The organism is Proteiniborus sp., assembly GCF_040308045.1.
Classification (GTDB): Bacteria; Bacillota; Clostridia; order Tissierellales; family Proteiniboraceae; genus Proteiniborus.
Genome location: NZ_JAWRHZ010000030.1, coordinates 115,343 through 169,480, shown reverse-complemented (window position 1 = coordinate 169,480; position 54,138 = coordinate 115,343). Strand labels below are relative to the sequence as shown.

Annotated in this window: 49 protein-coding genes, 1 other RNA gene and 1 riboswitch (1 of these 51 running past the window's edge); of the genes, 38 read left to right on the top strand and 12 right to left on the bottom strand. The window is 31.7% G+C overall.

The window, feature by feature from the left end:
* The first annotated feature begins 358 nt into the window (after positions 1-358).
* The 3 genes from ABV008_RS06285 (at position 359) to ABV008_RS06275 (ending at position 4,082) form a co-directional block, all read left to right on the top strand.
* The gene (locus ABV008_RS06285; protein ID WP_352418964.1) at positions 359-1,126 is read left to right on the top strand and encodes an alpha/beta fold hydrolase; all 768 of its coding nucleotides are present in this window, start codon (positions 359-361) and stop codon (positions 1,124-1,126) included.
* A 29-nt stretch (positions 1,127-1,155) separates the two neighbouring features.
* Positions 1,156-2,799, top strand: coding sequence for a UDP-N-acetylmuramoyl-tripeptide--D-alanyl-D-alanine ligase (locus tag ABV008_RS06280; protein WP_352418963.1), 1,644 nt, complete (start codon positions 1,156-1,158; stop codon positions 2,797-2,799).
* Positions 2,800-2,912: 113 nt separating this feature from the next.
* Positions 2,913-4,082 carry a D-alanine--D-alanine ligase family protein gene (locus tag ABV008_RS06275; protein ID WP_352418962.1) on the top strand — a complete coding sequence of 390 codons (1,170 nt, stop codon included), beginning with the start codon at positions 2,913-2,915 and terminating at the stop codon, positions 4,080-4,082.
* 73 nt (positions 4,083-4,155) lie between these two features.
* Here ABV008_RS06275 and ABV008_RS06270 read toward each other — a convergent pair whose 3' ends face one another.
* Positions 4,156-5,409 carry an MFS transporter gene (locus ABV008_RS06270; RefSeq protein WP_352418961.1) on the bottom strand — a complete coding sequence of 418 codons (1,254 nt, stop codon included), beginning with the start codon at positions 5,407-5,409 and terminating at the stop codon, positions 4,156-4,158.
* A gap of 181 nt (positions 5,410-5,590) precedes the next feature.
* Between ABV008_RS06270 and ABV008_RS06265 the strand changes: the two genes are divergently transcribed.
* The 21 genes from ABV008_RS06265 to ABV008_RS06165 all read left to right on the top strand — a co-directional run bounded on the left by ABV008_RS06265 (position 5,591) and on the right by ABV008_RS06165 (position 27,551).
* Entirely contained in the window at positions 5,591-6,142 is a 552-nt protein-coding gene (locus ABV008_RS06265; RefSeq protein WP_352418960.1) for an HD domain-containing protein, read from the top strand.
* An 18-nt stretch (positions 6,143-6,160) separates the two neighbouring features.
* Positions 6,161-8,272 carry a ribonuclease R gene (gene rnr / locus ABV008_RS06260; RefSeq protein ID WP_352418959.1) on the top strand — a complete coding sequence of 704 codons (2,112 nt, stop codon included), beginning with the start codon at positions 6,161-6,163 and terminating at the stop codon, positions 8,270-8,272.
* Positions 8,273-8,415: 143 nt separating this feature from the next.
* Complete coding sequence (gene smpB / locus ABV008_RS06255) at positions 8,416-8,880, top strand: SsrA-binding protein SmpB (protein WP_352418958.1); 465 nt, start codon at positions 8,416-8,418, stop codon at positions 8,878-8,880.
* Between the two features lie 65 nt (positions 8,881-8,945).
* Positions 8,946-9,296, top strand: a transfer-messenger RNA (tmRNA) gene (gene ssrA / locus ABV008_RS06250).
* A gap of 142 nt (positions 9,297-9,438) precedes the next feature.
* Positions 9,439-9,750 (top strand): recombinase family protein, encoded by a 312-nt coding sequence (locus tag ABV008_RS06245; RefSeq protein WP_352418957.1) that lies wholly within the window; start codon positions 9,439-9,441, stop codon positions 9,748-9,750.
* 67 nt (positions 9,751-9,817) lie between these two features.
* On the top strand, positions 9,818-10,228 hold the full coding sequence (locus ABV008_RS06240) for a hypothetical protein (RefSeq protein WP_352418956.1): 411 nt from the start codon (positions 9,818-9,820) through the stop codon (positions 10,226-10,228).
* A gap of 186 nt (positions 10,229-10,414) precedes the next feature.
* Positions 10,415-10,882 carry a GNAT family N-acetyltransferase gene (locus tag ABV008_RS06235; RefSeq protein ID WP_352418955.1) on the top strand — a complete coding sequence of 156 codons (468 nt, stop codon included), beginning with the start codon at positions 10,415-10,417 and terminating at the stop codon, positions 10,880-10,882.
* Between the two features lie 221 nt (positions 10,883-11,103).
* Positions 11,104-11,799: a helix-turn-helix domain-containing protein gene (locus ABV008_RS06230; RefSeq protein ID WP_352418954.1), complete on the top strand. Its 696-nt coding sequence runs from the start codon at positions 11,104-11,106 to the stop codon at positions 11,797-11,799.
* A 157-nt stretch (positions 11,800-11,956) separates the two neighbouring features.
* Positions 11,957-12,817, top strand: a complete 861-nt coding sequence (locus ABV008_RS06225) for an AraC family transcriptional regulator (RefSeq protein ID WP_352418953.1) — start codon at positions 11,957-11,959, stop codon at positions 12,815-12,817.
* A 278-nt stretch (positions 12,818-13,095) separates the two neighbouring features.
* Positions 13,096-14,574 (top strand): GNAT family N-acetyltransferase, encoded by a 1,479-nt coding sequence (locus ABV008_RS06220; protein ID WP_352418952.1) that lies wholly within the window; start codon positions 13,096-13,098, stop codon positions 14,572-14,574.
* A gap of 202 nt (positions 14,575-14,776) precedes the next feature.
* Entirely contained in the window at positions 14,777-15,958 is a 1,182-nt protein-coding gene (locus ABV008_RS06215; protein WP_352418951.1) for a GNAT family N-acetyltransferase, read from the top strand.
* 398 nt (positions 15,959-16,356) lie between these two features.
* Positions 16,357-17,247, top strand: a complete 891-nt coding sequence (locus ABV008_RS06210; RefSeq protein ID WP_352418950.1) for a YitT family protein — start codon at positions 16,357-16,359, stop codon at positions 17,245-17,247.
* Positions 17,248-17,498: 251 nt separating this feature from the next.
* Positions 17,499-19,082, top strand: coding sequence for an Asp23/Gls24 family envelope stress response protein (locus tag ABV008_RS06205; RefSeq protein WP_352418949.1), 1,584 nt, complete (start codon positions 17,499-17,501; stop codon positions 19,080-19,082).
* Positions 19,083-19,099: 17 nt separating this feature from the next.
* A complete protein-coding gene (locus ABV008_RS06200) occupies positions 19,100-19,237 on the top strand; it encodes a hypothetical protein (protein ID WP_352418948.1) in 138 nt (45 codons plus the stop codon).
* 296 nt (positions 19,238-19,533) lie between these two features.
* Complete coding sequence (locus ABV008_RS06195; RefSeq protein ID WP_352418947.1) at positions 19,534-20,184, top strand: cobalamin B12-binding domain-containing protein; 651 nt, start codon at positions 19,534-19,536, stop codon at positions 20,182-20,184.
* 2 nt (positions 20,185-20,186) lie between these two features.
* On the top strand, positions 20,187-21,344 hold the full coding sequence (locus ABV008_RS06190) for an ABC transporter permease (protein ID WP_352418946.1): 1,158 nt from the start codon (positions 20,187-20,189) through the stop codon (positions 21,342-21,344).
* Complete coding sequence (locus ABV008_RS06185) at positions 21,337-22,026, top strand: ABC transporter ATP-binding protein (RefSeq protein WP_352418945.1); 690 nt, start codon at positions 21,337-21,339, stop codon at positions 22,024-22,026. The genes ABV008_RS06190 and ABV008_RS06185 overlap by 8 nt, the downstream gene beginning before the upstream one ends.
* Before the next feature lie 519 nt (positions 22,027-22,545).
* Positions 22,546-23,685 carry a BMP family lipoprotein gene (locus ABV008_RS06180; protein ID WP_352418944.1) on the top strand — a complete coding sequence of 380 codons (1,140 nt, stop codon included), beginning with the start codon at positions 22,546-22,548 and terminating at the stop codon, positions 23,683-23,685.
* Positions 23,686-23,843: 158 nt separating this feature from the next.
* On the top strand, positions 23,844-25,394 hold the full coding sequence (locus tag ABV008_RS06175) for an ABC transporter ATP-binding protein (protein WP_352418943.1): 1,551 nt from the start codon (positions 23,844-23,846) through the stop codon (positions 25,392-25,394).
* Positions 25,384-26,586: an ABC transporter permease gene (locus tag ABV008_RS06170; protein WP_352418942.1), complete on the top strand. Its 1,203-nt coding sequence runs from the start codon at positions 25,384-25,386 to the stop codon at positions 26,584-26,586. The genes ABV008_RS06175 and ABV008_RS06170 overlap by 11 nt, the downstream gene beginning before the upstream one ends.
* The gene (locus ABV008_RS06165; protein WP_352418941.1) at positions 26,586-27,551 is read left to right on the top strand and encodes an ABC transporter permease; all 966 of its coding nucleotides are present in this window, start codon (positions 26,586-26,588) and stop codon (positions 27,549-27,551) included. The genes ABV008_RS06170 and ABV008_RS06165 overlap by 1 nt, the downstream gene beginning before the upstream one ends.
* 69 nt (positions 27,552-27,620) lie before the next feature.
* Here the strand turns inward: ABV008_RS06165 and ABV008_RS06160 are convergent, their stop codons facing one another.
* Both ABV008_RS06160 and ABV008_RS06155 read right to left on the bottom strand, forming a co-directional pair.
* Positions 27,621-28,142, bottom strand: coding sequence for a dUTP diphosphatase (locus ABV008_RS06160; RefSeq protein WP_352418940.1), 522 nt, complete (start codon positions 28,140-28,142; stop codon positions 27,621-27,623).
* A gap of 44 nt (positions 28,143-28,186) precedes the next feature.
* Complete coding sequence (locus ABV008_RS06155) at positions 28,187-29,272, bottom strand: NAD(P)H-dependent flavin oxidoreductase (protein WP_352418939.1); 1,086 nt, start codon at positions 29,270-29,272, stop codon at positions 28,187-28,189.
* Between the two features lie 380 nt (positions 29,273-29,652).
* On the opposite strand from ABV008_RS06155, the gene ABV008_RS06150 reads away from it, so the two are divergent.
* A complete protein-coding gene (locus tag ABV008_RS06150) occupies positions 29,653-30,939 on the top strand; it encodes a glycoside hydrolase family 18 protein (RefSeq protein WP_352418938.1) in 1,287 nt (428 codons plus the stop codon).
* Positions 30,940-30,993: 54 nt separating this feature from the next.
* Here the strand turns inward: ABV008_RS06150 and ABV008_RS06145 are convergent, their stop codons facing one another.
* Entirely contained in the window at positions 30,994-32,442 is a 1,449-nt protein-coding gene (locus ABV008_RS06145; protein ID WP_352418937.1) for an aspartate ammonia-lyase, read from the bottom strand.
* 415 nt (positions 32,443-32,857) lie between these two features.
* On the opposite strand from ABV008_RS06145, the gene ABV008_RS06140 reads away from it, so the two are divergent.
* From ABV008_RS06140 to ABV008_RS06120, 5 genes are all read left to right on the top strand, one after another.
* Entirely contained in the window at positions 32,858-33,700 is an 843-nt protein-coding gene (locus tag ABV008_RS06140; protein ID WP_352418936.1) for a fumarate hydratase, read from the top strand.
* A 27-nt stretch (positions 33,701-33,727) separates the two neighbouring features.
* Positions 33,728-34,264, top strand: coding sequence for a Fe-S-containing hydro-lyase (locus ABV008_RS06135; RefSeq protein WP_352418935.1), 537 nt, complete (start codon positions 33,728-33,730; stop codon positions 34,262-34,264).
* A gap of 20 nt (positions 34,265-34,284) precedes the next feature.
* Entirely contained in the window at positions 34,285-35,460 is a 1,176-nt protein-coding gene (locus ABV008_RS06130; protein WP_352418934.1) for an NAD(P)-dependent malic enzyme, read from the top strand.
* A 187-nt stretch (positions 35,461-35,647) separates the two neighbouring features.
* Positions 35,648-36,028, top strand: coding sequence for a RidA family protein (locus ABV008_RS06125; protein WP_352418933.1), 381 nt, complete (start codon positions 35,648-35,650; stop codon positions 36,026-36,028).
* 42 nt (positions 36,029-36,070) lie between these two features.
* Positions 36,071-36,835: an exodeoxyribonuclease III gene (locus ABV008_RS06120; protein WP_352418932.1), complete on the top strand. Its 765-nt coding sequence runs from the start codon at positions 36,071-36,073 to the stop codon at positions 36,833-36,835.
* A gap of 147 nt (positions 36,836-36,982) precedes the next feature.
* Here the strand turns inward: ABV008_RS06120 and ABV008_RS06115 are convergent, their stop codons facing one another.
* Positions 36,983-37,699, bottom strand: a complete 717-nt coding sequence (locus ABV008_RS06115) for a cell wall hydrolase (protein ID WP_352418931.1) — start codon at positions 37,697-37,699, stop codon at positions 36,983-36,985.
* 8 nt (positions 37,700-37,707) lie between these two features.
* A riboswitch (cyclic di-AMP (ydaO/yuaA leader) is annotated at positions 37,708-37,841 on the bottom strand.
* Between the two features lie 324 nt (positions 37,842-38,165).
* On the opposite strand from ABV008_RS06115, the gene ABV008_RS06110 reads away from it, so the two are divergent.
* The 5 genes from ABV008_RS06110 to ABV008_RS06090 all read left to right on the top strand — a co-directional run bounded on the left by ABV008_RS06110 (position 38,166) and on the right by ABV008_RS06090 (position 42,977).
* The gene (locus tag ABV008_RS06110) at positions 38,166-39,173 is read left to right on the top strand and encodes an ABC transporter ATP-binding protein (RefSeq protein WP_352418930.1); all 1,008 of its coding nucleotides are present in this window, start codon (positions 38,166-38,168) and stop codon (positions 39,171-39,173) included.
* Positions 39,157-39,954 (top strand): ABC transporter permease, encoded by a 798-nt coding sequence (locus tag ABV008_RS06105; protein ID WP_352418929.1) that lies wholly within the window; start codon positions 39,157-39,159, stop codon positions 39,952-39,954. Before ABV008_RS06110 ends, ABV008_RS06105 begins: the two co-directional genes overlap by 17 nt.
* Complete coding sequence (locus tag ABV008_RS06100; protein WP_352418928.1) at positions 39,944-40,735, top strand: ABC transporter permease; 792 nt, start codon at positions 39,944-39,946, stop codon at positions 40,733-40,735. The genes ABV008_RS06105 and ABV008_RS06100 overlap by 11 nt, the downstream gene beginning before the upstream one ends.
* A 35-nt stretch (positions 40,736-40,770) precedes the next feature.
* Positions 40,771-41,556 (top strand): M15 family metallopeptidase, encoded by a 786-nt coding sequence (locus ABV008_RS06095; RefSeq protein WP_352418927.1) that lies wholly within the window; start codon positions 40,771-40,773, stop codon positions 41,554-41,556.
* Positions 41,557-41,738: 182 nt separating this feature from the next.
* Complete coding sequence (locus ABV008_RS06090; RefSeq protein WP_352418926.1) at positions 41,739-42,977, top strand: M16 family metallopeptidase; 1,239 nt, start codon at positions 41,739-41,741, stop codon at positions 42,975-42,977.
* Between the two features lie 147 nt (positions 42,978-43,124).
* Here ABV008_RS06090 and ABV008_RS06085 read toward each other — a convergent pair whose 3' ends face one another.
* The 3 genes from ABV008_RS06085 to ABV008_RS06075 all read right to left on the bottom strand — a co-directional run bounded on the left by ABV008_RS06085 (position 43,125) and on the right by ABV008_RS06075 (position 45,290).
* On the bottom strand, positions 43,125-44,117 hold the full coding sequence (locus ABV008_RS06085) for an aspartate-semialdehyde dehydrogenase (RefSeq protein ID WP_352418925.1): 993 nt from the start codon (positions 44,115-44,117) through the stop codon (positions 43,125-43,127).
* A gap of 72 nt (positions 44,118-44,189) precedes the next feature.
* Positions 44,190-45,023, bottom strand: coding sequence for a diaminopimelate epimerase (gene dapF, locus ABV008_RS06080; protein ID WP_352418924.1), 834 nt, complete (start codon positions 45,021-45,023; stop codon positions 44,190-44,192).
* A gap of 138 nt (positions 45,024-45,161) precedes the next feature.
* Complete coding sequence (locus ABV008_RS06075) at positions 45,162-45,290, bottom strand: hypothetical protein (RefSeq protein ID WP_352418923.1); 129 nt, start codon at positions 45,288-45,290, stop codon at positions 45,162-45,164.
* A gap of 206 nt (positions 45,291-45,496) precedes the next feature.
* Here ABV008_RS06075 and ABV008_RS06070 point away from each other — a divergent pair, with 206 nt between their 5' ends.
* On the top strand, positions 45,497-46,066 hold the full coding sequence (locus tag ABV008_RS06070) for a xanthine phosphoribosyltransferase (RefSeq protein ID WP_352418922.1): 570 nt from the start codon (positions 45,497-45,499) through the stop codon (positions 46,064-46,066).
* A gap of 87 nt (positions 46,067-46,153) precedes the next feature.
* Here ABV008_RS06070 and ABV008_RS06065 read toward each other — a convergent pair whose 3' ends face one another.
* Positions 46,154-47,326: a MalY/PatB family protein gene (locus tag ABV008_RS06065; RefSeq protein WP_352418921.1), complete on the bottom strand. Its 1,173-nt coding sequence runs from the start codon at positions 47,324-47,326 to the stop codon at positions 46,154-46,156.
* 313 nt (positions 47,327-47,639) lie between these two features.
* Between ABV008_RS06065 and yjbM the strand changes: the two genes are divergently transcribed.
* Positions 47,640-48,419 carry a GTP diphosphokinase gene (gene yjbM, locus ABV008_RS06060; RefSeq protein ID WP_352418920.1) on the top strand — a complete coding sequence of 260 codons (780 nt, stop codon included), beginning with the start codon at positions 47,640-47,642 and terminating at the stop codon, positions 48,417-48,419.
* Positions 48,420-48,506: 87 nt separating this feature from the next.
* Positions 48,507-48,830, top strand: coding sequence for a carboxymuconolactone decarboxylase family protein (locus ABV008_RS06055; protein WP_352418919.1), 324 nt, complete (start codon positions 48,507-48,509; stop codon positions 48,828-48,830).
* A gap of 11 nt (positions 48,831-48,841) precedes the next feature.
* Here ABV008_RS06055 and ABV008_RS06050 read toward each other — a convergent pair whose 3' ends face one another.
* The 3 genes in view from ABV008_RS06050 to ABV008_RS06040 are tightly spaced (at most 31 nt apart) and all read right to left on the bottom strand, a layout consistent with a single transcriptional unit that may run on beyond the window.
* Positions 48,842-49,900 (bottom strand): flavodoxin family protein, encoded by a 1,059-nt coding sequence (locus ABV008_RS06050; RefSeq protein WP_352418918.1) that lies wholly within the window; start codon positions 49,898-49,900, stop codon positions 48,842-48,844.
* Entirely contained in the window at positions 49,897-51,141 is a 1,245-nt protein-coding gene (locus ABV008_RS06045) for a lactate/malate family dehydrogenase (RefSeq protein ID WP_352418917.1), read from the bottom strand. The genes ABV008_RS06050 and ABV008_RS06045 overlap by 4 nt, the downstream gene beginning before the upstream one ends.
* 31 nt (positions 51,142-51,172) lie before the next feature.
* A protein-coding gene (locus tag ABV008_RS06040; protein WP_352418916.1) for a cytidyltransferase crosses the window boundary here: on the bottom strand, positions 51,173-54,138 show its 3' portion. Its footprint extends 1,921 nt past the window's final position; only the last 2,966 of its 4,887 coding nucleotides appear in the window; the start codon falls outside the window, past its right edge; the stop codon is at positions 51,173-51,175.

Sequence of the window (54,138 nt, the reverse complement as noted above, 5' to 3'; positions counted from 1 at the left end):
AGACATATTAACCAAAAGAGGGTTAGTTAGTCCATTAGATTACTATGAACACAGACGTAATGTTAGATTTAATTGAACCGCCGTATACGGAACCGTACGTACGGTGGTGTGAGAGGGAAATTTATTTTTCCCTACTCGATTTCTAAGATTCAATACGAAAAATGTCGAAATAATTATTAATATGGAAATAGTTTAATGTAAAAAAACGAAAATGGGAAAGTAAGCTAAAACCAAATAGAATATAGGCTATGGAATATTATTTGAAGTTCTGATATAATCATATAGTACTTTAGTAGAAAAGTTAAAAATGTAATAGTATTTAAATAGCAAATTATTATATTATAGGAGTAAATATTGCATGAAAGTAAACATAGAAAACATAGAAATAAACTACATATGCGAGGGACAAGGGAAAAATATACTCATTCTTCATGGGTGGGGAGCTAGTATAGACACTATAATGCCTATATTTAACCATCTAAAAGGTCACTTTAAAGTATATGCCATGGATTTTCCTGGATGTGGACAGAGTCAGAAGCCTAGTGAAGTTTTAGGGGCTTATGATTATGCTAGAATCACTAAAAAGTTTATTGATGCCATGGATATGGATGAAATAATTTTAATAGGTCATTCACATGGCGGAAGAGTATCTATAGTCCTAGCTAACAAGTATCCAGAGCTAGTGAAAAAGATGATATTAATTGATAGTGCTGGTTTAATTCCTAAGAGAAAACTAAAATATTATGTTAAAGTTTATACATTTAAAGCGCTTAAAAAGCTATATAGTATAACTTTCTTCTGGATGGACAAAGATGAAATAATGGAGAGATTTTATAAAAAATTTGGTTCTACTGATTATAAGGACGCAGATGGAATCATGAGAAAAATTTTAGTAAGGTTAGTAAATGAGGATTTAAGACCATTATTAAAGGATATTAAGGCATCTACTCTTTTAATATGGGGCAAAGATGACGATGCTACTCCTGTTTACATGGGAGAAATAATGGAGAAGGAAATAAAGGATAGCGGACTAGTAATACTTGAAAATGCAGGACATTATTCTTATCTTGATCAGTATGTCAGATTTAAAGCAATTATAAGCAGCTTTTTAGAGAAGGATAAGTAAAATTGTAACTATTTAGGGGAGTGAATTTGATGTTAGAAAACAATGGCCTTATGATAATATTTGCTATTATAAGTATTATTATTTGGAATGTATCTTTTTTTTACAGGTGCAGATTTATGCTACATATGATGCAGCTTGAAGGATATAAAAATACAAATTATATAAAGTGGATAAGTGAATTCCGATATAAAGTGTTTTATTCTAAAATCAATATTCTTATGATCATAGCTATTATTTTAGCAGTGGTAAATCTTGTGGCAGTGCAAGAGCAGTTTAGCCTGTTATATATAATCCTTTGGTCAGTATTGATTATTTTATCTACCGACTTCAAAAAAGAAAATGTCAAAAAAGATTTAGTTTATACAAAAAGAGCCCAAAGACTTTTAGCTTCAATATATATTGTTAACATTTTGATTTTGGTAGTTTCAATATCTATATACAGTGCACTTACAACTGACTTTTTTAAATACTATGCGATTTTACTCATTATTGGTGCAGCTCTATATTATTTAGTTCCATACACATTATATATTGCTAATTTTATAGTAAAACCTGTAGAAAATGCTATAAACAAGCATTATTTTGATATGGCACATAACAAAGTAAGAAGCTTTAAAAATCTAAACATAGTTGGAATAACTGGAAGCTATGGTAAGACTAGCACTAAATTTATCACTGCAAAGATACTAGAGGAAAAGTATAATGTTTTAAAAACCCCAGAGAGTTACAATACCCCCATGGGAGTAAGTAAAGTTATTAACAATACTCTAGATGATGGATATGATGCTTTTGTAGTAGAAATGGGTGCAAGAAATATAGGTGACATTAAAGAAATGGCAGAACTTGCAGGACCCAAGATAGGAGTTATTACTTCTATAGGACCGACACACTTAGAAACCTTTATCAATATAGATAATATAATGAAAACAAAATATGAACTCATAGAGGCTCTTCCACCAGATGGAATTGCTATTTTCAATTACGATAATCAGTATGTAAAAAAACTTGCAGACAAAACCTTTAAAGAAAAAATACTTTATGGAACAGAAAATATTGAACAACTTGACATATATGCCACGAACATTGAGGTATCAAAGATTGGTTCAACTTTTATCTTAAATGATAAAAATGGTAACTCAATAAAATGTGAAACAAAACTATTAGGAGAGCATAATATTGGAAATTTATTAGCAGGTGCAGCAATAGGGGTTGCCTTAGGACTTAAATTTGAAGAAATTGCAGAAGGAATAAAGAAAGTAGAGCCAGTACCTCATAGACTACAATTAATAAACCCAGGTACTGGAGTAATAATAATAGATGATGCATTTAATTCAAACCCAGTTAGCTCAAAAGCAGCATTAGACGTCATTAGCCAATTTAAAGAAGGAAGAAAAATAATCGTTACTCCTGGAATGATAGAGTTAGGACAGGAAGAAGAAGAGGCAAATAGACAATTTGGAAGATACATATCTGAGGTATGTGACTATGTAATACTAGTTGGTAAAAATAGAACTAAACCTATTTACGAGGGAATATTTGAAAAAGAATTCAATAAGGATAGTGTATTTGTTGTAAATAGTTTAAATGAGGCAACAGCAGTGTTACAAAAAATAGTTAGACCAAAAGATGTAGTATTGTTTGAAAATGACTTACCTGACACTTATAATGAATAAATTAAGACTTTTATGAGAAGCTTTTACAGTAATAAGAAAGCTAGATTATTTTCATCTCAAAAGTAGTGAAGGGAGTTATCTTTTTATTAACATTTTAGGAATGGGGGATTTTTATGAAAAAAAGAGTAGGTGTAGTCTTTGGCGGTAGAAGCGTAGAGCATGAAGTTTCCGTCATTACAGGCATGCAAGTAATAGAGAATATTGACAAAGCAAAATATGAGGTAGTACCAATATATATCAGTAAAGAAGGTAAATGGTTAACTGGCGAATCTCTAATGAACTTTAAGAATTTTAAAAATGATAATTTAAAGAATTTAAAAGAAATAATAGTGACACCAGTGTATAAAGATTATAAAGTATATTCACATCCAGAAACTATAGGCTTTTTGGGTAAAAAGCTTGTAGAAAGTGTAGATGTAATATTTACAGCCCTTCATGGTACGAATGCAGAAGATGGAACAGTTCAAGGGTTACTTGAGCTAGTGGATATTCCATATACTGGTGCAGGCGTTATGGCATCTGCAGTTGGCATGGATAAGATAACAATGAAGGATGTATTTAGGGCACATGGTCTACCAATAGTAGATTATACATGGTTCTTTAGAAAAAAATGGTTTACTCATAAAGAAGTCATAATAAATGAAGTAGAGCAAAATCTTGGTTATCCTGTCTTTGTAAAACCAGCAAATCTTGGTTCAAGTGTCGGTATTACAAAGGCAAAAGATAAAAAAGAATTAATTGATTCAATTGAAATAGCAATAAGATATGACAGAAAAATAATAGTTGAAAAGAGTGTAGAGAATCCTAGAGAAATTAACTGTGCTGTAATGGGCTATGATGATAATGTGAAAGCATCATTATGTGAAGAGCCAGTGGGCTGGAAAGAGTTACTTACTTATGAAGATAAGTATATCAGTAGCAATTCTAAGGGTTCAAAAAGTGGAGGAAGAAACATACCTGCAGATCTTCCAGAAGAAAAAACAAAGCTAATACAAGAAACTGCAAAAAAAGCATTCATGGCTATAGATTGTAGAGGAAATGCAAGAATAGACTTCCTTTTGGACCAAGAAGGAAATGTATTCGTTAATGAAATAAACACTCTTCCAGGCTCAGTAGCATATTATCTCTGGGAGCCTATGGGAATAAACTTTAAAGACTTAGTAAGCGAACTTATAGATATTGCTTTAGCTGCACATAAAGAAAAGAACGAGAACATGTACTCATATGATGTCGATTTATTCAAAAGAATAGAATTTGGTGGAAGCAAAGCTAAGAAAATATAGAAATAAAAAAGACATGATTAATAATGATCATGTCTTTTTTAAACTTGCTTTTTCGAAACTGTGAGTCTATATTTTATTGTGTTTTAAAGTGACCAATTTTTCTTCCTGATATCCTATAGAAAAATATGCTTGAAGTAAGTCTTATCACAGCAACTGCAACTAAGGCAATTGTGATATTAGTCATATTCATTAGCTTTACCCCAAGTATAGGAGAAATACTGGAAATAATAGCTATAAGAGTATTATAAATTGCAATATAAATAGACCTATTCTCACTTGGTATTATATCTAGCAAAATATTGAACAATAATAATGTTGTTCCAGCCACTGATACACCAATTATTATATTAAATAACACAAGCATAAAAATTTGTTTACTAAGAGCATATAATAATGGTGTGATACCCATTCCAATAATAGCTAAGCTTAAAGCAAAACTATTTCCTTTCTTTTCTGCAAAACCTGCCCATCTAGTATATGATATTATTGAAGATAGTCCACTAGCAATTGATATAGCAGAGAGCCAAGATTCATTAGCTTCTAGTATTTTTACAGTATATATATTGAATAAAGGCTGTGCACCTATCCAACCAACATGAAAAAAAAGGGATGCAAATGTAAATAGAAGAAATTTATTATTCTTAGGAATTTCTTTCAGTACTTGTTTTAAGGAATCTAAATATCTAGGTTTTTCCTTGTTTTGAACTACAAATCCTTTAAATTTAAAGAAATAATAAACTTCGACTATAGATACTAAAAAAGTAATAATAAAAAATATCTGATACAGCTTTATGCTATCCTCGTTAGACTTTGGTACCGAAGTAAGTAATTTTCCTGATATGATAGTTAAAGCTATTCCAATAATTGAAGAATATTTATTTCTAAGTCCCATGGTTTTTCCACGCTCATGAGGACCAAATATCTCTCCCACGCTTGCTTGATACCCCATGTTTGCGATTGACCCAGGTAAGTTCATTAACCCTATCATTAATACAAATAAACTAGCTTGATTTACATTTAAAAAGGGTATAAAAGCAATTAGTAAAAAGAAGATTTTATGTAATAACATTGTAGTACCTATGGTCTTTTGTTTGTTGTTTACTGATTCAATTAATATTGCACCAGGGATAAAGGCAAATATACTGATTAAATAAGGCAATGATGTTAGATAAGCTATATGGTATTCATTAGCACCTAGCCTTTCTGCAAACTTAGCATAATATGGATTTACTAGTTTTAGAGCTACAGAAGCTAATACCCCGTTAATAATATTAATTCGATTATTATAACTAAATTTTTCGTCAAGAGACAAAGATGTTTCGACCATTTTAGACACCTTCTATTTTTTTATTTCGACACTAGAAATATTATATAATATATTTCAGAATAAATAAAGAACTCGACACTACTATTAATAATTATGTTATAATATGGAATAAGAAACATTAAGAGAATGTACACAGATATTTATATAACACTAATAATAAATTACAAAGGAGAGAAACAAAATGAACAGAGAAAATGCACTAAAGCATGTAAAAGATAATATAAAAAACAAAAATTTATTAAAGCACATGTATGCAGTAGAGGCTGTAATGAGAGGACTTGCAGAAATATTTTGTGAAAATAAAGACAAATGGGGTATATCTGGATTAGTACATGATATAGATTATGATACAACAGCAGATGACTTAGAGAGACACAGTTTAATTGGAGGAGCCATGCTAGAAGAGTTAGGTTATGATGCAGATATTGTTTATGCAGTAAAAGCACATAATAAAGTACATGGGTTAGAAAGAAAATCATTAATGGATAAGGCGCTATTTTGTACTGATCCATTAACTGGACTCATAGTTGCATCTGCATTAATTTCACCAGCAAAAAAACTTCATGCCATAGACACACAATTTGTAGTAAATAGATTTCATGAAAAGACTTTTGCAAAAGGAGCAAATAGAGATCAAATTAAAGCATGTAGTGATTTAGGACTTACTTTAGAAGAATTTATTAGTATAGGACTTGAATCAATGAGGCAAATTAATGATATATTGGGACTTTAATAAAATGGAGGAATTTTAATGAACACTAAAGAAAAAATAGTGGAATTTATGGAAAAACAGGCTTACAAGCCTATGCTTAGGGAAGAACTTGCTAGGGCTTTTGAAATTGAAGTAGTAGAATATAAAGACTTTTTTAAATTACTAGATGAGATGGAAAACGAAGGTCTCATAATAAAAACACATAAGGATAGATATGGTATACCAGAGAAGATGAACCTAGTAGTAGGGAGATTACAGTGTCATCAAAGAGGTTTTGGATTTTTAATACCAGAAAATAAAGAACTTAGTGACGTATTTATTTCAGCGCAAGATATGAATGGCGCTTTGCATGGTGATAAAGTAGTCGTTAGGTTAATTACAAAAAGTAGTGAAGGCAGAAGACAAGAAGGAGAGGTAATAAGGCTTTTAGAAAGAGTCAACAAAACAATAGTTGGGATATTTGAAAATAGTAAAAATTTTGGTTTTGTAGTTCCTAGTGATACAAGAATAAATATGGATATATTTATACCAAAGTCAGAGATAAATGGTGCAATAACTAATGAGCTAGTAATAGTAGAGATTACAAAATGGCCTGAAAAAAGAAGGAATCCTGAAGGTAAAATACTAGAAATCTTAGGCCACAAGAAGGATGTAGGTACAGACATTTTAGCAATTATTAAAAAATATGGATTGCCAGAAGATTTTCCTGAAGACGTTTATGCAGAGGCTGAAAGAATACCTGAAGAAATTCGTGAAGAAGAAATAAAGAGAAGATTAGATTTAAGAGACAAGACTATTTTTACAATAGATGGTGCTGATGCAAAGGACTTAGACGATGCTATTTCTATAGAAAAGCTGGAAAATGGGAATTACAAATTAGGAGTACATATAGCAGATGTAACATATTATGTTAGAGAGAATTCTTCTTTAGACAAAGAAGCTTTAAAAAGAGGAACAAGTGTATATCTTGTAGATAGAGTCATACCAATGTTACCACGAAAGCTTTCTAATGGTGTGTGTAGTCTGCATCCTGGTGTTCCACGACTAGCTTTAAGTATTTTTATGGAAATAAACAATAATGGAAAAGTTGTTGATCATCAAATATTAGAGACGGTTATAGAAAGCAAAGAAAGACTAATATATGATGATATATCAGATTTACTTGAAAAAGATGATCCTGAACAAAAACAAAGATACTCTCATATTTTAGATGATTTAAAATTAGCAGAGGAACTTTGTAGAATTTTAACTAAGATGAGAGAAGAAAGGGGAAGCATAGATTTTGATTTTCCAGAGGCTAAAATTATCTTAGATGAAAAAGGTAGGCCTATAGAGGTAAAAAAATATGATAGAAGAATAGCTAATAGAATAATTGAAGAATTTATGCTTATAAGTAATGAAACTGTGGCAGAATACATGTACTGGACAGATATTCCATTTTTATATAGGATTCATGAAGACCCAGATATAGAAAAAATAAATGACTTTAATAAATTTATTCATAATTTTGGATATCACTTAAAGGGCACACAAGAAATACATCCTAAAGAGCTTCAAGAATTAATTAAAAAAATAGAAAATACAAGAGAAGAAACAATAATAAATACATTAATGCTTAGATCCTTGAGAAAAGCTAAATATAGTGCAGAAGCAGAAGGACACTTTGGCTTAGCGGCAAAATACTATACTCATTTTACATCACCTATAAGAAGATATCCTGACCTTCAAATTCATAGGATTATAAAAGAATTTGTAAACAATAAGATAAATGAGCAAAGAATCGATAAACTAAGAGCTCTATTACCTAAAGTTGCAGAACAATCTTCCGTAACAGAAAGAACTGCAGACGAAGCATCTAGAGAAACTGATGATTTAAAGAAAGTAGAATATATGACTAATAGAATAGGACAGGAATACGAGGGCATCATTTCGGGAGTCATGCCTTTTGGAATATTTGTTGAACTTGGAAATACAATAGAGGGGTTAGTTCATATAAGTACTCTTGTAGACGATTATTATGAATATGACCAACCTAATTATAGATTTATAGGTGAAAGGACAAAGAAGATATATAGAATAGGTGACGAAGTCAGAATTAGGGTAGTAGGAACTGATGTAGCCAATAGGCAAATTGATTTTATTTTAGTATAATGTGGTATCTTTATAGTTTTTGTTGAGAATGGGCATATTCCATTCTCAATACGTCTATTTTACTATAACAAATGCAGTTGACATAATCATATGTTTTTGCTATAATTTAATTTGCACTTAAAATAGGTTATGGTGGGGTTTTTATGAGCACAAAGACACAAAACAAAACATTAGCAACTAATAGAAAGGCAAGACATGACTTTTTTATAGAGGAAACTATAGAAGCAGGTATTGCTTTAACAGGTACAGAAGTTAAATCTTTTAGACAAGGAAAAGTCAATCTAAAAGAAAGCTATGCTATGGTTGAAAATAGTGAGGTTTTTATCCATGGCATGCACGTAAGTCCCTATGAACAAGGCAATATATACAATGTAGATCCTCTAAGGAAAAGGAAGCTGCTACTTCACAAAAGAGAAATAAGAAAGTTAGTAGGTTATATTACTCAAAAGGGATACTCCCTAGTACCATTAAGTGCATACCTTAAAGCTGGCAAGGTGAAAATAGAGCTAGCCATTGCAAAAGGTAAAAAGCTATATGACAAAAGGGAAGACATAGCAAAGAAAGATGCAGAAAGAAGAATTCAAAGACATTTAAGTGAAAAATATTAATTGTCATTCTGAAGGTTATGAAGAATCTCTTAGATGCATTAACTCCCAATCCTCAATTAATTCATGGGGGCGAAAAGGTTTCGACGGGGGTGTGGAGTAAAGAGCAGCGAGTCGTTGTCGCCAAGCAACGTAAAAAGTGGCAAACTTAAATTAAACGCAAACGATAATTACGCATTAGCTGCCTAAGCGCAGCTACGTCTACTCTAACGGTCCTGCCCGTTAGATGCTAGGCGCCAAGTAAGCAGGGAACTACTATAGGGAGCTCTCCGACCTATAGTGGATAAATTGGAGATAGTGTAGTAGGAAGCCTGTTGCTAGGCGTCCTATGAGGCGATAACTCAAACTAGCAACTGCACTCGGAGAAGCTCTTTATAAAATGCTTTCGGACGTGGGTTCGATTCCCACCGCCTCCACCATAAAAGAACTTAAATATTGATACAATAGAAACTCCTTGATTTAAAGGGGTTTTGTTGTTTTTGGAGATGAGTTAATGGTGAAATTATTACATCTGCACACCCTTATGCTAAATTATGAACACGGGTGTGCAGTTTTTTGTTGGTGGATGCACTTTTTAGCGATATGGGGGTTGGCGGAATATGTACAAGATATGAAAAATATAAAGAGGATGCACTACTACAAAAGTCTTATACAGTTGATTTTCTAACAAAGAAGAAAAAGGTTAATGAGGGAGAAGTTCCACAATATTATGTAGAGAATAGCCATCCAGCCATTATTGAACCAGAAACCTTTGACCTAGTGCAACTTGAAATGAAAAAGCGAAAGGAAGCTAAAGGTTACAAGACTGGTGGGAATTGTTTTTCAGGGAAAAATAGTATGTGGGGAATAATACAAAACTCCACACATCTATGAAGACCAGATTAAGGAGGCATTTATCAAAGCTTTTAATAGTTTAATAGAAAATAAGGAAGAAATTATAATGGGTTATGAAGTTATATTGGAAGAACTTCTAGACACAACAAAGCTTGAAAAGAAGGCAGCTACTATTCAAAATGAGATGGAAATTGTAGAAGAATTATTTAGAAAGATGGTTTATGAGAATTCTAGAAAGGCTATGGACCAAAAGGAATATTCAAAAAAGTATAATGAATTGGTTGAAAGATATAAAAAGGCCCAAGATGAATTAAATGAAATTGAAGAAAAGCAGCAAGAAAACAAGGTTAGAAAAGATAGCATAGATACCTTTATAGATAGACTTGAAAGTCAAGATACAATTTTAATAGACTTTGATGAAGCTTTATGGACATCTACTGTAGATAAGGTAGTTATAGAAGATGATATTACATTTTACTTCAGGGATGGAACTAAAATTAAACAGGAAATATTATAAAAAATCATAACCTACTGGTTTAGAGGTTATAAAGCCTCAGACTAGTGGGCTATTTTTGTTTTGAATAAAATATGGTAGAAATTAGTTAATCTATTTGATAGAATAAAGGAAATTAAGAATATGTGATTAAAATAATTGATGTATATATGTAGTAAAGAAAAAATTAAATTATATGGAGGGAAGACTATGATACGTTTAATTAGTAAATCAGATTTTGAAGATATCAGAGCATTAACAGATCAAGTTCATACTATTCATGTAAAAAATAGACCAGATATTTATAAAGAAGGAAATCACTTTGGTGAAGAATTATTCGAAAAAATTTTAAATGATTCTTCAGTTATTGCTACTGTCTATGATGATGGAAAAGTTAAAGGGTTTTGTTATATGACTATACAAAATATTGAAAATCAAGCGAGTATGGTCGATAGAAAAAAAGGATTTATTGAGACTATAGTTGTTGATGAAGAATTTAGGAATCAAGGTATTGGAAAAGAATTGTTTTTAGATATAAAGAGTCGAGCTATTAAAACAGGTATAAAATGTATCGAACTGATGATATGGTCATTCAATTCTTTTGCCTTGTCTTTTTATAAAAGCCTTGGAATGACCCCACGAAGTGAGATACTAGAAATAAAACTTATTGATGAATAAGGTCATAAGGATTCCTTAAGTCTTATATCTATGGGAATTGGTGCTGGTGAAGTAGGGATTATCTAAATAATCTTTATTGGTAGTAATATAATAATATGGGATCCTTGAAAAAGTGCGCAACTTTAAGTTGCTAAAAACCAGATAAAAGAAAATGCAGATTGGTGTACAGGTATTATCTTTACCCTTATAATAGGCTTATAATATAAAGGAGGAATGATAATATGAGTTTTGGACAAAATTTGCAGTTTTTAAGAAAGATGTATCATGGCATGACACAAGAGGAGTTAGCTGAAAAAATGGGAGTATCCAGACAGACTGTTTCAAAATGGGAACTAGAAACTGCTTACCCAGAGATGGAAAAGGTAATAGAACTATGCCGATTTTTTTCATGTTCTATGGATCAGTTAGTACGAGAAGATATAAGTATGTGTAATGAGGCATATTCAGATATTCGAGTTGAGGAAATTATGTCATTTCGATATGTCAGGTATGCAGTAATCAGTGGAAATCCTGAAGATGATGCTATAAGGCATGTAAAAGACTGGGCAGTTAGCTATGGGATAGAACAACCTAAAATTATAGGGTGGAATTTTCCACATGTATCACAGGAACAAATAAATGTATATCATATGCACGGTTATGCGGCTGCATGTATTTTACCCTCAAACTTGGAATTAACATGTGATGACTTAGAAGTCATTTCTCAAAGAAATCAAAAATATATAGCTATTACAATTAAGGAACCTTTTAATTCACCATTTAATTTGATTCCAAATGCGTATAAAAGACTTATGCTATATGTGGAGGTAAATGGAATTAAGCATAAGCAAACTATGGAAATCTTATCCTGCTTTGAGAAGGAATACGAAAAAGATGGCATTAGTTATATGGATGTGTATATAGCTGTTGATCTTTAAAGATTGGTTAACAGAATATATGTAGATTCTGAGTAGTATGTATTGTCTGGTTTATATGTTACATAATTTATATTTGAAAAGACAAAACATAACACAAAAAGTCGGGAACAATCTCTTGATAAGAGATAAGATATATTTGCAGATAGGGGTGATGAATATGGGATGGGTTGAAGGAATTGGTAGGGCTATTAATTATATTGAAGATAATATCACAGAAGAAATTTCAATAGAGGATATTGCAGAAAAAGCATTTATATCTCCATTTTATTTCCAAAAAGGTTTTGCAATGCTTTGTGGTTTTACGGTTGGAGAGTATATTAGACAACGTAGGCTTACACTTGCCGGTAGTGAACTTATTTCTACTGATAAAAGGATTATCGATATTGCAGTGAAATATGGCTACACCTCAGCAGATAGTTTCACAAAGGCTTTTACCCGATTTCATGGCGTTACACCTACTGCAGTCCGAAAAGATGGAGCAATGGTTAAATCATTTGCCCCACTAAAAATCAAATTCTCATTGGAAGGTGGTTATATTATGGATTACAAAATTGTTGAAAAAGATTCATTCACTATTATGGGTGTATCAAGGATGTTTAAGTATGATAATGCAACTATGAAAATTCCACAGTTTTGGACAGAGCATTATCAAACAGGAAAGGGTAAGTTTGTATGTGGAATGTATGGGATATGTATAGATGAGAGTATGGCGGATTCAGATGAATTCGAGTACTTAATTGCAGATAATTATAATCCATGCTTGGAAATACCTGATGGTTTTGTTACAAAGGTTATACCTAAACATACATGGGCTATTTTTGCTTGTAAGGGTGCAATGCCAAAATCTTTGCAAGATGTGAATAAAAAAATTTTCTCAGAATGGCTGCCTAATTGCAAGGATTACGAAATTGCAGCAGGTTATAATGTTGAAATGTATACCAATATAGCTGATTATCCACAGGGTAATCAGGATGAAAACTATTATAGTGAAATTTGGATTCCTGTCAAAGAAAAATAATTATGTAGGATAATTAAGGTTTATAAAAAGTAAAACTCACTGGTTTTAAAGAGATAATGCTTTAGACTAGTGAGTTATTTTTTATTTCAAATAAAATCTGGTAGAAATTAGTTAATGTATATGATAGAATAAAGGAAATCAAGGATATTTTATGTATACGTATATACGTTAAAATATAAGAAATAGATGAATTAGTGATGATTTATAAGTTATAATAGAAAATATAATTCCCGGTTTCCAATGAAAAGGGATATTTGGGATAAACGGAGGAAGCACAGATGATTAATAAGACTGAATTAAGTAAAAAAATAGATAAATGTGCTGAAGAGTGGGGAGTAGCTGGAGCAGTGGCAATCTATAAAGCTGAAGAATGTTATCATAAGAATTTCTATGGTCTTGCAGATAGAGAAAAAAACATACCAATAACTAAGAATAGTACATATCTTATGTCTTTTAATAGTAGATTTTTACTAGGTTTATGTATAGGAATGTTGATTGATGAAGACAAACTAAAGCTTGAAGATAAATTGGACAAGTATATTCCTGAATATACTCATAGTTCTGAAATTACAATAAATCAACTTTGTTTAAAGCAGAGTGGAATTCCAGACTTTTTTAATGGTGGAATAATGAAAAAACAACAAACAGATGCTGAATATCAAGTTTTAACTGATGAAGATCGCAACCTAATAGATAGAAAACTATTTGTTCACCCATGGACATTTGAAGATGCAATTACTTATGTAGATGGAAAAGAGTTAACTAATGCACCAGGAACTGAGCCTACTGATGATCTTGATAATATGACAGAAACCCTATTTATACGAGAAGTCATTGAAAGAGCTTCAGCAAAAAACCTACCAGATTATGTAAGAAACAGAATCTTTGCTCCTCTTGGAATTAGAGGAGAATATTCCAAAGTCAATACTAAACCCTATGTGGTTTATGGAATGGCTGATTATATGAATGGCCAATATGAAGATGATAATAAATATACTTTCTCAATGAATTATGATGAAGCAGAGAAATTATTAGTTGCGGTGTTGAATAAGAAGTTACTGTCAGAAAAAGCATGGAAAGCAATTACTGCACCGGCTACATTTGAACAAAGTATTATATTTAATTCGGTTTCTGGATGGCTTAGTGCAAGGGACTTTGGTTATGGTAATCTAGGATGGAGTAATTATTTTTATTTGGATTGGGATACAGGAATAGGTCTTATTCATCTAACAAACAGTGAACTTATTGTACGATCTGAAAATGGGAGCCTAAGCCAATTTCGTAAAGAGTTTCGTCAAGAGACAGCTGCATCATTTGTATATCCCAATAATCCTAGGCTAGTACCTTTTAGTAAAAATAATGTATGGGATGCAATGCAGTTATCAATAAATGATGAACAACTAGAATATATGAGCAATGCTAAAGAAGCAATTTGTATAGCATATGCTTATAAACACGAGCTGTTTATTCTTATGGAAGGCAATCGATCCATCGGCTTATTAGCATTTAGCATGGATAGTAAAAATAAAAAGTATTACATTGAAAGTGTACTAATAGACAAAAAATATCAGCAACGTGGTTTTGGTAAGATTATGATGATAAAAGGAATTGAATATTTAAAATCCATTGGATGCACCCATCTAAGTATCGGAGTTAATCGATTTAATGTTGCTGCTCAGAAATTGTATAAATCAGTAGGCTTTGAAGAAAAGACTGTGTATGAAGATTTCGTTGAGTTGGAAACATATTTTGATTAAGATTTAGAAGTGTTTGGAACTATTTATGATGATTAAAATACTTACAAGCGGATTTCCTAACGTGTTTACGGATGATTTTAGTAGCTTATCGAAGACATATTTAAAAACAGTAAATTTGTTGAGGGAGTATGGTAATTATAAAATGAGCAGAACTAGAGCATGTTAAGATAATAACTGATATGAAAAAGAAAGGATAAAGATCATGGAATATGAAATTATACATTTACAAAAAGAGAAATGGAAGGGAACCATAATTCCAATTAAGTATACAACAGATAAGTATTATGATGTTATAGTAAATAAAACAGATAAAGGATTTGCAATTGAGATAGAAAAGAAAGAATTTACAGAGCCAGTGACTCACACACCAGAAGAATATGACTTTCCAGATAAGTTATATGAAGAACACTGGGAGGATGCCTATGCTTGGGGAGTGGTAGTTAATGACGAATTAGTTGCTGCAATAGAAACTAATCAAGAATTATGGTCTAATCGTCTAAGAATTACAGATCTTTGGGTGGCAGAAAAATATCAAAAACAAGGAATTGGTCATGCGTTAATTGAGATGGCAAAGGAGCAAGCAAGAAGAGAACGTCGTAGAGCGATTATACTAGAAACACAATCTTGCAATGTTAATGCAATAGATTTTTATCTGCATGAAGGCTTTAGCTTGATTGGCATGGATACTTGTTGCTACAAGAACAATGATTTGCAAAGAAAAGAAGTAAGGTTAGAATTTGGATGGTTTCCAGAAGAAAAGAAAAGATTAAATAGAGAAGAAATAGAAATTAGAATGGAAACAAGGTCGGATTGGTATAATGTAGAGTTAATGACACAGCATGCATTTTGGAATAAACATCATCTTGGATGTGACGAACATTACCTTGTACACATATTACGTCAAGACAAAGACTATCTTCCAGAGTTAAGCAGAATAGCAGTAAAGGATGGCAATGTAATAGGATGTATAATGTATTCAAAGGCACGAGTTGTTGACCGTGAAGATACGCATGAAATTATAACCTTTGGACCTCTTTGTGTAGAGCCTAAATGGCAAGGATGTGGAGTTGGTGAGCTGTTATTAAGGGAAACAATGAAATTAGCTGCAAATAAAGGGTATAAAGGGATTGTAATTTTTGGAGAACCGGATTATTATCCTAGAATTGGATTTAAAACATGTGATAATTTTAACATTACAACCGCCGATGGTAAAAACTTTGATGCATTTATGGGAATTGAATTAGCAGAAGATAGTATGAAAGGTATAAAAGGAAAGTTCTACGAATCGGAAGTTTTTAATAATCTTCCAAAGGAAGAAGTGGAAGAATATAATAAAAAATTCCCACAACTACAAAAATTAAGATTTCCAGGACAATGGGATTAATTAAATATTAAAATCAATTTAAACAACTTTGTTAACAGTTGCAATTTATAAACTAGAATATATTAAAAAAGCCTTTTAGCGTTAATCGAATATTGCTAAATTGTATTAAAATTTGAGTTGTTAGACATAAAAAACTATAATTTTGATACAATAGAAACTCCTTGATTTCAAGGAGTTTTGTTGTTTTTGTATTTGGTAGGTTTGAAAAAAGTCATAAGAATTCACAGAAAATATAAAATGTACATTATGAGTTCTTAAAAAAATTAAAATTAAAGATTTTGAAATACAGGTATTTATGGTAGAATTAATCCTGTAAACGATTTTTTTGTTAATATTATAACAAACTAATTATATTTGCAAATAAGAAATGGTTAGCTTTAAATTTGAGGAGGGATAAAATGAGTGAAAGGATAAAGTCTTTTATTAAGGATTTATCAATTTTAACAATAGGTATGTTTATTGGAGCATTAGCTGTACATTTTTTTTTGATACCGAGTAAATTAATTGTTGGCTCTATTACTGGTTTATCAATAGTAATTAATTTGCTTACATCAATACCATTGTCAGTATTAATTTTTATTATAAATGCATTTTTGCTAATTTTATCTTACTTACTTATTGGGAAAGAATTTGGTATTAAAACTATATACGCAGCGTTGATTTTGTCACCTATGCTTGCAATACTAGAAAAATTATGTCCAATTAAACAATCATTGATGCAGGATCAGTGGCTAGATCTTTTGTGTTTTGTTTTGCTTTTGAGTTTTTCACAAACGATTTTATTTAGACGCAATGCATCAACTGGTGGTTTAGATATTATAGCTAAAATTGTAAGCAAATATTTTCATGTTGATTTAGGTGCATCAGTTTCTATTGCAGGATCAATTATTTGTTTTACTGCAATTTTTGTGTATGATATAAGAACAGTAATCATAGGATTAATTGGAACTTATCTCAATGGATTAATATTAGAGCACTTTATGATAGGGTTTTATTCTAGAAAAAGGGTTTGTGTTATTTCTAAAGATTACGAGTCAATTCGTAAATTTATAATAGAAGATATGCATCGAGGTGCAACATTATATCCAATTAAAGGGGGATTAAGATCTGAGGACAACTTTGAAATTCAAAGTTTAATGACACGAAATGAATTTTCTTATCTTATGGAATTTATTAAAAAAGAACAAATTGATGCATTTATTACAGCAGGAACAGTTAGTGAAATTTATGGCAATCTTGGAGTAAAAGGAATCAAAAGTAAACCAAAAGTATTACTTAAAAGTAAATAAAAATATCTAATAGTTTATGTACCCCAAACTTTAGACAATAATCTAAATTTTATGAGGTGCATTTTTAGTGGTGTAAAATTGGAAAAGCTTATCGAAGAAAAAGGAATTAAAATTCCAATGTGGTCAGATGAATACCCATTGAATCTTTTAAAGATGGCGTTATCTTATTAATAACATGATATAATATATCATGGATATAAAAAAAGGCAGTAGAAAATTTTCCCTGTCTTCAAACAAGGAGGTAAAAATTTATGAAAAAACAATTAAATTTCGCAAAAATTATAGCATTATTATCAATTCTTTTAGTAGCTTTTATTTTATGGTATATATTTTTACCAGCATTCAATTTACATTCTTTTGGATTTTGGATTTATCTTTTAGTTAATTTAATATATATCGTAACTATTTTAATTACATTTAACAAAAAGTATTACAAACTTTATATGATACCAGTAATTCTTATGGCCTTATTTATTGTATTAAAATTATTTTCTGCAACAATATTTAATTCAACAAGGTATGCAAATTTAATTAAAAAAGAAAACAGTTCTTTTGAAGAAGATATTAAAGAAGCTTCATTTGAACAAGTTCCTACAGTTGATAGAGATACAGCACAAAGATTAGGTAGTAGAAAAATGGGGGAAATGTTAGAATTAGTTTCTCAATACAATGTATCCAATGCTTATACTCAAATCAATTTTGATGATAAACCTGTAAGAGTTACTCCGCTTGAATACAATGGGTTCTTAAAGTGGATAGGCAACAAAAAAGAAGGAATACCTAACTATATAATAGTAGATATGATAGACGGTAAAGTAGAGTTAAAGAAACTTGAAAACAATATTAAATATTCTAAATCAGATAAATTCTCAAGAGATATTTATCGACATTTAAGAAAAAATTATCCTACAGATATGTTTTTTGAAATCAATTTTGAAATAGATGAGGAAGGAATTCCTTATTGGGTTGCACCAGTATATCACAATAAAATTGGTTGGTTTGGAGGATTAGATGTAAAAGAAGTAATACTAACCAATGCAACAAATGGAGAAACTACAAAATATAATATAAAAGATGTACCGAAATGGGTGGATAGAATTTATGATGCAGATGAAATAGTTAAACAGCTTAATTGGAATGGAGGACTTCAATTAGGATTTTTTAATTCATTGTTTGCTCAAAAAGGTGTATTACAAACAACTGAAGGGTATAATTATCTAGCTATAGATGATGATGTTTACCTATATACAGGTATGACTTCTGTAGGAGCAGATGAATCTAATGTCGGCTTTGTACTTGTAAACTTAAGAACAAAAGATACTAAATTCTATAAAATGTCATCAGCAGAAGAATTTTCAGCTATGGGAAGTGCCGAAGGAGCAGTACAAGAAAAAGGATATAAATCAACATTTCCAATATTATTAAATATAGATAATAAACCAACCTATTTTATGTCTTTGAAAGATGAAGCTGGATTGGTTAAGATGTATGCATTAGTTGATGCTCAGAATTATCAAAAAGTATCAATTGGTGCAGCAGTAAGCAATGTTGTTAGCACACATATAGGCAGGGATATAACAAATCTTCAATCAGAAGAAGATGTCGAACCAACAGAATTCTTTAACACAAAAGGTAAAATAATAAGCATTGAATCAGTTGTTATTGACTGTAACACCCATTATTATTTCATATTGGATAATAGCAATAGGATATTTATAGCTAATATTGGAGTATCAGAAAAGTTACCATTCATAGAAGCTAATGATGAAGTTAATATAGAATATTATGAAAAGAACAACCTTAATCAAGTAATGGAACTAGAACTTGTAAAATAAAGTAACGTTTTAGCACAGTGAGAGAAACAATATCTAAGATAATACGAGATGAACACGTATGGAAGAATTGCTATTTTATGATTATTGGGAAGAGAACAGCCTTTGAGCTTGATACGGAATCTATGAAGTTGCTGAAGCTCATATCCTGTCAGTAGGAGATGAGCGGAGGGAATGTCAAATTACTAATTGCACTTGGTGAAGCTCTTTATAAAGTGCTTTCTGATCCCACTGCCTCCACCATACATACATGTAAATATTGATGCAATGCAAACCTCTTGATTTCAAGGGGTTTTGTTATTTTTGAATAGAATCACTATAAATTATTAATTAGAGGTAATTTTTATTTATAAAAGTAATTAAATAAATACGGTTATTGTCTATAAAAAATTGTTTATTGATTAACTAAAGGGTATATATGTTGATGGAAATCTAACTAGAAGGAGTGTAAAACTTGGAAGGCTTATATGAGAAACTATTAGTTTCATTGCAAGAAGAAAACAAAGAAAAAGCATTAAATATGTGTATAACAGCATTAAAAGAAAAAAGCATATCAATAGTAGACCTATATCAAAGTATACTAAGTCCAGCATTAAATCACATAATAGAGGAATATCCTAATGATGAAGATTTAATCTGGAGAGAGCATGTTAGAAGTGGAATTATAAGAAATATAGTAGAGGCTGCATTCCCTTATGTATTAGCAGAAAGGGATAGTTTTGGTGAATCTAACAAAGGAAATGTAATAGTAATGTGCCCAGAATATGAAGACCATGATCTAGGAGCAAGAATGGTATCTGATTTTTTCACAATAGTAGGTTACAATTCAACATTCATTGGAGCAAAAACACCAAGTAAAACAATATTAAAAGCAGTAGAAATCGTATCACCAAAGTATCTATGTATAAGTGTCACAAACTATTACAACTTGATTTCTGTTAAGAAAACAATAGAAGGCATAAAATCATCCACAAAGAACAACATAATATTCTTATTAGGAGGAAGCGCATTTGTTTCCAATCCTAGTGCTCACAAAGAAGTAGGGGGAGATTATTTACTTAATAGCTTCCAAGACATCAAAGACTTAGGCAAGGGAGTTGAATAAATTTGAAATTAGCATTTAGTATAGCAACAAGATTTCTTAAATCTAGCAAAGGACAAACAGCTCTTATTGCAATAGGTATAGCTATTGGGGTATCGGTACAAATATTTATAGGATCCTTGATAGATGGATTACAATTATCATTAATAGACAAAACCATAGGTAGTTCCTCACATATAACAATACAACCAAAAGGTAAAGAAAACTATTTTGAAGACAATGATGAAATAATAAATAAACTAAGAAAAGATGATAGATTTACTGCAGTATCTAAATCCTTAGATGCATCAGGATTTGTATTACAAGACGAAGAAACATATCCTGTACTTATGAGAGGATTTGAGTTCGAGAATGCAAACAATATATATAAATTAGACGAAAAACTAATAGAAGGCAACCTACCTTCATCATCAATGGAAATATTACTAGGCAAGAATTTAGTTCAGGAACTCGGATTCAAAATAGGAGACAAGGTATCTTTTTTAACACCGGATGGTAGATACATGGAGTCTAAACTAGTAGGAGTATTTGATTTAAAAGTAGCAAGCCTTAACAAATCATGGTCAATAAGTACCATAGACAATGTAGGGGAAATATTTGAGAAAGAAGGTAGCTTATCTACAATAGAAACTCAAATAGAAGAAGTTTTTGATGCAGATATAATAGCCAAAAGTTTAGATAGTTACTTGCAAGAATTTGAGTTAGAATCATCTAACTGGAAAGTACAAAACGAAGAGCTACTATCAGGATTAGCAGGTCAATCAGCCTCAAGTATTATGATACAAGTATTTGTATTACTTGCAGTATTACTAGGTATAGCATCAGTGCTGGCAATTTCAGTAATTCAAAAATCTAGGCAAATAGGTATATTAAAAGCCATGGGAATAAAAGACAAAGATGCAAGTTTAATCTTCTTATTCCAAGGATTATTACTAGGTGTTATAGGATCAATAATTGGGACAGGTCTTGGGATATCATTTTCATATATATTTTCAACCTTTGTTAAAAACCCAGATGGAACTCCACTAGTACCATTCTATTTAGATATTAAATTTGTAGGTTTATCAGTTGCAATAGCCATAGCTTCTTCAACTATTGCAGCATTAATACCAGCTAGAAAGTCTTCTAAGCTAAATCCAATTGAGGTGATTAAGAATGGCTAATATATTAGAACTTAAAAACATAAATAAAATATATGGTGAAAAAATAAAAACACAGGTACTATATAATATAAACTTGGACTTCCAAGAGTCCTCATTTAACTCAATAATAGGGGCATCAGGAAGTGGGAAATCTACCTTAATGAACATCATAGGAACATTGGATAAGGCTACCAGTGGAGATGTACTAATAGATGGGAATAACATAACCAACTTCAACAAAGAACAACTTGCAGTCCTTAGAAATGAAACCATAGGATTTATATTTCAGTTTCATTATCTATTACCAGAGTTTACAGTACTAGAAAATGTTTTGATGCCATATAGAATAAAGCACAACAAAGTCACAAAAGAAGCATTAAAAAGAGCAAATGATCTAATAGAAATAGTAGGATTAAGCAAAGTAATAAATAACAAAGCAACAGACATATCTGGAGGACAGCAACAAAGAGCGGCAATAGCAAGATCACTTATCAATAGTCCAAGGATTATATTAGGCGATGAGCCAACAGGAAATCTTGATTCCGAAACAACAGAAACAGTATATAATCTATTAAGAGAAATAAACAACGAATTCAAATCAACATTTATTGTTATAACCCATGATAAAAGAATAGCAGAAAAAGCAGACAGAATTATAGAAATAAAAGATGGAAAGATATACGCAGATTTTATAAAAGGATAATATTGAATCCATAGTGAGGTAATTAATCACTATGGATTCAATTATATTCAAGGAGTTATTTACTCAAGTAGTGGTACTTAGATAATTTCTTGGCTTGGTAGATGAGTGGGAATATTGTAGTCTCAATAAATCTGAGTGCATAAAATACTCGTTAGTACATTTTGATAAAAGACAAGATATTGAAAAATAGAGGTAATGAAAGGAGACAGCAATTCAGAAAAATGAACTAGAAAAGATTAAACTGGCAAATAAAATGCTTGAGAAAAAAGCCTATGCCTGTTACCAAAAATAACAACTTATTTAGCGATAACTTCACATATCAGTATAAAGAAGCTAATATATTAAATTAATCATTTTTTTAAAAACAGAAAATTATAATATCATTCAAAAAAGCATAGAAAAATGTGTCATGCAAGGAATAAAGCGATAATCAAGTGAAATAGTAGTTGTATTTTTGGACTAGAAGGGTTATAATTTAATCGAGACACAAGTAAAATGAATTAAATAGGGGGTCATAAAATGAAAAAGGTACTAACGATTGCTTTAGCAATCATGTTGGCAGTTATGAGTTTAGCTGGTTGTAGCAGCAACACAAGTAAGGGTGCTGAAATAGCACTTATCACTGACAAAGGGAATATTGATGACAAATCATTTAACCAAGGAGCTTGGGAAGGTGTAGTTGCTTTTGCAGAAGCAGAAAAAATCACACATACATATATCAAACCTGAAGAGGCTTCAGATGCTGGATACCTTGCAGCTATAGATCTTGCAGTAGCAGGTGGAGCAAAAGTAGTTGTAACACCAGGATTCTTGTTTGAGGTTCCTATCTATGAAGCACAGACAAAATATCCAGAAGTTAAATTTATTCTTCTTGATGGAGCACCTCACACAGCAGATTATTCAACATTCGAAACTAAGGAAAACGTTGCAAGTATAATGTATTCTGAGGAACAATCAGGATATCTTGCAGGCTATGCAGCAGTTATGGATGGAATGACTAATCTTGGATTCATGGGTGGTATGGCTGTTCCAGCTGTACAGGCATTTGGATATGGATATCTTCAAGGAGCTGAAGATGCTGCTAAAGAATTAGGTCTTTCTGATGGAGCAATAAAAGCAACATACCATTATACTGGTAACTTTGAAGAAAATGACACAAACAAAGCAACTGCAAAAACAATGTATCAAGAAGGTACAGAAGTAATATTCGCATGTGGTGGTGCAGTTGGTAAATCTGTTATGTCAGCAGCTAGTGAAGCTGGTGCAAAGGTTATTGGTGTTGACGTTGACCAAAGATATGATAGCGAAACTGTTATATCATCAGCTACAAAAGGTCTTGCAGCTTCAGTAATAAGTGTACTTGAATCTATCTATAAGACAGATAGTTGGGCAACATACGCAGGAAAAACAACATACTTTAATGCAGCTAACGATGGTGTTGGTCTTCCAACTACTGTAATAGGCGATGAGAAAGCAGATGCATTTGATAGATTCCAATCTTTCAATAAGGAAGCATATGATAATTTATTTGCTAAACTTGTTGATGGAAGCGTTACTCCTATTCGTGAAATCGAAGTTGCAGATCCATCAGGAAATGCTACTGCTGAAGAACTTACTAATCAATTGAACCTTGTAAAAGTTGTAGTTACAACAAGATAGTAAAAATAATAAATTTTACCTGCCATATTAGGCTAGGCCTTATGCAAGTAAGATTCAACTAATGGAGGAAGGCTTAAGTTTTCCTCCATTTTCTATATAAAAATCCTTAGAAATATGTTAATATAAAAGTAAAAAATAATTGAAAAGAAGAGGTTGACGTGGAAAATTATATTGTTGAAATGCTTAATATTACAAAAAAATTCCCGGGTATTATTGCTAACGACAATATTACCCTAAAACTGAAAAAAGGAGAAATTCATGCTCTTTTAGGAGAAAATGGTGCTGGTAAATCTACCCTTATGAGTGTACTTTTCGGTCTTTATCAACCTGAAAATGGTGAAATAAGAAAGAATGGAGAAGTTGTCAAAATCAACAATCCTAATGATGCAAATGCTTTAGGAATTGGAATGGTCCACCAACACTTTAAGTTGGTAGAGATTTTCACTGTGCTAGAAAATATTATTCTTGGTGTAGAACCAAATAGGATGGGATTTCTTGAAAAGAAGGAAGCAAGAAAAAAAGTTATAGAGCTTAGCGAAAGATATGGGCTTAAAGTTGATCCAGATGCCTTAATTGAAAATATTACAGTTGGAATGCAGCAAAGAGTAGAAATTCTCAAAATGCTATACAGGGATAATGAAATTTTAATTTTTGATGAGCCTACAGCTGTACTAACTCCGCAGGAGATTAAAGAACTTCTCCAGATTATGAAGGGCTTTGCGAATGAGGGAAAATCGATTCTTTTTATTACCCATAAACTTAATGAAATTATGGAGGTTGCAGACAGATGTACAGTTTTAAGAAAAGGTAAATACATCGGAACTGTATATATTAAAGATACAACCAAGGAAGAGCTTTCACGGATGATGGTAGGCCGTGATATAAGCTTTAGTGTAGATAAAAAAGAACCTAAAGTTGGAGATGTGGTTCTTTCAGTTAGAAATCTTACTGTATCATCTAAAACCCATAAAACAAAAGATGCTATAAAAAACGTATCCTTCAATGTTAGAGCAGGTGAGATAGTATGTCTTGCAGGAATTGATGGCAATGGGCAGACTGAATTTGTTAATGCTCTTACTGGGCTGGAAAAGGTTAGTTCAGGTAGTATTACACTATGTGGCAAGGATATCACCAAAGCATCAATTAGACAACGTTCTATAGCTGGTATGAGTCATATTCCAGAGGATAGACACAAACATGGTCTTGTATTAGATTATAAACTTGAGGAAAATTTAGTACTTCAGAGATATTGGCAGCCTGAATTCCAAAAGGGAGGATTCATAAAGTTTGATGCTGTAAGAGAATATGCTGAAAGGCTTATAGATAAATTTGATATCAGAAGTGGCCAAGGACCAGTAACTATGACGAGAAGTATGTCTGGTGGTAATCAGCAGAAGGCAATTATAGCAAGAGAAATTGACAAGGAGCATGAGCTTCTTGTAGCAGTACAACCTACAAGAGGTCTAGATGTAGGAGCAATAGAGTATGTACACAAGCAGCTTGTTGCAAGACGTGATGCAGGTAAGGCTGTATTTCTTGTATCACTGGAACTGGATGAGGTTATGAATGTAAGCGATCGTATTCTAGTCATATATGAAGGGGAGATTGTTGGAGAACTTGATCCAAAGACTACAACTGTACAAGAGCTTGGACTTTATATGTCAGGAGCAAAACGTGATACCGTAAAGGAGATTAATGATGCAGGATAAAAATAGTTCATATAAAAAAAATAGATTTGACTTTAAGAGTATTAAAAATAACATTGGGTTTTCTTCATTTTCATCTGCTTTAATGGCTATTTTCCTTGGTCTAATTTTCGGTTTCTTAGTAATGATTGTTGCAAAACCAGGGAATGCTTTAGCAGGATTTCAAAATGTAGTTCTTGGAGGATTCAGTAGAATAGGTGACGTGTTTTACTTTGCAACACCAATACTCATGACAGGTCTAGCTGTTGGCTTTGCATTCAAGATGGGATTATTTAATATAGGAGCCTCAGGACAATACACTATGGGGATGTTTTTTGCTCTCTATGTAGGTTTTATGTGGGATTTACCAAGTAACATACATTGGGTAGTAGCTGTTTTAGCTGGAATGATAGGAGGTATGCTTTGGGGCTTTGTACCTGGAATTTTTAAAGCCCTTCTGAATGTAAACGAAGTAATCACATCAATAATGTTCAACTACATTGGCATGTATCTTGTGGATATGATTATTCAAGGAAGTTCTGTCATGTATGTATCTAACAAAACAAGAACTAATTATTTACCAGCTGATGTTCAGATTCCTTCTCTTGGAATTCCGAATTCCAATGTAAATTTAGGAATTGTATTGGCAATAATTATTGCAATTATTCTATATATAGTGCTTCAAAAAACTACCTTTGGTTATGAATTAAAGGCAACCGGCTTCAACAAACATGCTAGTGAATATGCGGGGATGAAAGGCAAAAGAAACATAATTATTACAATGGTAATTGCAGGTGGTCTTGCAGGGCTTGGAGGAGCATTTGCAATACTAGCTCCATCTGCCATTGCAGGAAGCAGTATGACATATGAACCTATTAATATTATTGCTCCCAATGGCTTCAATGGTATAGCAGTTGCACTTTTAGGAAGCTCACATCCAATAGGTACTATTTTTTCAGCAGTCTTTATTTCTCACATACAGCGTGGAGGCACTCTTGCAAGTCTTGTAGGCTATAAGCCTGAAATTATAGACGTTGTTGTTGCTGTTATAATTTATTTCTCAGCATTTGCAATGATAATGAATACAGCATTAGCTAAGTTTGTAAAGAGACATTTTGGGAAAAAACACGCTGACCAAACAACAATAGAGAGTGAAGAACCTACGCATGATGATCAAGATCGAGTTTCAGACAATAATACAAGGGAGGCAGAATAATGGATACTGTATATTATTTAATTCAAAATATGCTTCCTGTAGCAATGCCATTGCTTCTTGTAGCATTAGGTGGTATGTTCAGTGAAATAGGTGGTGTAGTAAACATTGCACTTGAAGGAATAATGCTTTTTGGAGCTTTCTTTGGCGCATTGTTTGTTTATTTTGTCCAAGGTACAGGAATGGACCCACAAACTGTTCTACTTCTAGGAATGTTAATTGCTGCAGTAGCAGGTGTAATATATTCACTGCTTTTATCTTTTGCAGCAGTTACGATGAAGGCAGATCAAGTTATTACTGGTACTTCTCTTAACATGCTTATACCGGCAGCGATTTTACTTTTTTCAAAAATGTTCTTCAATAGTGATGGTATCACTACAAACATGAACTTTTATATTCGGGAAATACCTGTTTTAGGAAAGATTCCGGTGTTGGGGCAGATGTTTTTTCAGAGAACGTATTTAACAGTTCTAATTAGCGTTATATTTCTTATAATAGCAGTAATTGTTTTTTATAAAACAAGATTTGGTTTACGACTTCGAGCATGTGGAGAGCATCCTCATGCTGCTGATTCTGTAGGCATCAATGTCCATAAAATGAGATATGCAGGTACTAGTATCTCTGGTATTCTAGGTGGAATCGGAGGATTTTTCTACTCAGTTGGAGTTATGGATGGTAATGTAAATGGACATACAGGAGTTGCAGGATTTGGATTCCTAGCTTTGGCAGTAATGATTTTTGGTCAATGGAAGCCTATAAAGATTCTTTTTGCAGCTTTATTCTTTGCATTCCTTAGAACTCTAGCATACTCCGTAGCCCTAGTACCATTTTTAAATAACTTAGGTATCAATCAAACCTACTATAAGATGATGCCATATTTAGCTACTATGGTTGTACTTGCATTTACCTCAAAGAAATCAAGAGCACCAAAGGCAGAGGGTATACCATACGACAAATCTCAGAGATAAGAAATATATAGGATGAATATTATCAAAATGTGAAGCCTTGATTAGACTTATAATCAAGGCTTTAACAATTTATTTCCTAGGTGCACCTGAACAGGGGGCCATTTCGAGGTAATAGTTGTATACCTCTTCAAAAGAAAGTCCAAGATTAGAACCTAGGTTGAGAAATTCACCGAGAAGTTTAATATATCTTGACATTGCATCAATATAATTACTATGTTTTATATTGTATTTTAAGTGAGTAATATCATCAAATATATTACCAAAAGCTTTAATTACACTTTCTTCTTTAGCTACAGAATTTACACTATCTATATTAATAATACTGAAGTTATTTTCATTGCCTATGGATAGTAGATATTTCATAGCGTCTATATATCTTATCATAAGTTTATCTCTTGATATGTCTTCTCTTGTTTTAGAATACTTATAACATTTTGTAAGATTAGCTAATTCACCTACTTTAACTTGAAGAGCTAGAAACCTTAAATCAAATACATTTTCTTCTCCTAAAGCATTTTCATCAATTTGTGAAATTCTCTTGATATTATTCTCCATTATCTGTTGAAGTTTAAAAAGTTGATCTAGATTCATATCTACACTCCTTTCTATATTTATCAAATCATAATGTCTTTATTTTATTTAGATTCTGTGAAATAAGTAGTAGCTTCTGAAACTAATTCTTCCATTAATTCCTTAACTGATACTATTTTATTTATAAGAGAGGCATTTGCTCCAGCAAAGACAAAGCCTGATTCTAAATTTCCTTTTTGAGCATTGATAAGTGCGCTAGCTATACAATATGGTACTTCCTTCGGATTGCACGGCTTTAAACAGTTAGTAATGCATCGGATAGGTTTTTTTAATCCTAGTTTTACTTCATTAAGGAAATCATTTTTAATAGCTCTACCAATCATGCCAACAGGACTTTGAATTAACTCTATATCATCGGACTTACACTCTATATATGCCTGCTTAAATGCATCAGAGGCATCACATTCATGTGTTGCAGCAAAACGACTTCCCATTTGTACTCCAGATGCGCCAGCATTTAATAAATTAGCAATATCCTTTCCGTCAAAAACTCCTCCTCCTGCAATAATTGGAATTTTCCTATTATATTTTTCTTCGAAAGGTTTTATAGCGCTTAAAACATCACTTACGAGTTTATCAAGTTCATTAGCTGGATCAAAAAGGGATTCTCTAGAAAAACCTAGATGACCTCCAGCTTTAGGTCCTTCAACTACAATAGCATCAGGAGCAACTTGATAGTGCCTATCCCAACTTCTACATATTATTGAAGCAGTCCTACCTGAAGAAACAATAGGTGCAATTTTAGTGCTAGTTCCTCTGGTGAACTTAGGTAGACTTAAAGGGAGACCAGCACCGGAGAAAATAATATCTATTTTTTCTTGAACTGATTGTTTAACCATTTCATCAAAATTATTTAGCACAGCCATTAAATTAATGCCAATAATTCCATTATTGCAAATTTCTTTAGCTTTCTTAATATGTTTTTTTAACGCTCTTAAATTTGCTTCTTTTTTATTTGTAAAATAATCTGCTTCGTTGAACCCAATTTCAACACCAGAAATAACACCTATTCCTCCGTTTAGTGATACGTTTCCAGCTAAAGATGATAATGATATTCCTACTCCCATACCACCTTGGACAATAGGAACTTTAGCAACTAAATCACCAATTTTTAAACTAGGTAACCTCATGTATATCCTCCTCTTTCATTAACCATAAAATACTATCTAATTTATTTTCAAATATTTACAATAACTCTAAAAGTAATTCAAAATATACTTTTAATTTTTGTGGTTATAACAAAATACTAACACCAGGTACTAATATCAAGTATATATTTAATTGTATAAAAAGTAAATACTAATATTTTATAAAAAAACATTTAGTTGACATTACTTATAACAATATACCTGTAAAATAAAATGCTTAATATCAAAACAAGATTAAGATATTTATAATAATAAAGATAAATTTCTTTGAATCTTATATTATATCTACTAGTAGAAACAACATTCTAATAATTGAAACATATAATAATACAAACACTTCAGTATGAAGGGAGTAATATTTTATGCAGATTCATGTGGTACAAGCAGGACAAACAATATATGGTATAGCTCAGGCATATGGTACAACTGTTCAAGAAGTTGTTACTTCAAATGAGATTAGTAATCCTAACCAGCTTGTAGTAGGGCAGGCTTTAGTAATACCAATTGTAGGAAGCTTTTACTGGGTTCAACCAGGAGATAGCATATATAGTATAGCAAACAGGTTTGGTATCAGATATCAAACCCTTGCGAGAGTGAACAATATTTCATTAGATCAACCCCTTGTTATTGGACAGCGGCTCTATATTCCACCGCCATTAAAGAGAAGTGCAGAGGTTAATGCTTATGTTGAACCAACTGGGAGAGTAGTGAGTTCTATTTTAGAGCAGTCTACTAGGCAGAGTGCCCCTTTTTTAACTTATTTAGCTCCTTTTAGTTATCAAGTTCAAAGAGATGGAACCTTAAAAACACCACTTTTAAATAATTTTCCACAAATTGCAAGAGAAAGTAGAGCTACATTGATGATGGTGGTAACAAACTTGGAAGAAGGGCAGTTTAGTGATGAGTTAGGAAGGATTATTCTTACTAATGAAGAAGTGCAAAATAATTTACTAGATAATATTATTGCAACAGCTAAAGAAGCAGGATTTAGGGATATTCATTTTGATATGGAATTTTTACCTCCAGAAAATAGAGAGGATTATAACAGGTTTTTAATGAAGGCAAAAGAAAGACTTTCAGGAGAAGGTTTTTTAATGTCGACAGCCCTTGCACCAAAAACTAGTGCAGAGCAAGCAGGTGCTTGGTATGAGGCACATGATTACAAAGCACATGGAGAAATTGCTGATTTTGTAGTTCTGATGACTTATGAATGGGGATATAGTGGAGGTCCACCAATGGCTGTATCGCCAATTGGTCCAGTACGAAATGTAGTAGAGTATGCTTTGACAGAGATGCCAGGAAGCAAAATAATGTTAGGACAAAATCTATATGGATATGACTGGACATTACCTTTTATTCCTGGAGGGCAATATGCAAGAGCAGTAAGCCCTCAAAAAGCCATTGATATTGCTCGAATCAATAACGTGCCAATTCAATATGATTATACAGCTCAAGCCCCTCATTTTAATTACACTGATACTAGTGGAAACAAGCATGAGGTATGGTTTGAGGATGCTAGGTCTATTCAAGCTAAATTTGACTTAATCAAAGAACTAGGACTTAGAGGAGTTAGTTATTGGAAACTAGGTCTTGATTTCCCTCAAAATTGGCTATTAATAAGTTACAATTTCAACGTAGTAAAATCATAAAAAACATACAGTGGTTTACACTGTTGTTAATGTAATACCACTGTATGCCTATTATTATAGGTCGATTTTTTTGTAATTAATTAAATATTTAGCAGATATTCCTGGTTCTGTCATGCCAATTGGATCTAACACATCATTTAGTTCTGCTTCGTTCAAAATATCTTTGTTAAGTATAATATTTCTTATAGGTTCACCTGTAGCCATAGCTATTTTTGCAATTTCTGCAGCTTTTTTATATCCTATATGAGGGCAAATAGCAGTAACAATACCGATACTATTTTCAACTAATTCCTTACATCTTTCCACGTTTGCAGTAATATCTTTGATACAATTTTCTGTATAAGTATTGATGCCGTTAGCTAACATTTCTATAGACTGGAATAAATTAAAGAAAATTAGTGGTTCAAAAGCATTTAGTTCTAATTGTCCGGCTTCTGCAGCCATTGTAATTGCAACATCATTGCCTATGATTTTAAATGCTACTTGGCTTACAACCTCTGGTATTACTGGGTTAACTTTTCCTGGCATTATTGAAGAACCGTTTTGTTTTGGAGGAAGATTAATTTCTCCAAATCCAGTTCTTGGGCCTGAAGACATAAGTCTTAAGTCATTTGCCATTTTTGATAAGCTAACAGCACATGTTTTAATAGCAGAAGAAACTGATACAAAGCAATCTAAGTTTTGAGTTGCATCTATTAAATCTTGTGCTTGACGCAAATCAATACCTGTAACTAAGCTAAGACTAGAAACGATTCTATCAAAATATAATTCATCAGCATTTATACCTGTTCCTATTGCAGTACCACCCATATTTACAACTTTTAGTTCTTCTTGTACCTTTGTAATTCTAGCAATATCTCTTTTTACTACTGAGCTATAAGCTTTAAATTCTTGCCCTAGTCTAATAGGAACTGCATCTTGCATTTGAGTTCTACCCATTTTTATTATATCATTAAATTCAATTGATTTCTCTATAAGAGCATTGTATAAACTTTCTAGTTCCTTAGTAACTTTAGGAAGTAGTTTCAAAATTGTTATTTTACCTGCAGTAGGAATAACATCATTAGTAGATTGACCCATATTCACATGGTCATTTGGATGAACAAAATTATAAGCTCCTTTTTCTCCTCCTAAAATCTCATTAGCTCTGTTAGCAACAACTTCGTTAACATTCATATTTGCTGATGTCCCTGCTCCACCCTGAATAGGGTCTATAATAAATTGCTCATGTAGATTTCCGATAATTATTTCATCACATGCTTGAATAATTGCGCTTTCAATTTTTTTGCTTAATAGACCAGCCTCCCTATTTGTAATAGCAGATGCTTTTTTTACAAGAGCAAGGCTATTTATAAATTCTTCGTGCATTGTAGAGCCTGTAATTCTAAAGTTTTCTGCTGCTCTTAAGGTTTGCACACCATAGTATGCATCCATAGGAACTTGTTTTGTACCGATAGAGTCACTTTCTTCTCTAAAGCCATTAAAGCTTTCTGTAAAATCCATATTATTGCCTCCTCATAGATGATTTATATTGAAAAAAATACTTTCATATGTATTTATTTTAACAAATGATACTTGCCGCATTCATTATAGCTTCTTTTCATAGAATAATCAACGACATATAGAAGGATTTTTTCATTGTGGAGTGTAAAGCTTCATTTCATGCCAACATCTTTCAAATGTTGAAAAATAAACAATATTTAATAAATTACTTTTAGTTCATAAAGCTTATAAAATGTGTAAGTTGTTATATTAACTTAAGGATTTTTTAAAGACATATAATCTTTTTTGTCGATAAAGAAGGATTTTTCAATCAACCATAGAATCAAGAATATGGGGGAAGTTGCATGTATGAGATAATTACATACACGAAACGTAATAACACTTAATTCACAAATACCAAAAAGAGGTGAAGGTAATGCGAGAAGTAGATGTAAATATTATACAAGAGCTAGTAGCAGAGAAATGTATTTCTTCAAATATTTTTATAGAAGAAGACATAAAGGAAGCTTTAATAAAGGCTAAAGATAATGAAAGTTCATCAGTAGGGAATATGATTTTAGATATGATAATTAAAAATTCTGAAGTGGCTAAAGAAAATGATATAGCTTTATGCCAAGATACTGGAATGGTAGTAGCCTTTGTAGAAGTTGGACAAGAGGTTCACTTTATAAATGGTAGTGTAACTGATGCAATAAACAAGGGTGTCATAGATGGATACAGAGAAGGATACTTGAGAAAGTCAGTTGTAGAAGACCCTCTTTTAAGAAATAACACAAAAGATAATTCACCAGCAGTTATATATTATAATATTGTGCCTGGAGATAAGGTAAAAATTGAGCTTATGTTTAAAGGATTTGGTAGTGAAAATATGAGTCAAATTAAGATGTTAAAACCATCAGATGGAGAGGAAGGAGTATTTGATTTTGTAATAAAAGCAGTAAAAGATGCTGGTCCTAACCCATGTCCCCCAATAATAGTGGGAGTAGGAATAGGTGGCACAATGGATAAAGCAGCTAATTTGGCAAAGCATTCATTAATAAGACCGATTGGTTCTAGAAATGAATTAGAGCATTTAGCAAGATTAGAAGAGAAACTACTAGATAAGATTAACTCTTTAGGTATTGGGCCTCAAGGTTTGGGAGGAGTTACTACCGCATTAGATGTGCATATTGAATCTTACCCTACGCATATTGCAGGATTACCAGTAGCTGTAAATATAAATTGCCATTCCTCAAGGCATAGTACAATAGTTCTATAGATTATATTTAAGAATAGGGGTGAAAAAATGACTGTAAAAGCACTAAACACTCCACTAACAAAGGATGTGTTAAGAGAACTAAGAGCGGGAGATATTGTATCATTAACAGGAACAATATATACTGCAAGGGATGCTGCTCATAAAAGAATGATTGAAAAACTAAAAAAAGGTGAAGAGCTGCCATTTGATATTAAAAATTCTGTACTATATTATGTAGGACCAACTCCAGCAAAGCCTGGAAGAGTAATAGGTTCTGCTGGACCAACAACAAGCTATAGAATGGATAGTATGACTGTACCACTACTTGAATTAGGGTTATCGGGCATGATTGGAAAAGGTTTAAGAAGTGAGGAAGTAATAAATAGCATGAAAAAAAATGAAGCAGTATACTTCACAGCAGTTGGTGGTGCAGGAGCTTTAATAGCAAGCTCGGTTAAGGAGGCCAAAGTAATAGCTTACGACGACTTAGGTCCTGAAGCTATAAGAGAATTGAAGGTTGAAAATCTTCCTATAATAGTATGTATAGATATTTATGGGAACAATCTATATGATAAAACAAAATAGTATTAGGGGGCTAGATAAATATGAAGGATTATAATGAACTATCATTAAAGATGCATAGAGAAAACAAAGGTAAGGTTAGCATTCAAAGTAAAGTTAGGGTAGAAACAAAAGATGATTTATCAATCGCTTATACGCCAGGAGTAGCACAACCTTGTAAAGAAATAGAAAAATGTAAAGATAAAGTCTACGAATACACAGCTAAAGGCAATTTAGTTGCTGTAATAAGTGATGGTACTGCAGTACTAGGACTAGGAGATATTGGTCCTTATGGTGCTATTCCAGTAATGGAAGGCAAATCAATACTTTTTAAAACATATGCAGATGTAGATGCATTTCCTATATGTTTAAATACAAAAGATGTAGAAGAAATAATTAGAACTGTAAAATTACTAGAGCCTGTATTTGGAGGAATAAATCTAGAAGACATAGCAGCACCAAAATGCTTTGAAATAGAAAAGAGACTAGATGAAGAACTAGATATACCTGTATTTCATGATGACCAACATGGAACTGCAATAGTAGTACTTTCTGGACTTATTAATGGATTAAAGCTAGCAGGAAAAGAATTTAAGGACCTAGATGTTGTAATAAATGGTTCGGGAGCAGCAGGTATTGCAATAGCAAAACTATTACTAAGCGTTGGTGTTAAGGATGTAATATTATGTGATAGAAAAGGTGCTATATCAAAAGATAGACAAGATTTAAACCCAATAAAAAAAGAAATGGTCGAGATTACGAATAAAAATTCACAAAAAGGTGAATTGAAGGATGTAATAAAGAATAAGGATGTTTTCATAGGAGTATCATCAGCGAACTGTCTAACTAAAGAAATGGTTAAAACAATGAATGAAAAGTCTATGATTTTTGCGATGGCAAATCCTGTGCCAGAAATTATGCCAGATGATGCAAAAGAAGCTGGTGCTTTCATAGTAGGAACAGGTAGATCTGATTTTGCTAATCAAATAAATAACGTACTGGCATTTCCAGGAATTTTTAGAGGCGCATTGGATGTAAGAGCAAGTAGAATAACTGAGAATATGAAAATCCAAGCAGCTTATGGCATTGCAAATATAGTTAATGAAGACGAGCTAAGTGTTGATATGATAATACCTAGTCCATTTAACAAAGAAGTTGCAAAAGCAGTAGCGGAAGCAGTTAAAAAAGCAGCTATTGAAGACGGAGTAGCGAGAATATAGACTGACAACAAAGCCTTGAGTAGACTTAGAGTTTATTCAAGGTTTTTTAATGATATCATATATTTGATATATGAATTATGCATATGGGTATATTTTACATAGTGTAAAAAATAAAGGAAATAATTATTGAATAAAGAATTAAAACATTAGGAGATTGTTTTATTTTAAATAAGAAAGGGGAAATCGCATGTCAAGAAAAGCTTATAATGCTAATGGCGCTGTAGCGGTTGGACCATATTCACATGCTGTTGAATCTGGAGATACAGTCTATTTTTCAGGACAGACTCCAATAGACTCAAGAACAGGTAAACTTGTAGAAGGCTCTATCACAGAACAAACGGAGCAATGTTTTAAAAACTTGTTTAATGTACTTGAAGCTGTTAGACTAAAGCCTGATGACGTAGTAAAAGTAAATGTTTTTCTTACTAACATGGACAATTTTTCAGCTATGAACAAAGTATATGAAAAGCAGTTTTCAACACCATATCCTGCAAGAACTACAATAGGAGTTGCTTCACTTCCACTAGGGGCACAAGTTGAAATAGAAATGATAGCTAGGAAAAAATAATTACTATTAAAGTAGCAAAATAATTAATACGGAGGATATAAAATGAAGCTTGTTTCTTGGAATGTAAACGGCCTTAGGGCTTGTGTAGGTAAAGGATTTTTAGAATATTTTAATGAAGTAGATGCTGACATATTTTGTGTTCAGGAAACTAAATTACAAGAGGGACAAATTGATTTAGATCTAACAGGTTATCATCAGTACTGGAATTATGCAGTTAAAAAAGGTTATTCTGGTACAGCAGTGTTTACCAAGAAAAAACCTATATCTGTAAAATACGGATTGGATATTGAGGAGCATGATCAAGAAGGGAGGGTAATAACCCTCGAATTTGAAGAATTCTTTTTAGTTAATGTTTATACCCCAAATTCAAAAAGAGAGCTAGCACGACTAGATTATAGAATGACTTGGGAGAATGATTTTAGGAATTATCTTAAGAAGCTTGATTCTGTAAAGCCTGTTATTTTATGTGGAGATTTAAATGTAGCTCATAAAGAGATAGACTTAAAGAATCCTAGTAGCAATAGAAAAAATGCTGGCTTTACAGATGAAGAAAGGGAAAAGATGACTGTATTACTTAACAACGGTTTTTTAGATTCTTTTAGATACTTTTATCCAGACAAAGAAGATGCATATTCTTGGTGGTCTTACATGGGAAAAGCTAGGGATAGGAATGTAGGCTGGAGAATTGACTATTTCATTGTATCTGAAAGGCTAAAAGATAAACTAAAGGATTCACAAATACATTCAAGCATAATGGGTAGTGATCATTGCCCTATATTGTTGGATATATATTTTGATAAAAACTAAGTATGTATTTTATAGTAGAAAATTAATTCTCTATAAAATTACTATTACAACTTGAACGTCTAGAATATTGCAGAAAAGCCTTGATTAATCTTCATAACTAATCAAGGCTTTATATGATGCATTAAAATTTTAGATTATTAATCTTAGTTATTTGTAAAACACGTGCTCACCAATACGTGCTACATATGTTTTGTTATTTACAATCCATTTACCTTCTGCTTTATCAGGATTGAAAAAATAAGTTGAGTTTCCTACTGGCTTTACGCCATTTAGAGCATCTTTTGCTGCTTGTATGCTTTCTTCTGATGGAGTATTATAGATAGTTCCATCTGCTACAGGACTAAATTGAGGAATACCTTTGTAGTATTCAAATATTACATTCTTTATTGTGTTTGGGAAAGAATTTGAAGCAACCCTATTTAAGATAACATTTCCTACTGCCACTTTGCCTTTATAAGGTTCAGCTCCAGCTTCAGCTTGGATTATTCTAGAAAGCCAATACAAATCTGTTGTATTAGAATTTCTGCTTACGCTTGTCCCACGTGATACTGATGCAGATGCTAGTGCCCCATATAATAATGATTGAGTTTGCTTACCGGCTATTCCATCAATTCTTATCTTATTAGCCTTTTGAAAGGCAATTACTGCTTTTTCAGTTCTTGGCCCGAAAATACCATCGACAGATCCAGCTGAAAAGCCTTTGTTATTTAGAGCCTGTTGTAATTTAGATACTTCAGGACCCCTACTTCTAAACTTTAATACTACATAGGAGTCATTTCCAGCAGCAAAGACGCTTGTTATGTTCAGTAAGATTAATAATAGTAATAGGACTGATGCAACAATCCTTTTTTGATGTATTTTCATAATAGAAAACACCCCTTCCTTTTTGCTTCCGAAGTTAGCTGACGGGTTCGGGACAGAAGGCTCCCTACCATGGTATCCATGGATTAACCCCTTGATTGGTTCCTCCGTACCTAGAAAATCTAGGATTCAGCAAGTTTGTGTTTTTGCATAGTAATTATTATATAAGCCTACAATTATTATGTCAACCAACAAGCAGCAAAAGGAACAAATTACCTAGGAAAATAAAGTAAAGATTTTAATGTGTATAAAGTAATTTGTTTCAAATTCACACTTGACATTATCTGAAATAAATGGTAGATTATATGGTAATACTTGAGAGTGTATCTAGGGTTCCGACTATCTTTTAAAGTGTCTGGTCCAAGCGATACAAAGATATTATCTACACTTCTGGGAGAAAAGCCCGGAGGACGAGTCTCATTAGACTCTTCTTCCGGGCTTTTTATATAAATAAAGGAGGTGCCTCTATATGAGCATTATACAAGTAAGAGATTTACAAAAAACATTTCAAGTAAAAATTAAGAAAGCAGGGTTACGAGGAAGCGTAAAGGCAGTATTTAGACCTGAATATAAAGAGGTTAGTGCAGTTAACAATATTTCCTTTAATGTTGATAAAGGTGAAATACTAGCTTTTATTGGTCCTAATGGAGCAGGCAAATCTACAACTATTAAAATGCTTACAGGTATCTTGAATCCTTCTTCAGGTGAGATTAGTGTTCTTGGGCTTAATCCATTAGCTCAAAGAAGGATGCTATCCTACAAAATAGGAACAGTATTTGGACAAAAATCTCAGCTATGGTTTCACCTTCCTCCAATAGATAGCTTTCATCTTTTAGGAAAGATATATGAAATGTCAGATTCATCTCTTAAGCAACGTATTATGTATTTAACCGAGCTATTTGAGATAGAAGAACTGTTAGAAATTCCAGTACGGAAATTATCATTGGGGCAGAGGATTAGGTGTGAAATTGCAGCATCTTTGTTGCATAATCCAGAAGTGATATTTTTAGATGAACCAACTATTGGATTAGATGTTGTAGTTAAGCAGAAAATACGGGAATTAATCATAAGATTAAATAAAGAAAACAAAACTACTATATTTTTGACTTCTCATGATGCTGGAGACATAGAGCGAGTTTGTAAAAGAGTAATAATAGTGAATCATGGAGAAATAGTGTTAAATGAGTCTGTTAAAAACTTAAAGTATAATTATATGAATCAGAAGATTATTGATATAAAGTACAATGAACCTGTGGAATTACTTGATGAACAAATAGAAATAGTAAAACATAAAGGATATGCTGCAAAAGTAAAGGTAGATAGTTCCATTCATGACATAGATACAGTAATTGCTTATTTAATGAAAGCAGGAAAAGTTGCTGACATCACTATATCTGAACCTCCTTTAGAAGAAATTATTTCTTATATATATTTGCAGAAGAATTTAGGCGGTGATGCTATTGAAAAAACTATATAAATATCTATTTGTAAGTAGAATAAGCTTATCAAATAATCTTGTATACGTTGAAAACTTTATAGTTAGGAATTTCTTCTTAGTATTTATAATTTATATCATGTTGATGCTTTGGCAAAATATATATGGTCAAAAAGGAGATGTAATTGCTGGTCTTAGTTTAAGACAAATGATATGGTATCTAATAGTTACAGAAATCATTACACTATCTCGTTCAGACGTATTTAATGAAGTTTCTGTAGATGTAAAGAATGGAAACATAGCTTACATGCTAAACAAACCTTATAGTTATGTATTTTATTGCTTTTCCAATTCTTTAGGTGAGATTGGTGTAAAGTTAATTACAAATGCTACTATTGGATTAATAATAGGTGTTCTCTATGTTGGACCATTAATAGAATTTAAACTTACTCAATTGCCTTTTGTTGTTTTAAGTATATTACTTGGAATATGTATTAACTTTTTCATTCACATATGTTTATCTCTAACTTCATTTTGGGTGGAAGAAAATAGTGCATTTTATTGGATTTATAGCAAGCTTGTATTTACACTAGGCGGTATGCTAATTCCTATAGAAATGTTTCCAGAATGGATAGAAAGGTTAGCTAGAAGGCTTCCCTTTGCCTATATAACCTACGGACCTGCAAGACTAGTTGTTGATTTTTCTCTTTCTAATTTTGCAAGTGTCTTAGCTTTTCAGCTTGGATATTTACTAATCTTTATTGGACTTTCTACATTCATTTACAGGAAGGGGGTTAGAGCACTAAATGTTAATGGAGGTTAAGAAAAATTTAAAATTAATAGCTATGTATTTTCGCTTTAATCTTTCTGCATCAATGGAATATAGAACCAGCTTTCTTATTCAAACATTTGGAATGATTTTGAATAATGCTTCATTCATATTTTTCTGGTGGGTGTTATTTGGGAATATAGAAAGCATAGGAGGTTATGGTTTTAAGGATGTCATGATGCTATGGGCCATATCTTCAGTATCTTATGGCATTAGTTTTGTAATATTTGGTAATGCAAGACGAATTACACAAATGATAGTTAATGGTGAACTGGACCCTTATTTATTGCAGCCAAAGGATGTTCTTATAAATATTATTTCATCAAGTACTGTTATTTCAGCTTGGGGAGACATAATATATGGTATTATTTTGTTTGTTGGAGTTAATGGTGTTCATATAGCAGACTTTATACTATTCTTGCTTTTTAGTGTTAATGCTGCCTTACTTTTTTCTAGTGTTTTAATATTTGCAAACTCTTTAGCCTTCTATATGGGTAATTCTCAAGGTATTAGTGGACTCGTACTAGAGTTTATGATATCTTTTAGTATATATCCAGAGGGAATATATAAAGGTTTTGCAAAATATATTATATATACAATTGTTCCAGCAGCTTTTATTACTTTAATTCCAGTTAGATTACTGCAATATTTTTCATGGAGATGGTTTATCATACTTTTAGCCGTATCAGTAGCTTGGATAATATTTGCATTTTGGTTTTTCTATAAAGGTTTAAAAAAATATGAATCAGGTAATCTAATCGTAAATAAGCTTTAATTATGTTGAATTACTAATATTAAGGAGCGAATAACATGACTGGAAACAGAAAGTTTGTTAATATAATTAAAATTTCTACATCGATAGTACTAGTCATATTAATTGCTTTGATAATAAATATAGCTAAAAATCATAATGATAAAAATCTAGCTACGGAACTTTCATTGTCAGGTAAAAGGGTAATGGTTTTAGGAGGCCCTAATGAAAAATATGAAGATAAGCTATATAATGAAGATACTTCACCTGTTTTTAAATATAGCAATATATCAGATGAGATTAAAGAAAAAATGATTAGGGTATCTTGGAAAGAAGATTCACCTGTGAAGCTTGAGGATCTTGCATATATAAATGTTACTTATTGGGGATTTGATAATGCTGAGCATGTAGGTGAAATGATAGTACATGAAAAGCTAGCATTAGAGGTTTTAGAAATATTTAAAGAGCTTTATGAAGCTAGATTTTCTATAGAAAAGATTGTGCTTATTGATGAGTATGATGCAAATGATGATCTGTCAATGGCAGACAACAATACATCTGCATTTTGCTCAAGAGAAGTGACTGGAAAAAAAGGAGTGTTCTCAGAGCATAGCTATGGAGTTGCCATAGATATAAATCCAATTCAAAATCCTTATATAAAAGGAGATATCGTACTGCCAGAGGAAGGTAGTTTTTATCTAGATAGAAACAATGTACGAAAAGGCATGATAACTAAAGGAGATGTATGCTATAATGCCTTTAAGAATAGAGGCTGGGTGTGGGGTGGAGAATGGAATACTTTAAAAGACTATCAGCATTTCCAAAAGAAAATAGAAGACAATTAGATAATATTAAATAAACCCTACTTTAAAGTAGGGTTTATTTAATATCGAAGATATCTGCATAAGATGAAAAAATAATAAACTTAAAGTCTATTATTTTTGTTTGAAATCAATTATAATATCATAGGTAGTGATTAAAATCGAACACTTATAATGATTTATTTTAGATGCTAGGAGTATTAGTAATGGAAAAACATTTTTTTGATTGGAAAGAATATATTTTAGAAAATGGTTTAAAAATAGTTTCTATAAAAAAAGATACTGAGCTATTTTCTATTCATTTAGGAGTAAATGTAGGCGCTGTAAATGAAGAAGAAAATGAAAAAGGATTGTGTCATTTTATTGAGCATATGCTTTTTAAAGGTACTAAACTAAGGACCAATATAGAAATAGACCAAGACTTAGAAGATAGAGCAGGTTCATATAATGCTTATACAACCTATACAGCTACGGCATTTTCTATAACTGCACTTTATGATGAGCTTGAACCATCTATGGAAATATTATCGGATATTATTAGAAACTCCACTTTTCCTTCTGAGGAAATAGAGAAAGAAAGGGGAGTAATACTAGCTGAATTTAGGAATAGCTATGATGATGTGGAACATTTTAGCTTCAATAAAGTCAATAGCATAGGTTTTGAAAAGAGTCCATTAAAATACGATATATTGGGTAAAGAAAGTCTTATTAAAAGCTTTACTAGGGATGAAATAGTATCTTTTTATAATAAGTACTATGTCCCTAACAACAGTGTTATAAGCATAGTATCACCATTAGACCATGAAGAAGTTTATGAAAAGGCTAAGACATATTTTATTGATTGGCAGAAGAAGGATTTGAAAAAGAATGAAGTCATAGTCGAAAAGAATCTTAACGATGAAGTGATTTCACATAAAAAAGAAATAGAACAGAATACTATTGTATATCTTTATACCTTTTATAACCTTACAAGAGACGAAGAACTCGCATTAGAGATACTAAACCATAAGCTGGGGGAAAGTGCTAATTCAATTCTTTTTAGAGCCCTAAGAGAGGATAAGGGAATATCCTATGATATATATTCAGAGATGGATGCAACTGATTATATAAAAACCTTAAATATTTATTGTTCTGCTTCTGAAGATGATATATTTGAGGCTAAGAAAACAATAGATTATTGTATAGAAAATATAGCAAATAAGAATATAAAAATAGACGATAAAAATATAACTCTAATGAAAAAAGTAATGAAGACAGGGATTGCGTCTATTCTTGAAGATTCAGAGGGATTATGTAATTATGTACTCCATCAGAAGCTTATGGATAGAAAAATAGATGAATTCTCTGAGGATTTAGAGGCACTTAATAATATTAAATCGGAAGATGTATATAAAGTTGCTAAGAAGGTTTTAGCTAATCCCACTATTCATATGCTAGTTAACTAGAAGTGATATGGAATAGTCTTAAACGCCAATGCCGGATTTGGACTTATAATGCTGGTTTTTGCTTGTATAGGATAGTTTCTGTGGTAGGGGCTGGTCTTCGTGCCAGCCCTTTTTAGTTTCTATTCTATGCTAGTAGTTTCATACTATTTAGAGGGTTTCAGTCACTAGTTCTGCTATCTGTACTGCATTAGTAGCAGCACCTTTTCTAATATTATCAGAGACAACCCACATATTTACTCCATTTTCAATACTAAAATCTCTTCTAATTCTGCCTACATATACATCATCTGTTCCGTTTGCACTTATTGGCATAGGATATATATTATTGTCAATATCGTCTTGGATAATTACTCCTTTGCTTTCGCTTAAAATCTTATATATGTGGCTTACTTCAAATGCTTTTTCAAATTCAATATTAATTGATACACTATGGCAGTTTTTAACTGGGATTCTAACGGTTGTAGCTGTTATTTTCAACGCATTATCATTTAATATTTTCTTTGTCTCCTCAATCATTTTAAATTCTTCCTTTGTGTAACCATTATCCATAAAAGTATCTATGTGAGGAATACAGTTATAGGCAATAGGATAAGGATATTTTTTATTTGGTAGGTTTTTAAGCCCATTTTCCAAATCCATAATTCCACCTACCCCAGAGCCTGAAACAGCTTGATATGTTGAATACACTAGTCTCTTAATTTTATAAGTCTCATGTAAAGGATTTAAAGGAACTACTACTTGTATTGTAGAACAGTTGGGATTAGAAATAATTCCTTTATGCCATCTAATATCCTGAGGGTTTACCTCAGGGACAATAAGAGGCACATCTTCTTCCATTCTCCAAGCACTACTATTATCAATTACAATTATGCCTTTCTCTTTAGCTAATGGAGCATATTGTTTACTTATTTCGCTACCTGCTGAAAAAAGCGCAATGTCTATATCTTTATTAAAAGAGCTATAATCTAACTTTTCTACTAGATATTCAGTATTATTAAATATTACTTTTGTATTTTTAGATTTTGATGAAGCAAAAAGGTATAAGTTGTTTATTGGAAAAGCTCTTTCTTCTAGTACTTTTAGAATTGTTCTTCCTACCATTCCTGTAGCACCTATAACTGCCACGTTTAGCTTTTTCAAGTAAAAACCACCCCTAACAAAAAAATAATTTATACTTTCATAGAAGCATCTTGAGAACCTAGTAAATAATCATTAGTCTAAGTAGAAAACACCCTTGCATATTAATTCTGCTGGTCCTGTCATAAAAATAAGACCTTCAATTAGCTCTATCTCAAGAATTCCTCCTAATACATGGACCTTTACTTTTTTACTTGTGTTATATAGCTTTGAGCAAATAAATGCAGAAGCACAAGCACCTGTACCACAAGCCAAAGTCTGTCCTACGCCTCTTTCCCAAGTGAGCATTTTTATATTGTTTTTATCTACTATCTCGCAAAAGTTTACATTAGTTTTCTTAGAGAAAACACGATAGTTTTCAATTAGCGGGCCAATTTTTTTGATGTCTATTATCTCTAAATTATCTACTTTAATTATAGAATGAATAGTTCCTACTGATAATGTGGAAATATTGAATATTTCATCTTCCACTTTGATTTCCTTATTAATAAATGTCTCTTCATCAGTAATTATTGGGAATGATTTTGTTGATAGCTTTGGAGCTCCCATATTAACCGTAACACTTTTTACAATGCCATCTTCAATATTTAGTTTAGGTTCCATTATCCCTGCTAAGGTTTCTACCTTGAAAGTAGTTTTTTGAATGATTCCATTATCATAAACATATTTTGAAAAACATCTTATTCCATTACCACACATAGGTGCTTCAGTTCCATCAGCATTGAAGAATACCATTTTTATATCTGCAATACTTGAATTTTCTACAACTATCATTCCATCAGCGCCAATTCCAAAATGTCTATCACAAGTTTTTTTTGCAAGGTCACTATATTTACCTAATTCTTCTTCGATTCCATTTAAAATAATGAAGTCATTTCCTGTGCCTTGCATTTTTACAAAATTAATCATATGTACCCCTCCACCAATCTTATTGTAGGTTATAATTATATTATACACAAAAATGATATCATAGATGAAGAAGTTAATATTAGAAAATTAACTAAAGAAAGGACCTTATAAGTCCTTTCCTTAGTTCAAAAGTGTCTTTTAGTACTTGCCGAATCCTCCGCCACCGAATAAGAAGAATATTATAATTATTAGTAGCAAGAAAAATATTAGACTATCATCAGAGCCGCCGCCAAGTAAACCACTAAGTAAACCTTTATTTTCTGTCATGTGCTTACCTCCTATAACAAAATAATATATGTAATACTATCTTATGTAAAAGTATAAATTTGGTGCAAATTATTAACTTTTTTATTGCTTTCCTATGTAAAATATTTGTGATAAGATTGTAATAATAATATTGCATTATGCCTATTTACTTAAAAGGAATAATATTTTAAAAATTAATTATAAATATAATATAGGAGGTAAACTAAATGGATTTGCTAAAGAAAAAAATATTAGCTGAAGGTAGTGTAGAAGAGGGTAATATTTTAAAGGTCGATAGCTTTTTGAATCATCAGCTAGATGTAGCCTTTTTAAATGAGGTTGGAAAAGAGTTTAAAAGACTTTTTGAAGATAGGGAAATTACAAAAATACTCACCCTTGAAACATCGGGTATAGCTATAGCAAGTATAGCTGCTCAATATTTTAATGTACCAGTAGTTTTTGCTAAAAAAATAGCAACTAAGAATCTTGACAAAGCAACTTATGAAAGTGATGTTTACTCTTATACTAAAGGCAGAACATATAAAATAAAAGTGTCAAAAAAATATATTACATCTGATGATCGCATCCTTATTATTGATGACTTTTTAGCAAATGCGCAGGCTGCCTTAGGATTAATGGATATTATAAATAAAGCTGGAGCAACTTTAGAAGGAATAGGTATAGTTATTGAAAAAGGTTTCCAAGATGGTGGAGAGCTTTTAAGAAAACAAGGCATTAACTTGAAATCTCTAGTAATAGTAGATTCACTAGAAGTAGGTAATATTAAGTTTAGATAGGCTAAAAGACATTTTATAATAGTATAAGAACTATCTAACACAAATTTATAAAGCAGAGGAGAATCTTTACCTCTGCTTTTTATGACTTTAAAGTGATTTTACTGCATTTTCTATTCTTTGGAGCGCTTTAAGCAATTCAGATTTAGGACATGCAAAGTTAAGTCTTTGGAAACCTTGTCCACATTTTCCAAATGCATATCCATATTTAAATCCGATTTTCATTTTTTCAAGAGCAAGATGTTCTAGTTCTTTATCGGTAAGGCCAAGACTTCTAAAATCTAGCCATCCAACATAAGTACCTTCTGGTTTTACCATTTTGACACCAGGTATATTATTTTCTATATAGTCCATCATAAAATCTCTATTTTGTTCTATATATTTTACTGCTTCATTTAGCCAATCCTCACAATTATTGTAGGCTTCTTCTATAGCTATTACTGCAAAGATATTTTTTAATTTTGTCTCTAAAGCCTCTGCAACTAAATCATATTCTGCTCTTAATTTTGGATTAGATATTACTGTTAAAGTGGCTTTTAGTCCAGTAATATTGAATCCTTTTCCAGGACCAAAAACTGTGACAGTATTCATTGCTAGTTCTTCTGAGAGACTTGATATAGGAATATGCTTACTTTCAGAAAAAATTACATCAGAGTATATTTCATCAGCAAGTATAATAATATCATTCTTTAGGCATATTTCTCCAATTTTCAACAATTCATCCTTTGTAAACACTCTGCCTATAGGATTTTGAGGATTGCATAGTACTAGCATTTTTACTCTTGGGTCTATTAGTTTTTCTAGGCTATCAAAGTCAATACTATATTTTCCATCTTCATAAATTAATGAATCTTTGACAACATGCCTGCCATTAAAAACAGCTAATTCTTCGAATTTGTAGAATACAGGATCTTGAACTATTACTTTGTCACCTGGTTTTGTGAAAGCATATATTGCAGCTACTATAGAAGGCATTGCTCCATTTGAAGTTCTAATCCAATCTTTTTCGATTAACCAATTGTTTCTTCTTTTTTGCCAGTTTACTACTGATTCATAAAAAGAATCAGTTGCTATTGTATAACCGTATATAGCTTGTTGAGCTCTTTCTATCATTGCCTTACTTAACGCAGGAGCTACTTCAAATTCCATATCTGCTTCCCACATTGGTATTAAGTCGTTAGTTCCAAAATGCTCTAACATTCCATCCCATTTTTCAGATCTAGTATTCCAACGATTAAGTACTTTATCAAAATCATATTTCATAATATTCACTCCTTTGAATATCCTAGACAATATTTTTTAATCTTATTAATTATAGCATAATAATATAAGTTTATCATTTTTATCGACAGGTTTCATCCTAAAAATTTATAAATAAACAATTTGTTAAAAATTACATAAGAATTTTGATAGAGTATTATTAGGCTTGTTGATTTATTTATTTAATAAGTAGTATAATATTTTTAGGATGAAGTAAATCCTATTACCATGAATTTTTAATAAGAAATTATTACCATGATTAATATAACTAGTAATATGCTTTTTACAGTGCGAATAATAAGGCAGGGGGGATTATATGATTTTTTATTGGGAAAAAATTTTAATACCATATGAACAAGCTGTAGAAGAGCTTAAAGTTAAATTTAAAGGAATAAGAAATGAATATAGGAGACTTGATGAGTACTCTCCTATAGAATTTGTTACTGGTAGAGTAAAGGCCGTATCTAGTATTTTAGATAAAGCTAGGCGAAGAAATGTACCCTTGGAAAGAATAGAAGAAGAGATAGAAGATATTGCAGGAATACGTATTATGTGTCAGCTTGTAGATGATATTGAAAAAGTCGTTGAGCTTATAAGAAGTAGAGATGGAAAAGATTTGAAAATCGTTGAAGAAAGAGATTACATAACTAATATTAAAGAAAGTGGGTATAGAAGTTATCATATTATAATAAAATATAAGATTCATACTGTATTTGGTGAAAAAGAAATATTAGCAGAGATACAGATAAGAACATTAGCGATGAACTTTTGGGCTACTATTGAACATTCTTTAAACTATAAATTTGCCAAAAAAATACCTGAAGATATAAAACAGCGTCTTAAAAATGCAGCTGAGGCAGCATTTTTACTTGACAAAGAAATGTCTGCAATTAAGGATGAGATTACAGATGCTCAAGAGATTTTCCAGCTTAAGTCTTCTCTAATTGTGGATATATTGAGGAAGATTCAAAATCTATATTTTACTGGAAAAATCAAAGAAATAGAAGGCATTCAAGAAAGATTTCTAGTTCTACAAGAACATGGAGATGTATCTGATTTAAGACAGTTTAGCAAAGAGTTAGAAGATATGCTTTAATATTTTGTAGTTTATTTAACATTACTTGGTTAATGTTTTGTTATTTGGGTAACAATAAATACAAAATATAATATTGGGGGAGAGCATATGGATAAAATAGAAAAGAACTTTAAATATTTTTTAGACAAATATGGAGACATTTATGAAGCATATGAAAATTTTGGGCAAAAGGTACATAATGATGGAGGACCCCTTGACGAAAAAACTCGCTGGCTAATTAAAGCTGCAATCTCTGCAGCATGTAAGCACCATTATTCAGTAAGAACTCATATTAGAAAAGCATTAAAATGCGGATGTACAAGAGATGAAATTGAACATGCACTTATGCTAGTAGCACCAACAGCAGGTTTTCCTGCGTTTATGGAAGCACTTATGTGCTTAAGAGAAGAACTTGATGATAATGCATTATAAAAACGGCTATTTTAGCCGTTTTTATATTTGAAATTTCTTATAATATTCATAGCAAATTCTTTAGCTTCATCTCCAATATTTGGTAACTCCATAATAGTACCCTTATCATTAGCAGTAGCCATCAGAGAAAAATAAGGAGGAAGCCTAAAGGTTTTATTTATGTTTAAAGCACTGATTAGCTGCTTAGCAACTGAGTCACTGCCTGAGTTTCCTGATACAATAATGCTAAAAAAGCTTTTGTCGTAAAACTTAGTTTTTCTAAAAAGGGCTGTTAATCTGTTGATTACAGCAGAAAGATTTGCAGATATAGCGTCATTGTAGTTAGGACAAATCCAGATTACAATATCTGAATCTAATATGGCTGGATATACCTCTTCCACCATAATTCCACCATAAAAGCAGCTAGTCTGCTGTCCATAATGCTTACAAACCTTATAAGAACATCCAATACAATCCTTAACTGTACCATTTTCTATATTTATCTCATTTATTGCATAGTCGCTTAAATTCTTCTTGACCTTATCCCAAAGCATTAGAGAATTGGAAGTAGTCCTATTACTGGCATGAAGAACTAATATGTTTGGATTTTCAAGAATTGAAGCCTTGTACTCTTTTAATCTCGTACTAAGCTCTTTACAGCTTTCAATACACACATCTATTAAAGGCTTTTTAGATACCTTTTGCATAGTCAAGAAATTCCTTAATGAACCTGTTGCCTCGACTAAAGGTCTCCCAGGAAAACTTAGTCCAAGCTGATTAGTTAAAAAAATAATGCCTTGTGCTACTGTTTTAGTATGTAATTCTGTATTGCTATGTATTAGAACACTTCCTATAGAACCATACAATGATTGCTTTCCTCTTTTAAATATTTCTGTTAGGATTTTATCTAATCCTAAGCTTATGCCAGCATCATTAAGTTCTACGGCAAAAACTATTTTTTTGTTTCTTAAATCAGGAATGTTATGTTCATTTTCAATTATTACAGTATTCCAATTTTCAGCTACTGTATCAATCATTTTACTAAGTGTATAGGAGGGCTCTTCAGGTATTATTAAATAGAGTTCACTCATACCATTTTCTCCAACCTTTCAAAGGTTTCTTTTAATTTATTAAATAAAGAATCAGGAAGATTTAAACGTTCAAGTTCTATTCCAGAAGGAGTCAACTTATTATTAGCTCCCATGTAAATACCACCAATAAATGTCGCACTATAATGCCAATTACCTTTTATAGTTTCTATAATTGAAAGGGCACCAGAAGATAGAGCAGGAGCTATAAAGGGTTTATATCCGACTTTTCTAACTTCTAAGTTTGCCTTAAGTGTTTTTTCTGTTAAATAGTCTGATAACTCTTCATCATAATCTTCTATACTGTTAGCTATGACCAATCCTTGACCATGAGGACCAAAGGCTCTTCCTTCAGCAACATAAGATGTTGTCATAGGTTTTTTAGAAGCATAGTATGCAGCTCTTGCATTCATTACACCAAGTCCATAACCTCTTATTTGTTCTGGTGCAAGTCCTCTATAATCCATGATTCCTTCGTCACTTTTATTGCTTTCGATTAAAGCTACTTTACATAATAAGTCGACAGGGTCTGACACTACAGCGAATATTCCTTTAAAATTGTTTTTTCTTGCCATTATAGCATATTTCTTTATGATTTTGGAATTGCTCTCAAACTGATAAAGTCTAACATCATCAACGTTTTCTCCAACCTTAGGTACACTTTTTGAAGCACAAAATACAAACATATCACAGTCAAACAGTTTTTCTTCTGAAATACCCTTGATTATAGGGTAGTCTTCTTTACCAAAAGCACTCATTATCTGATTTGCCTCAAGCTCCCATCTAATTACAGATTCTTTTGACCTTGAGTATATTCCTATTTCAGATATAAAGTTGCTTCCTAAAAGACGTAGTCCTGTCAAAAGAGTTCCTCCTACATCGCCGAGTCCTACTAGGTTTATTCTCCATTTATCAGGCGGAGTATACTCTAATATATTTTCCCAATTATGATATGTTGTATTTATAGCCATAATTTTTCTAAAATCAATTTTTTCAAGTATCCAGTCGCTTATTTCATAGTTTTTTTTCTCTGGCTTTATTAGCAGTCTTAAATCTTCATTTTCTAAGTATAATAGAGAAGGGTCTGAAATACAGAAGCTTCTCCTCGAAACTTTTGGAATTAAAGAAGTAAGAAAATATATAATATTCTCCTCTTTAATTGCTTTACTTTCAGGGATTTCATTAAGCTCACTAAACTTATTAAAAGAAAAAGCAACTTTATTTCGTATTTTATAAAAAAACATACAGACCCTCCTTAATATAATCAGCTATTCATTACCTCGCTATATCTCTTATTCTATTCAGTCTTTCAATATCATTCTTAAGATATTCCGAAGGCTTAAGATTCAAATCATATTCTATATTTTTACCTAGTTCAGGACATCTAGGATATGTGAATACTTCACCTAAATGCTTTAGAGTAAAATTTCTCTCATTCACTAACTGATATTCCCTTTCAATAGCTCGTAGTATATCTATAGAATTCAATATACATGTTTCTGATAAATTAATAATTGCATCTCCAGATGTATTTTTTATAAAAGTAGGGAACATATAAGGCATTAATAAATTAATGGATGGAACCATGTATCTTTTAGGATATTCACCTGTCCATACTGTATCTCCCCCTATAAATGGATAAAGTAGATTTTCGTTGAACCATACTCTTAAGTTAGGAATAAAATAAGCAGAGTCAACTTGAGTTCCTTGTATGTCCATTAGCTCCTTTCCTCTCCCTGAGAGTACTCCTACTATTACTTTTTCTACATCTATACCTTCTTCTTTTAGAAGAGGACTAATAGCTTTCATTCTATAACTCTTGTTAAGTAAATCATCAACTAAAATTGTTGGCCTATTAAAAGAGCGCAATAATTTAATTTGGTTTTTTAGGCTCATATAGTATTGAGATGGCCCAATAGTTGAGCTTTTCAAATCTGGTGTAAATCTTTTTTCTGTATGAATTGATTTAGTAACGGTATTTGGCACAATAGAGCCTTTAAGAATAGAACCAAAAGGAACACACATAAATCTTCCTAGAGTCTTAGGCTCCATTACCTCAACAGGTACTACATTAGTTTCACATATTTTATATACTAATTTTTTATGTAAAACCTCTATATCAAATGACAATAATAAATTTCCTGGATACAACTCAGTTAGAGCTAACTGAAGTCTTTTTCTTGCCTTACTTATTGAATTAATTACATTAGGATTACTCCTAAAGGGCTCTTTAATAACTGTTTCAACATCAAGGTTTAAAGTACAAGGGTTAGTCATATTTACTTTATAGATAGGTCTTTTTTCATCTACAAAAGGTAAAGGCTGAAAGCCTTGAAGTTTAAGGGTTTCATAAATATCTGATGAAAAATAATTATCTATAGAGTTTTTAAAAATCGCATAAGTATAGTCTTTTGCTAAACAAAATGAAAGTGTTTCAGTTAGCAAAATTTGATTTAAGTTATTAAACTTTAAAGAATGATCAATATATATTCCATCTATTAATAGAGTTCTTCCTACAGCATCCTGCCTAATAAATTCAGAAATTTCATGGTTTTCAAATTCATAGTAGAACATACCTGCTCTAATCCAATGGAACATGGAAAAACCAAGTATTTTTCCTTCATTTCCACTATCTTTAATTAATATAATCCGAGGACTAACTTTTGATTTTAAGCTGGACAATTTTTTATAAGCATTCTCATCATTATTAAAAAATAATTGACATAGCTTAGAGATTAAGGAATCATCAATGTGTTCAATTATTTCAATATTTATGGAAGTAATTTGAAATAATGTTTTATATTGAGGTTCTCTTTTGTATACCCCATATTCATAAATATATTTCTGAGCCAAAGGGTCTATTAGCTGAGAGATATCTCTATTTTCATCAATATAGGTTCTAATTTGTGTTGAGCTTATATCTTCATATTGAGGAGTAAGAGAAAGTCTTATGATTTCCCCATCAATATTTTGTATTGCATTTTCCAGCTTTTTATCATCATATTTCGTTGATACAAAGCTTCTTCTATCAAATATAATATGAGGGAAGCTGTGAATCGAATCCTTATTTTTTTTGCTTTTATAACTTGAAGCATTAAGAATTACATCACTTCCTACAACCATATATACATTTAAGTTAGGAAAGCAATCTCTTAGAGTTTTTAAGTCATTATTATTTGCAATATTGATTTGAATATCCTCAGGGAACAAATATATTCCAAGTTCATCTGCTATAGACATATTAATGATTTCACGTCTTAATAAATTTGGCTGAGTTCTTTTTGACCAAGAAAATTCATCAACTGCTAGATACACTTCAAAGCCCAAATTCCTTATTGCTTTTGCAATCTCCTTATGTCCTAGAGAAAAAGGATCAAATGTACCTGGGAAAAAAGCAATGTTAGGGTTTTGTTTAACACTAATTTCACCATAAAAGAAAATATAGTCTGAAATAAACCTATAAATATGATTTAAGGCAGCTGCATTATTTAAAATAGAAAGCTCATCTTTGTCGATTTTGACCAGTGAAGTAAGAATCTTTTTAAAAATCAGCTCAAATATTTCTCCTTTTTCCTTTAACGGAAGTTCAGGTGCTCCAAGTATTTCTTTACCTATTACCCTAAAGGCTTCATGGCTAATCTGGTAGTCATAGTTTACAAGTCCGTTCAATAGTATTCCTAGCATTTTCTTTAGTCTCTGAGAAAGCTTTTCTGTACTTTCATTAAATCTTTCTTTATAATGAGGATAATTTGCTATAGTATTTCCTATGGTTCTTAGTAAAAGAAAAGTAATCTGTGGGCTAGATTGTTTGATTTTTTCAATAAAATCGTCTATTATTTCATCTAGCTCTACAGGATGTAAATAGAGCAACAGTTTTCCTAAATATGGTGGTATATACTTAGTAAATTGAAAGCCTTGCATTTCAAGGGCACGTAAAAGTTCTACACTTACATCGTTTCTTTCATCAAGAGTAAGCTCTGGAAATAGTTTTAACAGTGCTTTACCTGCATGGGTTCTAACATTTTCAGTAGCACTTACTTTAATTAAATTGCAATAATGCATTGCAGTGTGTAGACCATTTTTTCTTGGAGATTCTAACCCTAGTTCAAGAAGAAAATCCACAGATATTTTCTTGACTATCCAGTTTGTTGCAGTTTTTAAATTTTTGAGAAATACATCAGATGTTTTTTCATAATCAGCAATGAAGAACCCCTTAAAAAGTTTTCTTGTATCTTCATCGA

Coding starts and splice junctions, on each gene's coding strand:
- ABV008_RS06285 (WP_352418964.1), top strand. CDS start 359: ATGAAAGTAAACATAGAAAACATAGAAATAAACTACATATGCGAGGGA.
- ABV008_RS06280 (WP_352418963.1), top strand. CDS start 1,156: ATGTTAGAAAACAATGGCCTTATGATAATATTTGCTATTATAAGTATT.
- ABV008_RS06275 (WP_352418962.1), top strand. CDS start 2,913: ATGAAAAAAAGAGTAGGTGTAGTCTTTGGCGGTAGAAGCGTAGAGCAT.
- ABV008_RS06270 (WP_352418961.1), bottom strand. CDS start 5,409: ATGGTCGAAACATCTTTGTCTCTTGACGAAAAATTTAGTTATAATAAT.
- ABV008_RS06265 (WP_352418960.1), top strand. CDS start 5,591: ATGAACAGAGAAAATGCACTAAAGCATGTAAAAGATAATATAAAAAAC.
- rnr (WP_352418959.1), top strand. CDS start 6,161: ATGAACACTAAAGAAAAAATAGTGGAATTTATGGAAAAACAGGCTTAC.
- smpB (WP_352418958.1), top strand. CDS start 8,416: ATGAGCACAAAGACACAAAACAAAACATTAGCAACTAATAGAAAGGCA.
- ABV008_RS06240 (WP_352418956.1), top strand. CDS start 9,818: ATGGGTTATGAAGTTATATTGGAAGAACTTCTAGACACAACAAAGCTT.
- ABV008_RS06235 (WP_352418955.1), top strand. CDS start 10,415: ATGATACGTTTAATTAGTAAATCAGATTTTGAAGATATCAGAGCATTA.
- ABV008_RS06230 (WP_352418954.1), top strand. CDS start 11,104: ATGAGTTTTGGACAAAATTTGCAGTTTTTAAGAAAGATGTATCATGGC.
- ABV008_RS06225 (WP_352418953.1), top strand. CDS start 11,957: ATGGGATGGGTTGAAGGAATTGGTAGGGCTATTAATTATATTGAAGAT.
- ABV008_RS06220 (WP_352418952.1), top strand. CDS start 13,096: ATGATTAATAAGACTGAATTAAGTAAAAAAATAGATAAATGTGCTGAA.
- ABV008_RS06215 (WP_352418951.1), top strand. CDS start 14,777: ATGGAATATGAAATTATACATTTACAAAAAGAGAAATGGAAGGGAACC.
- ABV008_RS06210 (WP_352418950.1), top strand. CDS start 16,357: ATGAGTGAAAGGATAAAGTCTTTTATTAAGGATTTATCAATTTTAACA.
- ABV008_RS06205 (WP_352418949.1), top strand. CDS start 17,499: ATGAAAAAACAATTAAATTTCGCAAAAATTATAGCATTATTATCAATT.
- ABV008_RS06185 (WP_352418945.1), top strand. CDS start 21,337: ATGGCTAATATATTAGAACTTAAAAACATAAATAAAATATATGGTGAA.
- ABV008_RS06180 (WP_352418944.1), top strand. CDS start 22,546: ATGAAAAAGGTACTAACGATTGCTTTAGCAATCATGTTGGCAGTTATG.
- ABV008_RS06170 (WP_352418942.1), top strand. CDS start 25,384: ATGCAGGATAAAAATAGTTCATATAAAAAAAATAGATTTGACTTTAAG.
- ABV008_RS06165 (WP_352418941.1), top strand. CDS start 26,586: ATGGATACTGTATATTATTTAATTCAAAATATGCTTCCTGTAGCAATG.
- ABV008_RS06160 (WP_352418940.1), bottom strand. CDS start 28,142: ATGAATCTAGATCAACTTTTTAAACTTCAACAGATAATGGAGAATAAT.
- ABV008_RS06155 (WP_352418939.1), bottom strand. CDS start 29,272: ATGAGGTTACCTAGTTTAAAAATTGGTGATTTAGTTGCTAAAGTTCCT.
- ABV008_RS06150 (WP_352418938.1), top strand. CDS start 29,653: ATGCAGATTCATGTGGTACAAGCAGGACAAACAATATATGGTATAGCT.
- ABV008_RS06145 (WP_352418937.1), bottom strand. CDS start 32,442: ATGGATTTTACAGAAAGCTTTAATGGCTTTAGAGAAGAAAGTGACTCT.
- ABV008_RS06140 (WP_352418936.1), top strand. CDS start 32,858: ATGCGAGAAGTAGATGTAAATATTATACAAGAGCTAGTAGCAGAGAAA.
- ABV008_RS06135 (WP_352418935.1), top strand. CDS start 33,728: ATGACTGTAAAAGCACTAAACACTCCACTAACAAAGGATGTGTTAAGA.
- ABV008_RS06130 (WP_352418934.1), top strand. CDS start 34,285: ATGAAGGATTATAATGAACTATCATTAAAGATGCATAGAGAAAACAAA.
- ABV008_RS06125 (WP_352418933.1), top strand. CDS start 35,648: ATGTCAAGAAAAGCTTATAATGCTAATGGCGCTGTAGCGGTTGGACCA.
- ABV008_RS06120 (WP_352418932.1), top strand. CDS start 36,071: ATGAAGCTTGTTTCTTGGAATGTAAACGGCCTTAGGGCTTGTGTAGGT.
- ABV008_RS06115 (WP_352418931.1), bottom strand. CDS start 37,699: ATGAAAATACATCAAAAAAGGATTGTTGCATCAGTCCTATTACTATTA.
- ABV008_RS06110 (WP_352418930.1), top strand. CDS start 38,166: ATGAGCATTATACAAGTAAGAGATTTACAAAAAACATTTCAAGTAAAA.
- ABV008_RS06100 (WP_352418928.1), top strand. CDS start 39,944: ATGGAGGTTAAGAAAAATTTAAAATTAATAGCTATGTATTTTCGCTTT.
- ABV008_RS06095 (WP_352418927.1), top strand. CDS start 40,771: ATGACTGGAAACAGAAAGTTTGTTAATATAATTAAAATTTCTACATCG.
- ABV008_RS06090 (WP_352418926.1), top strand. CDS start 41,739: ATGGAAAAACATTTTTTTGATTGGAAAGAATATATTTTAGAAAATGGT.
- dapF (WP_352418924.1), bottom strand. CDS start 45,023: ATGATTAATTTTGTAAAAATGCAAGGCACAGGAAATGACTTCATTATT.
- ABV008_RS06075 (WP_352418923.1), bottom strand. CDS start 45,290: ATGACAGAAAATAAAGGTTTACTTAGTGGTTTACTTGGCGGCGGCTCT.
- ABV008_RS06070 (WP_352418922.1), top strand. CDS start 45,497: ATGGATTTGCTAAAGAAAAAAATATTAGCTGAAGGTAGTGTAGAAGAG.
- ABV008_RS06065 (WP_352418921.1), bottom strand. CDS start 47,326: ATGAAATATGATTTTGATAAAGTACTTAATCGTTGGAATACTAGATCT.
- yjbM (WP_352418920.1), top strand. CDS start 47,640: ATGATTTTTTATTGGGAAAAAATTTTAATACCATATGAACAAGCTGTA.
- ABV008_RS06055 (WP_352418919.1), top strand. CDS start 48,507: ATGGATAAAATAGAAAAGAACTTTAAATATTTTTTAGACAAATATGGA.
- ABV008_RS06050 (WP_352418918.1), bottom strand. CDS start 49,900: ATGAGTGAACTCTATTTAATAATACCTGAAGAGCCCTCCTATACACTT.
- ABV008_RS06045 (WP_352418917.1), bottom strand. CDS start 51,141: ATGTTTTTTTATAAAATACGAAATAAAGTTGCTTTTTCTTTTAATAAG.